General features: G+C 59.4%; 48 protein-coding genes and 4 pseudogenes (1 of these 52 running past the window's edge). 29 read left to right on the plus strand and 23 right to left on the minus strand.

Features of this window, described 5'->3' with window-relative positions; genetic code table 11:
• A pseudogene (locus QKD99_RS04750) lies at nt 1-406 on the plus strand (hypothetical protein); the annotation flags it as partial.
• 120 nt (nt 407-526) lie between these two features.
• A complete protein-coding gene (locus QKD99_RS04755) occupies nt 527-1,702 on the plus strand; it encodes an HNH endonuclease signature motif containing protein (RefSeq protein WP_347950849.1) in 1,176 nt (391 codons plus the stop codon).
• Here the strand turns inward: QKD99_RS04755 and eno are convergent.
• From eno to QKD99_RS04770, 3 genes are all read right to left on the minus strand, one after another.
• A complete protein-coding gene (gene eno, locus QKD99_RS04760; RefSeq protein WP_239277829.1) occupies nt 1,692-2,969 on the minus strand; it encodes a phosphopyruvate hydratase in 1,278 nt (425 codons plus the stop codon). The genes QKD99_RS04755 and eno overlap by 11 nt on opposite strands.
• A 90-nt stretch (nt 2,970-3,059) precedes the next feature.
• Nucleotides 3,060-3,821: a lytic murein transglycosylase gene (locus QKD99_RS04765; protein ID WP_239277828.1), complete on the minus strand. Its 762-nt coding sequence runs from the start codon at nt 3,819-3,821 to the stop codon at nt 3,060-3,062.
• 11 nt (nt 3,822-3,832) lie between these two features.
• A complete protein-coding gene (locus QKD99_RS04770) occupies nt 3,833-4,420 on the minus strand; it encodes a MazG nucleotide pyrophosphohydrolase domain-containing protein (RefSeq protein WP_269953284.1) in 588 nt (195 codons plus the stop codon).
• Between the two features lie 57 nt (nt 4,421-4,477).
• On the opposite strand from QKD99_RS04770, the gene QKD99_RS04775 reads away from it, so the two are divergent.
• Nucleotides 4,478-5,953, plus strand: a complete 1,476-nt coding sequence (locus QKD99_RS04775) for an amino acid permease (RefSeq protein WP_347950850.1) — start codon at nt 4,478-4,480, stop codon at nt 5,951-5,953.
• On the opposite strand, the gene mfd is transcribed toward QKD99_RS04775, so the two are convergent.
• From mfd to QKD99_RS04790, 3 genes are all read right to left on the minus strand, one after another.
• Complete coding sequence (gene mfd / locus QKD99_RS04780) at nt 5,954-9,592, minus strand: transcription-repair coupling factor (protein WP_347950851.1); 3,639 nt, start codon at nt 9,590-9,592, stop codon at nt 5,954-5,956. It lies immediately after the preceding gene.
• Nucleotides 9,593-10,198 (minus strand): TetR/AcrR family transcriptional regulator, encoded by a 606-nt coding sequence (locus QKD99_RS04785; protein WP_239277823.1) that lies wholly within the window; start codon nt 10,196-10,198, stop codon nt 9,593-9,595. It abuts the gene before it with no gap.
• Between the two features lie 159 nt (nt 10,199-10,357).
• Complete coding sequence (locus QKD99_RS04790; protein WP_225747260.1) at nt 10,358-11,074, minus strand: trimeric intracellular cation channel family protein; 717 nt, start codon at nt 11,072-11,074, stop codon at nt 10,358-10,360.
• A 122-nt stretch (nt 11,075-11,196) separates the two neighbouring features.
• Here QKD99_RS04790 and QKD99_RS04795 point away from each other — a divergent pair, with 122 nt between their 5' ends.
• The 11 genes and pseudogenes from QKD99_RS04795 (at nt 11,197) to QKD99_RS04845 (ending at nt 22,386) form a co-directional block, all read left to right on the plus strand.
• Entirely contained in the window at nt 11,197-12,393 is a 1,197-nt protein-coding gene (locus QKD99_RS04795) for an MFS transporter (protein WP_225747261.1), read from the plus strand.
• A gap of 68 nt (nt 12,394-12,461) precedes the next feature.
• On the plus strand, nt 12,462-13,907 hold the full coding sequence (gene glmU, locus QKD99_RS04800; protein WP_347950852.1) for a bifunctional UDP-N-acetylglucosamine diphosphorylase/glucosamine-1-phosphate N-acetyltransferase GlmU: 1,446 nt from the start codon (nt 12,462-12,464) through the stop codon (nt 13,905-13,907).
• A gap of 15 nt (nt 13,908-13,922) precedes the next feature.
• Entirely contained in the window at nt 13,923-14,897 is a 975-nt protein-coding gene (locus QKD99_RS04805; protein ID WP_239277820.1) for a ribose-phosphate diphosphokinase, read from the plus strand.
• Nucleotides 14,898-15,139: 242 nt separating this feature from the next.
• On the plus strand, nt 15,140-15,790 hold the full coding sequence (locus QKD99_RS04810) for a 50S ribosomal protein L25/general stress protein Ctc (protein ID WP_347950853.1): 651 nt from the start codon (nt 15,140-15,142) through the stop codon (nt 15,788-15,790).
• Between the two features lie 91 nt (nt 15,791-15,881).
• Nucleotides 15,882-16,412 (plus strand): aminoacyl-tRNA hydrolase, encoded by a 531-nt coding sequence (gene pth, locus QKD99_RS04815; RefSeq protein WP_347950854.1) that lies wholly within the window; start codon nt 15,882-15,884, stop codon nt 16,410-16,412.
• Nucleotides 16,413-16,417: 5 nt separating this feature from the next.
• On the plus strand, nt 16,418-17,278 hold the full coding sequence (locus QKD99_RS04820; RefSeq protein WP_347950855.1) for a fumarylacetoacetate hydrolase family protein: 861 nt from the start codon (nt 16,418-16,420) through the stop codon (nt 17,276-17,278).
• A gap of 76 nt (nt 17,279-17,354) precedes the next feature.
• Nucleotides 17,355-18,242, plus strand: a complete 888-nt coding sequence (gene ppk2, locus QKD99_RS04825; protein ID WP_347950856.1) for a polyphosphate kinase 2 — start codon at nt 17,355-17,357, stop codon at nt 18,240-18,242.
• Between the two features lie 29 nt (nt 18,243-18,271).
• A complete protein-coding gene (locus QKD99_RS04830) occupies nt 18,272-19,450 on the plus strand; it encodes a histidine kinase (RefSeq protein ID WP_347950857.1) in 1,179 nt (392 codons plus the stop codon).
• A complete protein-coding gene (locus tag QKD99_RS04835) occupies nt 19,443-20,102 on the plus strand; it encodes a response regulator transcription factor (RefSeq protein WP_347950858.1) in 660 nt (219 codons plus the stop codon). Before QKD99_RS04830 ends, QKD99_RS04835 begins: the two co-directional genes overlap by 8 nt.
• An 86-nt stretch (nt 20,103-20,188) precedes the next feature.
• Nucleotides 20,189-20,903, plus strand: a pseudogene (locus QKD99_RS04840) (ATP-binding cassette domain-containing protein).
• Nucleotides 20,896-22,386 (plus strand): hypothetical protein, encoded by a 1,491-nt coding sequence (locus QKD99_RS04845; RefSeq protein ID WP_347950859.1) that lies wholly within the window; start codon nt 20,896-20,898, stop codon nt 22,384-22,386. The pseudogene QKD99_RS04840 and the gene QKD99_RS04845 overlap by 8 nt, the downstream one beginning before the upstream one ends.
• 140 nt (nt 22,387-22,526) lie before the next feature.
• Here the strand turns inward: QKD99_RS04845 and QKD99_RS04850 are convergent, their stop codons facing one another.
• Both QKD99_RS04850 and QKD99_RS04855 read right to left on the minus strand, forming a co-directional pair.
• Nucleotides 22,527-23,990, minus strand: coding sequence for a glyceraldehyde-3-phosphate dehydrogenase (locus QKD99_RS04850; RefSeq protein ID WP_284766890.1), 1,464 nt, complete (start codon nt 23,988-23,990; stop codon nt 22,527-22,529).
• A gap of 55 nt (nt 23,991-24,045) precedes the next feature.
• Nucleotides 24,046-25,029: a nitronate monooxygenase gene (locus tag QKD99_RS04855; protein WP_347950860.1), complete on the minus strand. Its 984-nt coding sequence runs from the start codon at nt 25,027-25,029 to the stop codon at nt 24,046-24,048.
• A gap of 35 nt (nt 25,030-25,064) precedes the next feature.
• On the opposite strand from QKD99_RS04855, the gene pth (QKD99_RS04860) reads away from it, so the two are divergent.
• Nucleotides 25,065-25,712, plus strand: coding sequence for an aminoacyl-tRNA hydrolase (gene pth, locus QKD99_RS04860; protein WP_347950861.1), 648 nt, complete (start codon nt 25,065-25,067; stop codon nt 25,710-25,712).
• Here the strand turns inward: pth (QKD99_RS04860) and QKD99_RS04865 are convergent.
• Nucleotides 25,709-26,401, minus strand: coding sequence for a TrkA family potassium uptake protein (locus tag QKD99_RS04865; RefSeq protein WP_239277808.1), 693 nt, complete (start codon nt 26,399-26,401; stop codon nt 25,709-25,711). The genes pth (QKD99_RS04860) and QKD99_RS04865 overlap by 4 nt on opposite strands.
• On the minus strand, nt 26,394-27,746 hold the full coding sequence (locus tag QKD99_RS04870) for a potassium transporter TrkG (RefSeq protein ID WP_347950862.1): 1,353 nt from the start codon (nt 27,744-27,746) through the stop codon (nt 26,394-26,396). The genes QKD99_RS04865 and QKD99_RS04870 overlap by 8 nt, the downstream gene beginning before the upstream one ends.
• Before the next feature lie 81 nt (nt 27,747-27,827).
• Between QKD99_RS04870 and QKD99_RS04875 the strand changes: the two genes are divergently transcribed.
• Nucleotides 27,828-28,664 (plus strand): SDR family NAD(P)-dependent oxidoreductase, encoded by an 837-nt coding sequence (locus tag QKD99_RS04875; protein WP_347950863.1) that lies wholly within the window; start codon nt 27,828-27,830, stop codon nt 28,662-28,664.
• 24 nt (nt 28,665-28,688) lie between these two features.
• Nucleotides 28,689-30,323: a peptide chain release factor 3 gene (locus QKD99_RS04880; protein WP_239227990.1), complete on the plus strand. Its 1,635-nt coding sequence runs from the start codon at nt 28,689-28,691 to the stop codon at nt 30,321-30,323.
• Between the two features lie 72 nt (nt 30,324-30,395).
• Here QKD99_RS04880 and QKD99_RS04885 read toward each other — a convergent pair whose 3' ends face one another.
• Both QKD99_RS04885 and QKD99_RS04890 read right to left on the minus strand, forming a co-directional pair.
• Nucleotides 30,396-31,961 (minus strand): TrkA C-terminal domain-containing protein, encoded by a 1,566-nt coding sequence (locus tag QKD99_RS04885; protein WP_347950864.1) that lies wholly within the window; start codon nt 31,959-31,961, stop codon nt 30,396-30,398.
• A gap of 152 nt (nt 31,962-32,113) precedes the next feature.
• Nucleotides 32,114-32,983, minus strand: coding sequence for a patatin family protein (locus QKD99_RS04890; RefSeq protein ID WP_239277802.1), 870 nt, complete (start codon nt 32,981-32,983; stop codon nt 32,114-32,116).
• A gap of 25 nt (nt 32,984-33,008) precedes the next feature.
• On the opposite strand from QKD99_RS04890, the gene QKD99_RS04895 reads away from it, so the two are divergent.
• Nucleotides 33,009-33,350, plus strand: a complete 342-nt coding sequence (locus QKD99_RS04895) for a hypothetical protein (RefSeq protein WP_225747272.1) — start codon at nt 33,009-33,011, stop codon at nt 33,348-33,350.
• Nucleotides 33,351-33,547: 197 nt separating this feature from the next.
• Here QKD99_RS04895 and QKD99_RS04900 read toward each other — a convergent pair.
• The 4 genes and pseudogenes from QKD99_RS04900 to QKD99_RS04915 all read right to left on the minus strand — a co-directional run bounded on the left by QKD99_RS04900 (nt 33,548) and on the right by QKD99_RS04915 (nt 35,473).
• A pseudogene (locus tag QKD99_RS04900) lies at nt 33,548-34,023 on the minus strand (gluconokinase).
• A gap of 108 nt (nt 34,024-34,131) precedes the next feature.
• Nucleotides 34,132-34,518, minus strand: a complete 387-nt coding sequence (locus tag QKD99_RS04905) for a hypothetical protein (protein ID WP_347950865.1) — start codon at nt 34,516-34,518, stop codon at nt 34,132-34,134.
• A 48-nt stretch (nt 34,519-34,566) separates the two neighbouring features.
• Nucleotides 34,567-34,770, minus strand: a complete 204-nt coding sequence (locus QKD99_RS04910) for a homocysteine S-methyltransferase family protein (protein ID WP_347950901.1) — start codon at nt 34,768-34,770, stop codon at nt 34,567-34,569.
• Between the two features lie 220 nt (nt 34,771-34,990).
• Entirely contained in the window at nt 34,991-35,473 is a 483-nt protein-coding gene (locus QKD99_RS04915; protein ID WP_347950866.1) for a hypothetical protein, read from the minus strand.
• 301 nt (nt 35,474-35,774) lie between these two features.
• Here QKD99_RS04915 and QKD99_RS04920 point away from each other — a divergent pair, with 301 nt between their 5' ends.
• Nucleotides 35,775-36,152, plus strand: coding sequence for a hypothetical protein (locus QKD99_RS04920; RefSeq protein WP_347950867.1), 378 nt, complete (start codon nt 35,775-35,777; stop codon nt 36,150-36,152).
• A 19-nt stretch (nt 36,153-36,171) separates the two neighbouring features.
• Entirely contained in the window at nt 36,172-36,711 is a 540-nt protein-coding gene (locus QKD99_RS04925; protein WP_347950868.1) for a gamma carbonic anhydrase family protein, read from the plus strand.
• Here the strand turns inward: QKD99_RS04925 and QKD99_RS04930 are convergent.
• Complete coding sequence (locus tag QKD99_RS04930; RefSeq protein WP_347950869.1) at nt 36,708-37,361, minus strand: hypothetical protein; 654 nt, start codon at nt 37,359-37,361, stop codon at nt 36,708-36,710. The genes QKD99_RS04925 and QKD99_RS04930 overlap by 4 nt on opposite strands.
• Before the next feature lie 234 nt (nt 37,362-37,595).
• Between QKD99_RS04930 and QKD99_RS04935 the strand changes: the two genes are divergently transcribed.
• The 5 genes from QKD99_RS04935 (at nt 37,596) to QKD99_RS04955 (ending at nt 44,233) form a co-directional block, all read left to right on the plus strand.
• On the plus strand, nt 37,596-39,974 hold the full coding sequence (locus QKD99_RS04935; protein WP_347950870.1) for an MMPL family transporter: 2,379 nt from the start codon (nt 37,596-37,598) through the stop codon (nt 39,972-39,974).
• Nucleotides 39,967-40,566 (plus strand): TetR/AcrR family transcriptional regulator, encoded by a 600-nt coding sequence (locus tag QKD99_RS04940; RefSeq protein ID WP_347950871.1) that lies wholly within the window; start codon nt 39,967-39,969, stop codon nt 40,564-40,566. Before QKD99_RS04935 ends, QKD99_RS04940 begins: the two co-directional genes overlap by 8 nt.
• Before the next feature lie 123 nt (nt 40,567-40,689).
• A complete protein-coding gene (locus QKD99_RS04945; RefSeq protein ID WP_347950872.1) occupies nt 40,690-41,892 on the plus strand; it encodes an NAD-dependent epimerase/dehydratase family protein in 1,203 nt (400 codons plus the stop codon).
• A 17-nt stretch (nt 41,893-41,909) separates the two neighbouring features.
• Nucleotides 41,910-43,058, plus strand: coding sequence for a glycosyltransferase family 1 protein (locus QKD99_RS04950; protein ID WP_347950873.1), 1,149 nt, complete (start codon nt 41,910-41,912; stop codon nt 43,056-43,058).
• Entirely contained in the window at nt 43,055-44,233 is a 1,179-nt protein-coding gene (locus tag QKD99_RS04955) for a DUF6882 domain-containing protein (protein WP_347950874.1), read from the plus strand. Before QKD99_RS04950 ends, QKD99_RS04955 begins: the two co-directional genes overlap by 4 nt.
• Here the strand turns inward: QKD99_RS04955 and QKD99_RS04960 are convergent.
• On the minus strand, nt 44,210-45,253 hold the full coding sequence (locus QKD99_RS04960) for a 3-hydroxyisobutyryl-CoA hydrolase (RefSeq protein ID WP_239277794.1): 1,044 nt from the start codon (nt 45,251-45,253) through the stop codon (nt 44,210-44,212). The genes QKD99_RS04955 and QKD99_RS04960 overlap by 24 nt on opposite strands.
• Before the next feature lie 24 nt (nt 45,254-45,277).
• Between QKD99_RS04960 and QKD99_RS04965 the strand changes: the two genes are divergently transcribed.
• Nucleotides 45,278-46,120, plus strand: coding sequence for an HAD family hydrolase (locus QKD99_RS04965; protein ID WP_347950875.1), 843 nt, complete (start codon nt 45,278-45,280; stop codon nt 46,118-46,120).
• 120 nt (nt 46,121-46,240) lie between these two features.
• On the plus strand, nt 46,241-49,993 hold the full coding sequence (locus QKD99_RS04970; protein WP_347950876.1) for an acyltransferase family protein: 3,753 nt from the start codon (nt 46,241-46,243) through the stop codon (nt 49,991-49,993).
• A gap of 193 nt (nt 49,994-50,186) precedes the next feature.
• Here QKD99_RS04970 and QKD99_RS04975 read toward each other — a convergent pair whose 3' ends face one another.
• Together QKD99_RS04975 and QKD99_RS04980 are read right to left on the minus strand one after the other, a co-directional pair.
• Nucleotides 50,187-50,510, minus strand: a complete 324-nt coding sequence (locus QKD99_RS04975; RefSeq protein ID WP_005323747.1) for a putative quinol monooxygenase — start codon at nt 50,508-50,510, stop codon at nt 50,187-50,189.
• An 88-nt stretch (nt 50,511-50,598) separates the two neighbouring features.
• Entirely contained in the window at nt 50,599-51,189 is a 591-nt protein-coding gene (locus tag QKD99_RS04980; RefSeq protein WP_239277791.1) for a hypothetical protein, read from the minus strand.
• A 163-nt stretch (nt 51,190-51,352) separates the two neighbouring features.
• Here QKD99_RS04980 and QKD99_RS04985 point away from each other — a divergent pair.
• Nucleotides 51,353-52,086: pseudogene (locus QKD99_RS04985) on the plus strand (AEC family transporter); the annotation flags it as partial.
• 20 nt (nt 52,087-52,106) lie between these two features.
• On the opposite strand, the gene QKD99_RS04990 reads toward QKD99_RS04985, so the two are convergent.
• Together QKD99_RS04990 and QKD99_RS04995 are read right to left on the minus strand one after the other, a co-directional pair.
• A complete protein-coding gene (locus QKD99_RS04990) occupies nt 52,107-53,840 on the minus strand; it encodes an alpha/beta hydrolase (RefSeq protein ID WP_347950877.1) in 1,734 nt (577 codons plus the stop codon).
• Nucleotides 53,807-55,615: an ABC-F family ATP-binding cassette domain-containing protein gene (locus QKD99_RS04995; RefSeq protein WP_347950878.1), complete on the minus strand. Its 1,809-nt coding sequence runs from the start codon at nt 55,613-55,615 to the stop codon at nt 53,807-53,809. The genes QKD99_RS04990 and QKD99_RS04995 overlap by 34 nt, the downstream gene beginning before the upstream one ends.
• Before the next feature lie 92 nt (nt 55,616-55,707).
• Between QKD99_RS04995 and QKD99_RS05000 the strand changes: the two genes are divergently transcribed.
• Complete coding sequence (locus QKD99_RS05000) at nt 55,708-57,039, plus strand: hypothetical protein (RefSeq protein WP_347950879.1); 1,332 nt, start codon at nt 55,708-55,710, stop codon at nt 57,037-57,039.
• On the opposite strand, the gene QKD99_RS05005 is transcribed toward QKD99_RS05000, so the two are convergent.
• Nucleotides 57,040-57,671, minus strand: the 3' portion of a protein-coding gene (locus QKD99_RS05005; RefSeq protein WP_347950880.1) for a 4-(cytidine 5'-diphospho)-2-C-methyl-D-erythritol kinase. It continues 349 nt past the right edge of the window; only the last 632 of its 981 coding nucleotides appear in the window; the start codon falls outside the window, past its right edge — the gene reads right to left on this strand; the stop codon is at nt 57,040-57,042.

Consider the following 57,671-nt stretch of genomic DNA (forward strand, 5'->3'; position numbering starts at 1 on the left):
GCTTCATTTACCATATAAAAGAACACGGCACTATCCCGGACTTTTACCTAGACGTGTTCGGCGCTGGGGCTTCCGAAGAGGACGACGGCCCTACAAGCTACGAGGTCAATGCCACGACGCTGAAAAGGCTGGAGCTGTTGCCTGCGAGAATGAGCAAATCCTGGACGACGCCAAGTATTTGCTAACCCATGGCGACAGCGCATTTGAAGAACTCGTCCCTAACCTTGAGGAGTTTGACAGGAAATACGCTCCCGTCTACGAAAAGCTTGAAATGTCAGCGGCTTCTCCCCTTCCAGATAAGCTTTTTACCATGTACATGGCTGGCGTGGGTTCCCTCGCCACCTGCGGTGACAAGTATGACGATAAGGAACTCGAAGCAGTGGCTGACAAAATTTTCAGCTACTAAACCTCTCCCGGAGTTTCGCACAATTTTTCGTTTCGGGGCTTGCGCAAGCCAGCAGGGCGGCTTATACTAAGGGCAGAAATTCGATTGGGTGTGCGATTTATTCCAGAGGGGGAACTTTCCGTGACAGCCAGCGACGCACCACCAAAGAAAGCTTATTTTTCTACCAATAACCTCGACGATACGGTTTGCGTTTTGGGCATGCTCCAACGCATTCAATCCTGGCAGCTATACCAATCCGTACTTCCGGGATTAGAAGACGATGTCGAATGCACTACCGCTGCTTTAGCTAAGCGGGTGGGCTTGAGCTACTGGCGCGTTTTATCCGCACTGCGCTCTCACCTGCGCATGCTTGAGTTGCCGTTAACCACGGCGGTGCAGACCGAACATTGGATTCTTGACCTCCCGCGGCTGCATGTCATTGATGCCGAGCTTTCCCCGCTTGGCGACGACGCCGAGGGCATCCAACTAGTCGATGCCGCCCTTGCAGACTTTCTCACCCCGAAGGAACCTGCTCAGCATGTACCCACGGAATCTGAAATCCGTAGATTCTTGCGCGATTACATCGATGGCATTCTCAAGCCAGATATTGAGAAGGAAATCGAGCGCTCTGTTTCCATTTCTTATTCCAAAGGCCAAGCCACCATCACTCTGAAGACGGATAAAGCAACCGCCAGTGCTATTTCACGGCACATCGATAAGGCAGCGCGAAAGAAGAACATCACTAAGTCAGAGGCTTTGGAGGCGCTGATCTTTAATCGCACCCAGACAAAAGTAGTAATCAATACCTATGCAGCGGGTGACGATGCTTCTCGGGTATATATTCCGTCGGCGGGATGGTGCGTCCTTACCGAACACTTAAGCACTTACTCGATGACTCGCGAGCTGTGCCCAGAAGAAACATCATCCTACGTCCCCACCGAACAAATTAGGGCATGGGTCCACGGTCGCGATGCCACGTGCCGCTGGCCGGGGTGTTCGATGCCGGCGCATTTCTGCCAGCTTGATCATCGGGTGGAGTATGCCGACGGCGGGCCGACGAGCGTCGATAATCTCGTAACTCTCTGTCAGCACCACCACAATGTGAAGACCGATGGCAGGGCACGCTACATCATGGATCCCATCACTGGGGACGTTGCCTGGCTCTTTTCGGACGGCACCTTCGAAATTGACCGAGCGGAGGGTCCTTTGGCACCGCGAACCATGAATTGGAAGCAAACCTGGCAACAATACCTAGACATGCGAAAGCGCCCCCGCGGCAATTCGAGGGCGCTACGAAAGGAGGCAATTAAGCCTTAAAGCGCGGGAATGCGGAGCGGCCGGCGTAAACTGCGCCGTCGCCAAGCTCCTGCTCGATGCGCAGCAGCTGGTTGTACTTAGCTACGCGCTCGGAACGAGCCGGTGCACCGGTCTTGATCTGGCCGCAGTTCAGAGCGACAGCCAAGTCTGCAATGGTGGTGTCCTCGGTCTCACCGGAGCGGTGGGACATCATGGTGCGGTAACCATTGCGGTGAGCCAGCTCGACAGCATCGAAGGTCTCGGTCAGGGTACCGATCTGGTTGACCTTAACCAACAGGGCGTTGGCAGCCTTCTTCTCAATGCCCTCCTGCAGACGAGCAGGGTTGGTGACGAAGAAGTCATCGCCAACGATCTGCACCTTCTCGCCAATTGCGGCGGTCAGGGCGGTGTAGCCATCCCAGTCATCTTCCTGCAGCGGATCCTCGATGGAGACGATCGGGTACTCGTCGATGAGGCCCTCATAGACCTTGGACATTTCTTCAGCGGTGTGCTCGCCGCCCTCGAAGTGGTACTTGCCGTCCTTGAAGAACTCGGAGGAAGCAACGTCGAGTGCGAGTGCTACGTCCTTGCCTGGCTCGAAGCCGGCCTTCTTGATGGCGTCCACGATGACGTCGAGAGCAGCCTTGGTGGAGTCAACGGACGGAGCGAAGCCGCCCTCGTCGCCCAGACCGGTGGACAGACCCTTGTCCTTCAGCACTGCCTTCAATGCGTGGTAGACCTCGGCGCCCATGCGAAGAGCCTCGGCGAAGGACTCCGCACCAATCGGAGCGATCATGAATTCCTGGACGTCAACGCCGGAGTCAGCGTGTGCGCCGCCGTTGAGGATGTTCATCATCGGCACTGGCAGTACGTGAGCATTCGGGCCGCCGATGTAGCGGTACAGAGGCAGTGCAGCGGACTCTGCAGCGGCCTTGGCTGCGGCGATGGAAACGCCCAAGATAGCGTTAGCGCCGAGCTCGGACTTGTTATCGGTACCGTCCAGCTTAATCAGTGCCTGGTCAATGAGGCGCTGGTCGTCAGCTTCGAAGCCAGCAATTTCGTCGGCAATCTTCTCGTTGATGTTCTCAACAGCCTTCAGAACACCCTTACCCTGGTAGCGCTCGCCACCGTCGCGCAGCTCGTGAGCCTCGTGCACACCGGTAGAAGCACCGGAAGGAACGCCGGCAACGCCGCGGGCGCCGTCATCAAGGAAGACCTCGGCCTCAATGGTTGGGTTGCCACGGGAATCAAGAATTTCGCGGGCGAAAGTGTGGATGATATCGGCCATGCTGTTTTTCACTCCTCGTAAATAAATTCGCTCTGGACCAGCCGGCCCAGCTACGTTCTCAATTGTTGCAGAAAACTCTGCTGCGTGACACTACTTGGCACTTTGCGGAACCGAGTAGGCATTGGCGGCACGTGCAACTTTATGCAAATACTCGCTGGACTGGTTGTAATTTAGGACTGCTTCCTCCCACTGTTCTGGGTTAGAGAGATCTCTATCACCAAAGCATAGAAGTCCGGCGGCGCCGACTGCGGCGTCGTCAATTTGATTGGGATCTGCCTTCCCATCGCCGTTAGCATCAGCGCCCACCGATTCCCATGTAGTCGGGATAAATTGCATTGGGCCAACGGCACGGTCATATTCGGAATCCCCATCGATTTTGCCGTTATCGGTATCTGGGGTGTGCGCCGTATTGTTTAGTCCATCGAGGGCGATGCCGTTGATGGGTGGTTGGGGGTAGCCGGCGTCGTCAAGCTTGGAGGGCTTAAACCAATTGCCGTTGTAGGTGCCGTGGCGGGTCTCCACGTAGCCCAGGCCGGCAAGGGTATTCCATCGCAGATGGCAATTCGGCCATTTTTGCTGAGCGATGAGTTCGGCGTTGCCATAAGCGCGCAGTGCGGCCGGCGGGATGCCCGTCTGCTCAGCTAGGTCAGAGGCCCAGTAGGTAAGCTTATCCGCAGTGCGGCCGGGAGCATTGACGTCAATATGCGCGACCTCTTTGCCTTCAACGGGCGGAATGTTCTCCGGTACGGGCTCCTGGGAAGTGCCGTGCCCCGTCAACAGCCATGCCACCAACGCGATGATCACGGCTACGGCCACCCCGCAGCCCCCGAATATCTGCAGGAGCCTCTTCATGAGAAGCCATCCTACATTCCCTTACCTTCGCGCCATAGCTTCTCTTGCGTGTCAACATCGACAATCTCCGTGGTGCCATCAAAGAGGTATGGGGCGCGGGCGCGCATTTTGGTGAGGAAACTCTGGGCCACATCATCAAGCGAAAAGGTGGAGATTTCCGCATGGAAGAGTACTTGGAGGAAGATATCTCCCAATTCCTTGAGCATCTCGCTTTCCGGTTCGCGGTTGCGCACGGCCGCGGCGAATTCGGCGGACTCCTCCTCAAGATAGGGCAAGAGCGAGGTATGGGTTTGCTCGCGCTCCCACTCCCCAATGCGCCGCGCCGTGGCCATGGTCTGGCGCGCCTGCATGATGGGATCCGCAAGGGATTCGGCACGAATGACTGGCTCTCCAGTAGCTAGGCGAGCGCGGGTTTCAGGATCGTGTTCGTCGGTGCTGACCAAGGTTCCGGTGGCGTCCTCGCCTACCAGCAGATCGGAGAAATTCCACCGTACGGACACGGGTACCTCACCCGTGAAGTGGACAGGGCCACGCAGCTTCCCGTGCGCCTGCATGGGGATCATGGTGGGCCAGCGTTCATCGAGCAACAGCACAGTCATGTGCACAAAGTCTAACCCGAGTTCCCATTATGGGGCTATTCAAGGTATTTTAGGCCAATGACCTCCAGCCAGAATAAATCCCACTCCGTGACGTTGTGGACCCTCGTCGCGCTGATTATCGGTTCCACCGTGGGCGCGGGTATTTTCTCGCTGCCACAAAACATTGCCTCCGTTGCCGGCCCAGGCGCGATGCTCATCGGCTGGCTGGTCGCGGGCGTCGGCATGCTCTCCGTGGCGTTTGTTTTTCAAATTCTGGCCCGCCGAAAGCCGCACCTTGATTCTGGCGTTTATTCCTACGTGCGCGCCGGCCTCGGCGATTTTATTGGCTTTACCTCCGGCTGGGGCTACTGGCTGGGCTCCGTTATGGCGCAGGTGGGTTATGCCACCCTCTTTTTCAATACCTTGGGCCATTACCTGCCGCTTTTCGACGCCGACCATTACTGGTCCTCCGCCATCGCCGTCTCCCTCTTGTCATGGGGTATTTTCGCGGTGCTCGCTCGCGGTATTAAGCAGGCCGCGTTCATGAACCTCATCACCACGATTGCCAAGATTGTGCCCATTCTGGCCTTTGTGGTGCTCATTGCGTTCCTCGGGTTCAGCTGGGATAAATTCACCTTGGATTTCTGGGGACGCGCGTCTGAGGCCAGCGTCTTTGAGCAGGTCCAGGGAATCATGCTCTTTACCGTGTGGGTCTTCATTGGCGTGGAGGGCGCATCCGTTTATTCCAAGCAGGCTTCTAAGCGCACCGACGTCGGCCGCGCGACCGTCATCGGTTTTTTCTCCGTGCTGGCGCTGCTGGTTTCCGTGTCTACCTTGAGCTTTGGCGTGATGAGCAAAGAAGAACTGGCCGCGCTGCCAGATAATTCCATGGCATCCGTGCTCACCGAGGTCATCGGCCCCTGGGGCGGCGCGCTGGTGTCTATTGGACTGTGCTTGTCGGTCCTAGGAGCCTACGTCTCCTGGCAAATGTTGTGCGCCGAGCCCATCGTAATGATGGCCATCGACGGCCTCATTCCCCGCCGCATCGGAACCATCAACGTGGCAGGTGCGCCGTGGGTAGCGCAGCTTATTTCCACGATGGCCATCCAGCTGTTCATCATCGTCTTCTACCTCAACGAGGCGTCTTATAACGCCATGGTGCAGCTGGCAACCATCATGTACTTGCTGCCCTATATCTTCTCTTCCCTGTACCTGCTGCTCTTGACACTGCGGGGCAAGGGGCTGTCTCACCCTCAAGCGGGTATCAAGTTCGACCTTTCCGGACCAGAGGTGAGCCGCAAGGAAAACCGCAAGCACTTGGTCATTTCTTTGCTCGCGTTTATCTACTCCCTGTGGCTGATTTATGCGGCCGACCTCGTCTACGTCCTACTCGGCGCATTGGCCGTAGTGCCGGGACTTATTCCGTATGTCGGCACCCGGCTGTGGAAGAAGGAACGCATCTTCAATACCTTCGAGTGGTGCGTGGTGGCCATTGTCCTGGCCGGTGCCGCCACCGCCATTTGGGGCTTGAGCACCGGCTGGCTCACCCTCTAGCTACTCCCCTACGCTAACCACGTTCGAGGTGGGCTGGGCGCCGCTGACGTTGATGGGGTCGACGTCGAAAAGCGCGCTCAAGAAGTCCGCCGCCCACTGAATAAGCTCGGTATCGCGCAGCTTCGGCGAGGTGACATTGCGGCCTGCCTTGGGGAACGGCACGTTGATTGCCTTCGCCGCCGCACGGAAGCTGGAGCCCGGGTATAGGCGCTTGAGACGCACCTGCTTGGAATCCGGCAGCTCCACTGGGTGGAACTTGACGCGGGTGCCCTGCACGGTGATATCGGAAATGCCGGCGCGGCGCGCCTGGTGGCGCAGCCGAGCAACGGAAAGCAGGCGTAGCACCTCCTGCGGCAGTGGGCCAAAGCGGTCTTCCATTTCCTCGATGACGGCCTTGAGATCATCGTCATTCTGCGAAGCCGCAAGCTTGCGATAGACCTCCAGGCGCAGGCGCTCGGAGTCGATATAGGCTTCCGGAATATGCGCATCCACGGGGAGATCGATGCGGATTTCCTTCGGGCCCTCATCAGTAACGGTGGGGGCCTCGCCGCGGGCGAGCGATTTGAAGGTCTCAACCGCCTCGCCAACGAGCCGCACGTAGAGATCGAAGCCCACACCGGCAATGTGGCCGGACTGTTGGGCACCGAGCACGTTACCGGCACCGCGCATCTCCAAGTCCTTCATGGCTACGGCCATGCCAGCACCAAGGTCATTGTTTTGAGCGATAGTTGCCAGGCGGTCATAGGAGGTTTCCGTGAGCGTAGCTCCCTTGGGGTACAGGAAGTAAGCATAGCCGCGCTCGCGGGAGCGGCCCACGCGCCCGCGCAGCTGGTGCAGCTGGGACAGGCCCATATGGTGGGCGTTTTCCACAATGAGGGTATTCGCGTTAGCGATATCCAGGCCAGTCTCCACGATGGTGGTACATACTAAAACGTCATACTCGCGATCCCAGAACCCTTGGACGGTCTGTTCGAGCACCTCCTCGTTCATCTGTCCGTGCGCGACGACGACGCGGGCCTCCGGTACCAGGTCACGCAGCTCGCGGGCCTTCTTTTCGATATCAGAGACTTTGTTGTGGATGAAAAAGGTTTGACCATCGCGCAGCAGCTCGCGGCGGATGGCCGCGGCTACCTGCTTGTCCTCATAAGCGCCGACGTAGGTCAGCACTGGGTGGCGGTCTTCCGGCGGAGTCAAGATGGTGGACATCTCGCGGATGCCAGCCATGGACATCTCCAAGGTGCGCGGGATAGGTGTTGCGGACATGGTGAGCACATCCACGCTGGCCTTAAGCGCCTTGATGTGTTCCTTGTGCTCCACGCCGAAGCGCTGCTCCTCGTCCACGACGATGAGGCCGAGGTTCTTCCAGTGCACACCGGTCTGGAGGAGGCGGTGGGTGCCGACGACGATATCGACGCTGCCATCGGCCAGGCCCTTGAAGATGTTCTTGGCTTCCTTCTGTGAGGTAAAGCGCGAAAGCACCTCAATCTTGACGGGGAATCCGGTCATGCGCTCGCTGAAGGTATCAAAGTGCTGCTGCGCCAGCAGCGTGGTGGGCACGAGGACGGCAACCTGCATACCGTCTTGCACGGCCTTGAAGGCGGCGCGGATGGCCACCTCGGTCTTGCCGTAGCCCACATCGCCGACGACCACGCGGTCCATCGGCACCGTGGACTCCATATCGTGCTTGACGGCATCGATAGCCAGCATCTGGTCTTCGGTTTCGACGAAGGGGAAATTATCCTCCATCTCCGCCTGCCACGGATTATCCGGGGAGAACTGGTGCCCCGGCGCAGCCTGGCGCTTAGCGTAGAGCTCGACGAGCTCGCCGGCGATTTCGCGCACGGCGGCGCGCGCCTTCTTCTTGGTGTTCTTCCAGTCGGAACCGCCCATCTTGGACAGGTGAGGCGATTCGCCACCGGTGTACTTGCTGAGGAGATCCAGCGAGTCCATGGGGACCCAGAGCTGATCGGCGGGCTGACCACGCTTGGAGGGCGCGTACTCGAGCACGATGTATTCGCGGCGGCTGGTTTCATCGCCGGACTGGATGGTGCGCTCGGCCATCTTGAGGAACTTGCCGATGCCGTGAGTTTCGTGCACCACAAAATCGCCTTGCTTGAGCGCGAGCGGATCGACCTTATTGCGGCGTTTGGCGGGCCGGCGCTTTGCTTCGGCGATATCGCCTACGCGGTTACCGGTCAGGTCCGTCTCGGTCACAACCACCAGTGGGAGGGCCTCGGCATCCTTAGGCTTTTTCACCTTGGGAAATACCAGGCCGGCGTGGCTTAGTGCTTGGTAGAGGGTGACTTCACCGGCGGTGGGTTCCCAGCCAGGGGTAGCTACCTTGGTGCGGATACCCTTTTCTGCAAAGCGATCCACCATGCGCTTGATGGCACCTTGAGCCGGCGCGATGAAGGCTGCCCGGCCGCCGGCGTTGGTGTGCGCGAGGAGCTGGGCCATCATGGCGTCGATTTCTTCGATATTGCCGCGCGGGGTGGGCCCTGGTTCGAATTCGAGCGGGAGGGTCTCCTCTTCCGGGGCGGCGAGCATTCCCGGTGGGGAGAAAGTCCACAAAGACAGGCCGGACTCGCTAATGGAGACCTCGAGCGACTCATAGGAGCGGTAGCTGGATGCCTCGGTATCGAGTCCTTCGGTAGCCAGCGGGCCATCGGCGCCCATGGCCGCGGCCTCCCAGCCGGCGGCGAGGAATTCCGCATCGGTCTTTTCTAGATCTGCCACGCGGCGGCGAATTTTTTCCGGGCCGACCATCACCACGTGGGTGGTGGGGCGCAGGATTTCGGGGAGGGTGATCATGGGGGCGTCAGAAAGCGCGGGTAGGAGCGCCTCCATACCTTCGGCAGGGATGTGCTCGCTTACCTTGGTCAGCAGCTCCACCAAGGCGGGATTGCCGGGGTGCTTAACGGCGAGATCGGCCGCGCGCTTGGCAATGGCGTCCGTAATAGGCAGCTCCCGGGCAGGGAAAATGTCTACACGGCCCACCTCGATTTCCGGAATGGTGCGCTGGTCAGCTACGGAGAATTGGCGGATATCGGTTATCTCATCGCCCCAAAACTCCACGCGGACCGGATAGTCCAGCGTGGTGGGGAAAATATCGATAATGCCACCGCGCGTAGCGTACTCGCCGCGCTTAGCCACCATGTCTACGTGCTTGTAGGCGCGGAACTCGAGTTCGCGGACTACCTCATCAAAGTCATATTCGTGGTCCTCTTCTAGGTGGACGGGAGCTCGGCCTTCTACCTCTTTGAGGATGGGTTGGGATAAGCCGCGGGCAGCGGTGACGATGACCTGCAGGCTATCGAGGTTGTGCAAAACCTCGGCGCGGCGGCCGATGATGTCTACGCCGGGGCTTAGGCGCTCGTGCGGCAGGGTCTCCCAGGCGGGGAACATGGCTACCTTCTCCCCCAGCATCGCCGTAAGCTCCGCCGTGAGGTCCTCAGCCTCGCGGCTCGTAGCGGTTACCACGAGCACTGGGGCATGATGAGCCAAGGTACCCAAGGCCCACGGCCGGGACTGATCCAAGCCAGTGATGTGGAGGTCTTCGCCCACATGAGAAATCATGCCCTTGAGCTTGGGATCTGAGGCCGCTACCTTAAGCAGGCCGGCCAGCATTGGGGTCGCCATCTATTTGCCTCCTAGCTTGGGCTTTACTTCCATACCGGACAAACCATTCCAGCATAGATTGACAATATGTGTGGCGACGACTTCCTTGTCCGGGGTGCGCTCATCCAGCCACCATTGCGCGGTGGTCGATACCATTCCCACCAGCGCTTGGCCGTAAATATCCGCCAAATCTGGGTCAATGCCACGGTGCTCGAATGCTTCTCGCAGGATATAGGAAACCTGACCCACCGCGGAATTCAACAGCGTGGAGAAGCTGCGTTCATCGCCGGGCTTGGCATCGCGCACCAGGATGAGAAAACCATCAGTTTCTTCCTCGACATAGGTCAAAATGGCCATGACGGCCTGCTCGATGCGCTCGCGCCAGCTTCCAGTCTCCAAGGAATCAGTAATGACTTTTTCCAGTGCCAGCATCTCGCGGTCCACGACCACCGCGTAGAGGCCTTCTTTACCCCCGAAGTGCTCATAGACTACGGGTTTGGACACCCCAGCGCGTGCCGCAATTTCTTCGACGCTAGTTCCTTCAAACCCTAGTTCAGCGAATGCGGCGCGTCCGATGGAAATGAGTTGTTCGCGGCGTTCCCGGCCGGTCATCCTTTGTCGAGCCATGCCCTCCACCCTATCCTTTGCCCCGCAATTTGTGATTTACCCGGGGGTGTCAGGTACGCTATGCCTACAGCTTTTGCTGTGTTTCCCCATGGTGTAATCGGCAACACTACGGTTTTTGGTACCGTCATTCTAGGTTCGAGTCCTGGTGGGGAAGCTTTTTTAGTTTTTCTTCCTGCCGCGTCGAAAGCCTTTCAGCTCGGCCTTCTTCGCAATCGCCGCCACTTGGGCGGCGGTGTAGTTAACGGGGGCTACACCGGCGCGGGGCAGGACCCAGCCGCGCCAATAGGACACGATGGCCATGCCACTGCCGACGATCGGTGCGACCACCATGCCGAGAGCAAACTGTCCGTAATCGGCAAAGGTAACCATGACGATGCCGGTGAGGATAGAGGGCACGGCATACAGGGGGCTGCCGCCAAAGATGGACGGGATTTCCCCGGAGGCAATATCGCGGACCATTCCCCCGCCCACTGCGGTAAGCACGCCCAGGAAGACACAGGGAATAAGTGGCATGCCGTGGGTGAGCGCCTTAACGCAGCCGGTGGTGGACCACACGCCGAGGATGATGGCATCGCCGTGTTCGCGGAATAGCTCCCACGCCTTGCCCTTGAGATCAATGAGGAATGCGATGAGTGCACCGCAGCAAGCAAGGCCGAGATACCACGGGTCTGAGATCGCTGCCGCTGCTCCATCCCCGATGAGCATGTCACGGATCATGCCACCGGCCAACCCAGAAAAGAGGGCGAGGAACACGAAGCCCACGATGTCGAATTCACGGCGGCGGGCAAGGGTGCCGCCAATGATGCCATTCAAAACCACGCCGAGAAGATCGAAGGCTTGGTACAGCGAATTGATGAGGGGATCGACATCGTGCATGATTCTTAGGCCTCCTGCCGCGCGGGTAGAATTTCGGCGTGACTGCGGCCGTGTTTTACTCTCCGGCGCGTCAGCATGGCTCTTATTTAACCAACTCGTTTCTCTGAAAGATCGCATTTCTCATGTCTAAATCCAATGCCCGGTATTTCATCTGGTCCAATGGCCTGCAAAATTTGGGCGATCAGATTGTTGCTGCCAAGACGGTGCTGCCCGCGCTCTTTAGTGCGGCCGGAGTGCCTGCGTTCTTTACCGGTCTGCTCACCCCTATCCGCGAGTCCGGTTCGATGCTGCCGCAGGCGGCGCTGACCCCGTGGGTGACTACGCATAGGGCGCGCAAGCGCCTATGGATTATCGGTTCGCTGGGACAAGCGGTATCCGCCGCGGTCATCGCGCTCGCGGCATTTTTTACCCGCGGGGCAATTCTAGGCATCATTGTGCTGCTGGCGCTGGCCGCGCTCTCGCTTTTCCGCGCGCTGTGCTCGATTGCGGGCAAGGACGTGCAGGCGCGCACCATTTCCAAGGGCGCGCGCGGCCAGGTGACCGGTAGCGCGGCAGCCCTCGGTGGCGGTGCTACTTTGCTGACCGGCATTATCCTCTACTTTTTGGGCGAGCTCAGCATTCCCATGATGGGCACGGTCCTCGCCATTGGTGCGGCCACGTGGGCCATTGCCGCGTGGGTCTTTTCGGGCGTGGATGAGCCGGTGCCAGAGGAAACCGAAGGGGGCATCGATAAGCAGTGGTGGCGCGATACCTGGCAGCTTTTTACTAGCGACGGCCAATTTCGCAACTTTGTCATCGTCCGCGCGCTCTTGCTCGTTTCGGCGCTATCTACCTCTTTTATTGTGCTGCTCAGCAGCAACCTTTCCGGGCTCTACGGCTTCGTGCTTGCTTCCGGCCTAGCCTCCCTGGTGGGCGGGCGCATCTCCGGGGTGTATTCGGATAAGTCCTCTAAAAACACCATGGCCGTGGGCGCGGCCGTGGCTTCCGTCGTGCTGGTGCTTTTGGTCGCCAGCTCGCACTGGGCACCGGATGCGGTCAATGCCTGGGTCATGCCGATTGGTTTCTTTGCTGTGAACTTGGCGCACACGGCCATTCGCGTGGCGCGAAAGACCTACGTGGTGGATATGGCCGGCGGCGATAAGCGCACCCAGTATGTAGGTGCGGCCAATACGATGATGGGCATTATCCTCCTCATCGTCGGTGGCATTTCCTCCGTGGTGGCACTGGCCGGCCCCGAGGCAGCGCTGCTTTTCCTTGCCCTCATTGGTTTCCTCGGCGTGTGGCGCGCCCGCGGCCTGAAAGAGGTTTCTCACACATAAATCGCACTTGGGCTATAGGATGTAGTCCGGATAAGAATCAGACTCAACCCCCAGGAGCTCAATAACCCGTGGTAGCAACAACCTCGTGTGCTGTCGTCGTCCTTGCGGCTGGCGCCGGCACCCGCATGAAGTCCACCAAGCAGAAGACCTTGCATGAGATTGGCGGGCGCACCTTGCTCGGCCACGCTCTGCACGCTGCGGCCGGGATCAACCCGGAGCGCATCGTGACGGTGGTGGGCCACCAGCGCGATCAGGTCTCCCCCGCCGTGGATGCCATCGCCCAGGAGTTGGACTGCGAGGTACTGCAGGCGGTGCAGGAGGAGCAGCTGGGTACCGGTCATGCCGTGGCCTGCGGCTTGGAGCCGATTCCGGACTTCGAGGGAACCGTCATTGTCACCAACGGCGATGTCCCACTGCTTACCCCAGAGACCATCGAGGGTCTGCGCGCCACCCACACCGAGCAAGGCAACGCGGTCACTGTGCTCTCGATGCGCCTCGATGACCCGACCGGTTACGGCCGCATCATTCGCGGCGAGGACGGCAGCGTGTCTGCCATCGTGGAGCAAAAGGATGCCACCGAAGAGCAGCGCAAGGTCGACGAGGTCAACTCTGGCGTTTTCGCGTTTGATGGGCGCGTGCTTGCCGCAGCCCTCCAGAAACTCGACTCCAATAACGCCCAAGGCGAGCTGTATATCACCGATGTCCTCGAGATTGCCCGCACCGCAGGACACGGCGTAGGCGCGCACGTAGCAGCGGATCCGGCCGAACTCGCAGGCGTCAATGACCGCGTGCAGCTCGCAGCTGCCGGCCGAGAGCTCAACCGCCGCATGGTAGAAAAGGCGATGCGCGGCGGCGCCACCATCGTGGATCCGGAGACCACCTGGATTGGCGTCAACGTCACCGTGGGCTCCGATGTCATTATTCACCCAGGCACGCAGCTGTGGGGCACTACCAGCATCGCCGATAACGCCGAGATCGGCCCCGACACCACCTTGACCAATATGCAGGTGGGCGAGGGCGCTTCTGTCGTGCGCACCCATGGCAGCGATTCCGTCATTGGTACCAACGCTAAGGTCGGCCCGTTTACCTATATCCGCCCGAAGACCGTGGTGGGAGAGGACGGAAAGCTCGGCGGCTTCGTAGAGGCCAAGAACGTCCAGATTGGCCGCGGCTCCAAGGTTCCGCACCTGACCTATATCGGTGACGCCACTGTGGGCGAGCAGTCCAATATCGGCGCCTCCTCCGTCTTTGTGAACTACGACGGCGTAAACAAGCACCACACCACCATCGGCAGCCACGTGCGCACCGGTTCTGACACAATGTTTATCGCTCCGGTCAATGTCGGTGATGGCGCATACTCCGGTGCGGGTACAGTAATTAAAGACGATGTTCCTGCGGGAGCACTCGCAGTCTCCGGTGGCAAACAGCGCAACATCGAGGGCTGGGTTCAAAAGAAGCGTCCGGGTACTCCCGCGGCTGAGGCCGCAGCCCGTGCGCAGGACAACGAAAAGTAAGGGGCATATTCTCCCATGACTGGCAAGGTAACTGGTAGCAGCAAGAACATGAAACTCTTCTCTGGGCGTGCACACCCAGAGTTGGCGGAGGCTGTGGCTAAGGAGCTCAAGACTGATCTGGTTCCTACCACCGCCCGCGACTTCGCCAACGGCGAAATCTTCATTCGCTTTGAAGAGTCCGTGCGTGGCGCCGACTGCTTCGTAATGCAGTCTCACACCCAGCCGCTCAACAAGTGGCTAATGGAGCAGCTCATCATGATCGATGCTTTGAAGCGCGGCTCCGCAAAGCGCATCACCGCCATCCTGCCCTTCTACCCATATGCACGCCAGGACAAGAAGCACCTGGGCCGCGAGCCAATTTCCGCCCGCCTGGTGGCAGACCTTCTGCAAACTGCTGGTGCGGACCGCATCGTGTCCGTGGACCTGCACACCGATCAGATCCAGGGCTTCTTCGATGGCCCGGTCGATCACATGCACGCTCAGCCCATCCTGACCGATTACATCAAGTCCAAGTACGCCACCGATAACATCACCGTGGTCTCCCCGGATGCTGGCCGCGTGAAGGTGGCAGAAAAGTGGGCCCACGACTTGGGTGATGCCCCGCTGGCCTTCGTGCACAAGACCCGCTCCAATACTGAGGCTAATAAGACGGTGTCCAACCGCGTGGTCGGCGATGTAGAGGGCAAGGACTGCGTGCTTCTCGACGACATGATTGACACCGGTGGCACCATCGCCGGCGCCGTACGCGTTCTGAAGGACGCCGGTGCGAAGAAGGTCATCATCGCCTGCACCCACGGCGTTTTCTCCGACCCAGCCCGCGAGCGCCTCTCCGAGTGCGGCGCGGAGGAAGTTATCACCACCGATACCCTCCCGCAGTCCACCGAGGGCTGGTCCAACCTCACGGTGCTGTCCATTGCACCGCTTTTGGCACAGACCATCCACGAGATCTTTGAGAATGGTTCCGTGACCACCCTCTTCGATCGCGCCTAAGCGCAGGGCCGCCGAGATTTCCCTCGGCGGCTTTTGATTTGCCCCTGGCGCACGTGCTAATCTAACTCAGTCTCGGCGAGGGCGACCTCAGGATGAGGAAGCCGTTATCGACGCGATTGAAGTTAGAGCATGTTGCTTTTTATATACGCCTGCGATGACTCGTCCAAGACGTCCATCGGCAGGCTTTCGTCGTTTTTATCGCGTTGGCCGCGCCGCACTACTTTAACTAAGGAGAATCAAGCATGGCACAGCGCCCAGTAATCAAGGCTGAAGCACGTACCGAATTTGGCAAGGGTGTCGCACGCCGCCTGCGCCGCGAGTGGAAGGTCCCAGGCGTCATCTACGGTTCCCACCAGGAGCCGGTCCACTTCGCAGTTCCGCTGCTGGACATCCAGTCCCTCGTCCGCAACAACGGCGTCAACGCCGTTCTGGAGCTGGAGATTGACGGCGAGCAGTACCTGACCATGGTTAAGCACGTTGACCAGAACGTTCTGACCTTCGACATCGACCACGTTGACCTGCTGGCTATTAAGCGCGGCGAGAAGGTTGAGGTTGAGGTTCCGCTGACCCTGACCGGCGAGCCGGCCCCAGGCACCATGCACATCCAGGATGCTGACGTACTGCTGGTTGAGGCAGACGTACTGAACATTCCGGAGGAGATCGAGGTTTCCATCGAGGGCCTCGAGGACGGCGCAGTTGTCACCGCTGCCGACCTCACCATGCCGGAAGACACCACCCTGGTGGCAGAGGACGACACCGTTATCGTCTCCATCTCCCTGCCTGAGGTTGATGAGGAGCTCGAGGAAGCAGCCGAGGCTGCTGAGGAAGGCGGCGCTGACGCTGGCGCCGAGTCCGTCGACGAGGGCGCAGAGTCCTCCGACTCCGAGGAGTAATCCCCTCCCCTTCACACGCAAGGCCGCCGTGAAATTCGCTTCTCACGGCGGCCTTGCCGTTTTTCTCTCTGCCTATGAGACAATTGAGCGCGTGACTCCACTTCTCGTAGTAGGCCTTGGCAACCCCGGCCCCAAGTACGCAGGCACCCGGCACAATATCGGCTTCGATGTGGCAGACGAACTTGCAGGAGAGCTCATGAGCAGCTTTTCGGTACACAAAAAGACCAACACCGAAGTCGCTGAGGGCATGGCTGGCGGCCGCAAGATTATCTGTGCAAAGCCACGGTCCTTTATGAACCTCTCCGGCGGTCCGATCAAGGCTTTGGCCCAATACTTTCATCTCTCTGCCGCTGACATCATCGTTATCCACGATGAGCTAGAACTCGATTTCGGCACCATTAAGCTCCGCAAAGGTGGCGGCGACCATGGCCACAATGGGTTGCGTTCAACCACAAAGTCCCTAGGCACCAAAGACTATCAGCGCCTTTCGGTAGGAATCGGGCGCCCACCGGGGCGCATGGACCCGGCGTCGTTTGTGCTTAAGCCTTGGGCAAAGCAGGAAAAGGCAGAAATCCCCATCCTTTGCGCCGACGCGGTCGCGGAGGTCTTGCGCGTAGGATAGTCGCCATGAAATTGGCTACCCTACGCACTGGCTTTGGCACTTCCGCTATCCGCATCGACGACGATAACGTGGGTGTTGAATTGGATTATGAAGACGTCGGCCAGCTACTGCGCAGCGAAGATTGGCGCAAGGCCGCCCAGCTTTCCGGCGAGCCCGTGGTCTTTAACCACGCTGATTTGGAGGCCGTCGTACCAACTCCGGGCAAAGTGATCTGCGTTGGACTCAATTACGCCAAGCACATCCGCGAGATGGGACGCGAGTTCCCCGAACATCCCACCTTGTTCATCAAGTTCGCCGATGCCCTCACCGGCCCCTATGATGATGTCTTCATTCCCGAATATGGCACACAGAAGCTGGATTATGAAGGTGAATTGGCGGTCATCATCGGCGAGCGCGCCCACCGTGTCAGCAGCGACGAAGCGCTAGATTATGTGGCCGGCTACGCCATCATGAATGACTACACGCTGCGTGACTTCCAGCGCCAGACTAGCCAGTTCCATGCCGGTAAATCCTTTTATCGCACCGCCGGCTTCGGCCCTTGGCTTACCACCGCGGATGAGTGGTCACCGGGGTCCGGAGCTGTCCTCACCACGACCGTAGACGGTGAGGAAAGGCAGCGCGATAATACCGATGACCTCATCTTTTCCGTAGCTGAGCTCATTGAGTTCTGCTCGCAGCTCTATCCGCTCAATCCGGGCGACGTCATCGTTACCGGCACACCGGAGGGCGTGGGTTTTGCCCGCACCCCGCAGCAATTTATCGAGGACGGTCAGAACGTCACCATCGCCATCGAAGGCTTGGGGCATATTTCCAATACCACCCGCTATGGTGCGCCTGGCTGCGGCCCCGGCTGTACTTGTTCCTAAGCTGTGCCCAGGTTCTCACTCCAACGTGGGCGGTAGCGTTTTCATCCCAGCCGCTTGTACCGGTTAAGCTGGATTAATGAGCACAAAAAGCAGTAAAGCCCCTAAGAAACTCAACAAGAAGGCCTACGAAAAGGAGCTCGAACGCCTCCAAGCGGAGCTCGTGGACATGCAGCAGTGGGTCGTTGAAACCGGCGCCCGCATAGTCATCATCATGGAGGGCCGCGACGCCGCCGGCAAGGGCTCCGCGATTAAGCGCATCACCCAGTACCTCAACCCGCGTACCTGCCGCGTCGAGGCGCTGCCCGCTCCCAACTCTCGCGAACAGGGCCAGTGGTACTTCCAGCGCTACGTGGAAAAGCTGCCCACCAAGGGCGAAATCGTCATCTTTGACCGCTCCTGGTACAACCGCGCCGGTGTCGAGCGCGTCATGGGCTTTTGCACCGATCAGGAATACGTCCGCTTCCTGCACCAAGCACCCACCTTTGAGCAGATGCTGGTCGAAGACGGAATCATGCTGCGCAAGTACTGGTTCTCTGTTTCTGATGAAGAGCAAATTAAGCGCTTTGAATCCCGCCGCAACGATCCGCTGCGCCGGTGGAAGCTCTCCCCTATGGATCTGCAGTCCATTACCCGCTGGGAGGACTACTCCCGTGCCAAGGATGCAATGTTCATCCACACCGATACCCCAACTGCGCCGTGGTACACCGTGGAATCAGAAGACAAGAAGCGCTCCCGTATTAACGTCATTTCGCACCTTCTGAGCACCATTCCGTACGAGAAACTCGAGCACGAGATGCCGGAAATTCCGCAGCGCCCGGATTCCGATGGCGAAACCTATGAACGCCCTGCCCGCGAAGAGTTCCGCTACGTTCCGGACGTCGCTGCAAAGCTTGAGCGCAAGTCCGAACAGAAGACAGCGAAGAAGACGTCCAAGAAGGGCAAGAAGAAGGATAAGAAGAAGTAGCACTCAGGGCTGTATTACTATCTTCTTTTATGAGCACTGACACCGCCGCGCGAGCGCGCTTAGGGGATAAAATCCTCACCGCGGTGGCGGTGCTCATTGCGCTATTTTATGTCATTTCTGCCGCGAAGAATCCCAGCATAATTGAGATTATTCAGGCAGGTCTATCGTTGCTATTCCTGCCATTTATGTGGGTCTGGCGGAGCCGTCCCGTGCTCAGTGCCACGGGCTTTATTGTGCTGCTCGCGGCATGGGCCGTGGCTTGGATGAGCCAGCTGCCCACCAATCTAGGGCTTACCCCCTGGGCCCTGACTGCACCCATGGCGGTGTATGCCTCCTCCCGCTATGTCACGCGCCGCGTTATTCCCCGCACGGTACTGGCGCTGGCGATTCTTGGCTCCTTCATCTCGCCATTCATGTGGCGCATTGATCCGGAGTCATTCCTGCTGCATTACCAACTGGACCGCCGCTACTTGGCCATGTTGGTCGTGCACTGGGCTGTTTTGGGCACCACCTACTTCGCCGCCGCACGCTACTTCGACTTGGCATGCCAGCGCGAGCGCCTAGCCCAAAAGCGTTTCCACCAAGCCCAAGAGGAAGAGCGATTGCTCATCGCACGAGAGTTGCATGATGTTCTGGCCCATTCCCTAACTTTGATAAAGGTTCAGGCGAATGCTGGAATCATTGCCGGGCGATCAGACGCTAAAGCTGCCGAGGAAGCGCTGGCCAGCATTCGCGATGGTGCAGATTCTGCGTTGGAAGAGGTACGCGGCATCGTCACGGCACTGCGCAGCACTGGTCCCACCACACTGAAGCCAACCACGCAGCTAGAGCACATCGAGGGAATCATCGATGGCTTCCGCGCGGCAGGCTTGGACATTTCGGCCCGCCTGCCGCAAAATTGCGAAGTTCCAGCACTCACGCAGTTGGCACTGGTGCGCATCATTTCTGAAGGCCTAACTAATGCGTTGCGGCATCAAGGAGCCGGTACACGGGTGGAAGTAGAGCTAGTGCTAGCCGATGTCGCCCAGATCGCCCTTAAATCTACCAACCCCTCCCCAACTGCCAGCCAAGTGCCCGGCAGCGGTGTGGGTCTTGTTGGCATTGCAGAACGCGCTCACGCTTTGGGTGGAAATCTAGAAACCCGGGGCGATGCCAAAAAGTTCATCGTGCGCGCCGAGCTACCGTTGCAGAAGGAAAGCCGTGTCTAAGATTCGTGTCCTGCTCGCCGATGACCAAGCGATGCTTGTTGCCGCATTGTCTACCATCCTTAACGCACAGGATGATATTGAGGTCGTGGCCACCGCCAATACCGGCTCAGATGCCGTCACCGCAGCGTTGAGCCACCGCACTGACGTAGCCATCCTGGATATCCGAATGCCGGGAATGGACGGCATCTCAGCGGCCCAAGCGATCCTTTCCCGCTTCCCCGAGTGCCGAATCATCATGCTCACCACGTTTAATGAAGAGGAATTGGTAGCTCAATCTATCGCCTCTGGCGCGCATGGGTTCCTCCTCAAAGATGCGGATCCGGAGGTGTTAGCGGGGGCAGTCCGGGACGTCGCCAAGGGCGAATCGGTACTGGCATCCCAGGTGACCGGACCGGTTCTGGAGGCCTATCGCACCGCTCTTACGCGAGGCGAGTTGAGCGCGCAAGAGCGCCAAGGGCTTAGCCTGGTTACCCGGCGCGAGATGGAGGTACTTTCGCTCATCGCCCGAGGGGCCACGAATTCTGAAATCGCCGCCGAGATGGTCATCGCTGAAACGACGGTGAAGACGCACGTCTCTTCGCTCATGTCTAAGCTTGCGGCACGCGATCGCGTGGCGCTGGTGCTGTTGGCCCAACGCGCCGGAATTGCCTAGTCTCCTACTGCGGTCGGAGATATTCACTGCGAAGTCCGTCTTGTGGGCGGAAGATATTCGCGTCCCAGCACGGGAGACTACGCAGTATGAATTATGAAGTCTCCTTTGAGCACGTCTCCAAGTCTTTTGGGCCTCACATGGTTTTGCGCGACGTAGATTTTCGCATCGCGCCTGGTCGCGTCCACGCCTTATTGGGACGCAATGGCGCCGGAAAATCTACGCTCTTTTCAATCTTTTTAGGCCTGCTCTCCGCCGATTCCGGGATGGTTAAAGTAGCTGGCGTTCCCTGGTCTCGCGAAGTCCTAGACCACGTTGGTGCCTCCGTCAATGGCCCTGCCTTTTACGGGCATCTCTCTGCAGAAGCCAATCTTCGCGTACATACTAGATTGCTCGGGCTGCCGGAGGCTGAGGTCGACCGCGTGCTCTCCATCGCCGGTCTCAGCGAAGTTGGTTCCAAAAAAGGCAAAGTCTTTTTCTACCGGTATGAAGGCACGCCTCGCCTTGGCCCAGGCTCTCCTAGGCGATCCAGAAATCCTTGTGCTGGATGAACCACAAAATGGCCTTGATCCGCAAGGCATTGTAGAACTGCGGCACCTCTTGCAAAAGCTTGCTTCTGTCGGCCACACCGTAATCGTGAGCTCACATCAGCTCGGCGAGATTGTCCATCTAGCCCAAGACATCACCATCCTTGCTGAGGGTTCCATTCGCTATTCCGGCGCACTGGAGAACTTGGCTCCTAGTGGTCAACTTGAAGCAGAATTTTTCCGCCTGACGTCTCCGGATGGTGAGCGCCATGTTTAAGCGCTACCTTTCCGCCGAGCTCCTGCGCAGCCGCGGTAGCGCGCTGCAATGGCTCCCGCTCCTAGCCATACCGCTCGTGGTGATGACCGTACTATTTTCCTCCTTTGCTTCTTCCGCGAAGGACGCTACTGGCGTCTTAGGATGGCAGTCCATGTTCATCACGGGCATGTATGCACCTCTCATTGCGCTTTTTGCCACTATTCCCGAACACCGAGAGGCCCGTACCCGGAGCGGCGGTACGCTGTGGCGGAAAGTCAATCCTCACTATGAACAGGCATCCCGCTTTCTTGTCATACTCGCCAGCCTTGCGGCCTTCCATCTCCTGAATTTCGGAGTTTCCTGGGCAGTGGTCGCACTTCAAGGACGAGCGAACCATCAACTGCTACTAGTAGCTGGAGTCTATTCCTTCCTGGGCGCCATCGGTATCGCCGGTCTCGCTGCAGCGAGTGCACGTCGTTGTGGTCTTGCCGCCGCGCTCGTTGCAGGTATTGTCTGGCAGGTAGTTAGTGTTTTACCGAGCATTGTCGAAGGCAATGCGTGGTGGGCTTTCCCGCCAGCATGGCCGCTGCGGCTATTACTTCCTGCACTGCGCATTCATCAGAATTCCGTTCCTCTCGATCCGGGAGATCCGCTGCTGCAAGAAAGTCCTGTGCCTGCTGCGGTGCTATGTCTCCTATTGGCGGTAGTCGGTGCCTGCGCCGCAATCCTTACTCCTCGCCGTACACGACCTCTTTCTCTGCTCCGCCGCGCAGAGGCACCTGCTACTACTGCCGCACCAACTACCGCTGCTGGAACTTGGACCCCCGCAGTTATACCTCGTGCCGCCGCTCGTTCCCGGCTTTTGGGCGCGGTGCGCGGACTTCATCGTGCCGCTTTGAGCCCCGCACTCATCGCCTGCCTAGCTTTAACCGCACTGGCTCTGGTTTTCCTCTCCGCTATCTACTCGCCTAGCTATGTAGAAGGGTTCTTCCTCTTCTTATTGCTACCGGTAGGTGCGGGGATCCTTCCCGTGATGGTGTGGCCCCTTCTCGCGCCCTCGTGGCCTCTCAGTTATATTGAGTCGCGCTATAGCCCAATCGCACTCCTTTTGTGGCTACTTGGCACTGTTGTGCTCGTGTGTTCTGCCGCATCGCTCGCGATGGTCTGCTCTGGTGGTTCTGCCACGGCCGCAGCAGCACAGTTGCCTCTGGCTGTGGGGGTGGGCTTTGCCATCACAGTAGTTTCCCTAGTTATCGTGCTGCTTTTCGGTATTTTGAGCGCGCTCGCCTTCACTATCGTAGGCACGATAGTCTCCGTAACCCTCGGCGGTGATGTACTAGCCAAGACCTTCTTGTGGCTCCTTGCCTTTCCAGTGTGGCCGATGAATGCCGATTCTCCTGGACGCTACACCGTCGCGGCGCTTTTGACGTTGTTGATTGCTGTCGCTGGTTCATGGGCATCCACACGGTTACTACGGACTACTGCTCTGCGGCCCACAGGGTAGAAACGCTACAAAGCAGCCACGATATCCGGCACTTCGGTCCGTTTTGAGTCAACAACGCGGCCGCAATATCGGCCCAGCACCGGGACACAAGGATAAAACGGCAAAAGCCCGCGGAAACCGCGGGCTAGAGCTAGGTGAACTTAGAGCTCAGAAGGAGATACGCGCTTCGGCAGAACAACCGGGCGGGTGTGCGCCAGCTCTTCTACGATGCGTACTACCTGGTTGGAGTAACCATACTCGTTGTCATACCACACGTACAGCACCAGGTGCTTGCCGGAGGCGATGGTAGCAACGCCGTCGACGATGCCGGCGTGGGTATTGCCGATGAAGTCAGAGGAAACAACCTCTGGAGAGGCAATGTAGGAAATCTGCTGGCGCAGGTCGGAGTGCAAAGAGACATTGCGCAGGAAGTCGTTGACCTCATCGCGCTCTACTTCCTTGGACAGCTCGAGGTTGAGCACGGCCATGGACACGTCCGGGGTAGGAACGCGGATGGCGTTGCCGGTGAGCTTGCCCTCAAATTCCGGCAGAGCCTTAGCCACAGCCTTGGCTGCGCCGGTAGCGGTAAGCACCATGTTCAGGCCTGCAGCGCGGCCGCGACGATCGCCCTTGTGGTAGTTATCGATGAGGTTCTGGTCATTGGTGAATGAGTGCGCGGTCTCCACGTGGCCGTGGTTTACACCGTAGCGGTCATTGATGACCTTGAGAACAGGGGTAATGCCGTTGGTGGTGCAGGATGCAGCGGAGAGAATCTGATCCTCATCGCTGATGTTGTCGTTATTGATGCCGTAGACGATGTTCTTGATATCGCCCTTGCCCGGTGCGGTCAGCAGCACGCGGGAGATGCCCTTGGCCTTGAGGTGCTGAGACAGACCCTCGCGGTCGCGCCATGCGCCAGTGTTGTCCACCAAGATGGCATTATTGATGCCATAAGAGGTGTAATCGATCTCGGCGGGATCGTTAGCGTAGATCATCTGGATCTTGGTGCCATTGGCCCAGATGACCTCGTTTTCCTCATCCACGGAGATGGTGCCGTTGAAAGCACCGTGGACGGAATCGCGGCGCAGCAAGGAAGCGCGCTTGAGGATGTCACCGTCGCCCTTCTTGCGCAGGACGATGCCGCGCAGGCGGACGCCACCGTATGCTGCCTCGCGGGCGACGAGCAGGCGGGCCAGCAGGCGTCCGATGCGGCCGAAGCCGTAGAGGACGACGTCGGTGGTCTCTAGGTCAACGCCAGCACCGACGATCTCGCACAGCTCGCCTTCCAAGTACATGCGGAGGTTTTCCTCGTTGGATTCCTCCCACCCGAGGACCAAGCGGCCGAGGTCGACGCTTGCGGCGCCCAGGTTCATGTCTGCCAATTCCACCAGGATAGGCAGGGTCTCCGCCGTGGACAGGTGGCGCTGTGCGATGCGGCGGCCGTAGCGATGAGACTTGATGATGTCGATATCGGTCTGCCCCACCAGTGGGCGGCCGAAGATGGTGGTGACAACGTTATTGTTGCGGTGCAGCTGGTGGATGAGCGGAATCATCTGCTGCGCCAGCTCGAGGCGCTCGTTCCAATCATCATGGCCAACATGTGCGTTCGCAGTCACGTAATTCATTCCTTTTCTGTCACGGGGGTGGCATTAAATCTTCAAACATAAATATTAGCGCTTACTAGTGTGGGTTTTGGCATAGATCGTTCAGGATGTTGGCCACAGTACCCCCGTTAATTTTTGCCACGTCGGTACCTACGAGGCAGTAAGCTACGGCATCATCGTGCTGCGCACGGCGTTCCTTAAGCACAGGGTTCAAGAGCGGATAAACCGGGGGAAGGTTGGGGTGACTGCGGGTGTACTGAGTTTCTAGTCCACGAGCAAAGCGGCCCGAGAAAGCACGGGTAGACACGGTTTGCCCACCACGGCGCAGTAGCTGCCGGTTGTAGTCACTCGTTCCCGCCTCTTCAGTGAGCAAAAATGCGGAACCGCAGGAACATGCGCCGACGCCGTCCCAGGACATAGCGGTGGCTATATCGTCTGCAGTGCGCAGGCCGCCAGCGGCGATTAGAGGAAGTTCAGGGGCTGCGGTATGCACGTCGGACACCAATTCCTCCAAGTCCCGAGAATCGGGAGTCGCGGCTAAGTCCCAGGTTCCGCGATGGCCGCCGGCGGCTGGGCCTTGGACGCAGAGCACGTCGACGCCCCGACGTGCGGCCGCGGTTGCCTCAGCAGAAGTGGTGACGGTGGTCCAGGCCTCTGCGCCCGCAGCGTGGATTCGCTCTATCTGTTCAGGTGTGAAGGTGCCAAACATAGACCACACCACGCGGGCGCCGCCGCGCAACGCTAGGTCCAGCTTCTCTGCAAAGCCAAAGGAGTAATCGGGATCAGGTAATGGCTGGTTTTCTGCTTGCGCCAGCTCGCGTGCGGCGGCGCGTTGCGCCCCGGAAAGCGGCTGTTGTGGGCAAAAGAAGTTTGCTCCAAACGGAATACCGGCACACTGGTCAATCTGTGTGCGGGCAGCGTCTAGGCTGGCAGAGCCCAAGCCTAGAGTGCCAAAGGAACCGGCGGCATGGGCGGCGCGCACTAGTTCCGGGGTGGTGAGACCGCCGGCCATGGGCGCGGGGATTACGCTACGGGAAAGGGAGCTTATAACCTGACTCATAGCACCCCACCTTACTGAGAGAGGAAGCTAGTGCAGTGGCACCTTTAGGAGATTTTTTCGCGCGGTTCTTTGGCTCGAAGAATAAACCCACACCAGGCCTCAATCCGGACGAGCTAGAGGCGGAGTGGCTTATTGTGGGCTTGGGCAATCCCGGCGCGAAGTATGCCGCTACCCGCCACAATGTGGGCTATATGGCCATCGATGATCTGTTAGCCGCAGGCGGTGACGTGCTGGAGCCGGTTCGTGGGATGGATGTGCAGGTCGCGCCACTTAGCTGGGCGGGACAGAAAGTACTTGCCGTGCGTTCGGGCACGTTTATGAATCTTTCTGGCGATCCAGTAGCGCCGCTGGCACAGAAGCTAGGCATCGCCCCAGATCACGTCATTGTTCTCCACGATGAGCTGGACCTTCCGGCCAATAAGATCCGGATCAAGCAGGGCGGAAATGAAAACGGGCACAACGGCCTCAAGTCGCTCACCGAGCGCTTGGGCACCCGCGACTATCTGCGCGTGCGCATTGGCATTGCCCGGCCGCCCAAGGGTTCGTCCATTCCGGATTACGTATTGGGCCCCGTGGATGCGGGCGCTGGCTTTGATGACGCCATCGCCACCGCGGCCGAGGCCGCCCGCCTCATCGTGACGGACGGGCTAGGCAAGGCCCAGAACCAGATCCACTCGCGCTAGCACTGGGAAAATTTTTCTAGTGCCTTGGGGCTGCCGGCGGCGACGATGAAATCGGTGGGGGTGAGCTCGGTGGCGTCGGCAAGCGGGGCCCACTCCCCTTCCGCGCGGCGCACAGAGACCAATTGCACGCGGTGCGTGCGCCAGATGGCAGAAAGGTCGAGCGGCCGGCCCACCAATGAGCTAGGAACGGCCATCTGGGTCACGCCATAATCGGTGGCAATCTCCGCAAAATCACGGAAACGCCCGCCCAGAAGGTAGGCCACGCGGCGGCCGGTATCACGCTCTGGCCGGATGACATGGTGGGTGCCAATCTGGCTGAGAATGCGCGCGTGCGCCTCCGAATCAGCCTTGGCCCAGATGTCTTTGACCCCCAACTCCACCAGATTGGACGCGGTGAGGATGGAATCTTCCAAGTGGGAGCCGATGGCGACGATGACGCGCTCGACCTCCTCCACGCCCAGCTGGCGCAAGGCCTCTGGGTCGGTGGTATCGGCTGCAATGGTCTCGGTGAGGTAGGGCGCTTCTTCACGCACGCGCTTTTCGCTGGAGTCGATGCCGAGGACCTCAACCCCATTGGCCATCAGCTCATGAGCAAGCGAGGAGCCAAATCGGCCTAATCCAATAACGACGACGGGTGGAATATCGATGCCGGCGCGGGTGCGTCCCAGCGCCTTGAGAATATTAGCCAAGGAACGGCCTTTCTTCGGGGAAGCTATAGCGCCGGCTGACGGATTTCGCCGCCAGCGCTGCTACCAAGGTGGTTGGGCCAACGCGGCCCAGGTACATAATGAGGCACAGCACTATCTGCGAGGGCGCAGATAGGCTTGCGGTAATTCCGGTGGACAAGCCCACCGTAGCGAAAGCAGAAAGAACTTCGAAGGAGACTTGATCACCGCTAAACTCCGGATCAAAAAAGCGCAGCGCCGCCACGCCCAGTGTGACCACCATGACGCCGGCAAAGCTCAACGCCAGTGCCTGGCGGGTCACCGATCGCGGAAGGCTGCGGTGGCCAATGGTGGTGGTTTCCCGGCCCGAAAACTCCGCGGCCATGGCAGCCAAGAGCACGCAGGCGGTGGTGACTTTAATACCGCCGGCCGTACCGGCCGAGCCACCGCCGATGAACATCAAAATATCGGTGCCCATCAGCGTAATGGGGTGTGCCTGCCCATAATCAATGGCGTTAAAGCCCGCCGTGCGCGGAGAAGCGCTGGCAAAGAAAGAGTTGAGCAACTTATCCCCCAGCGACATCGAGGACAAAAGCCCGGTCCACTCCATGCACGCGAAGAAGACGCCACCAGCGAGCAAAAGCACGGTCGTGGCCGCTAGGGTCATGCGGGCGGTAATGGAAATGCGGTGGACCACAAGGCGATCGCGGCGTACCAACCGCACCAGCTCCGCCCACACCGGAAAACCTAAACCGCCACCGATTAAGGCGGCGGCCAACGGCAGCAAAATCCAGGCATCAGAAACAAAGGCCACCAGGTTATCGCTATTGGTACTGAAGCCGGCATTGTTAAATGCAGATACCGCATGGAATATGCCTTCCCACACCGCTCGCGGAAAGGAGTGCCCATAGCCAATCATCAAGCGTGCGGCCACAATGACAGCGATGATGGTCTCAGCCACCGCGGTAAAGACGAAGGTAAAAATCAGCGTCTTGCGGATTCCACCGGGGGCAATGGGTCGCCCCTCATAGGCACCGGTTTTGCGCGCCTTGAAGCTAATCCGGCCAGTAAATAGCAGGCCGGATAGCGAAGCGAGCGACATGATGCCCAGGCCGCCTAGTTGGATCAGCGCCAAGATGATGACCTGCCCGGCCGGGCTCCAAAAGCTGCCGGTATCCACCACGATAAGCCCGGTAAGCGAGACCGCAGACGTAGCGGTAAACAGGGCGGACAGGAAGGAAGCGCGGGCGGTGCCGGCCTCGGCGAACGGCAGCATAAGCAAAACCGTTCCCACCAGAATCAGCACAAGGAAGCCAGCCGCGGTCAATCGCGCCGGGCCCCACTGCCGTACGGAAAGCAAGTGTTTCACGAGCGGAAGTATAGATCTGCTTTCGGCGCAGGGAAACTGCTGGCCGGCACTACCCCTCGGTGGGCGGTTAGCATTGGTGTTATGACTTCGCCACATAGCACTGCCAAGACCATTGTGATTACCGGCGCATCCGGCGGGTTGGGGGCCGCGGCAGCTCGTCAGTTGCACCGCACCCGGCCACAAGACAACCTGGTAATCATCGGCCGCAATCCGGAAAAAACCCGCGCAGTGGCCGAGGAAGTCGAAGGCCAGTACTTCCTAGCGGACTTCGAATCCCTGGGCCAGGTACGCCGCTTGGCACAGGATTTGGAAGGCTTAGAGCACATCCACGCCTTGGGCAATAACGCCGGCGGCATTTTTGACGGCCCGTCTACCACCGCCGATGGGTTTGAGCGCACCTGGCAGGTCAACGTGGTGGCGCCTTTCCTGTTGACCTCGCTGCTACGGGACAAGCTGCGCGCGGATAACGCGAACGTGGTGCAGACGGCTTCGCTAGCTAATTTCCTCATGTCCAACTTTAACCTGAACGATCCCAATACGCTGGAGCACTTCAGCCCCGAGCGTGCCTACGGCAACGCCAAGCTGGGCGATATCCTGTTCACCCGTTATCTCGACGCCCACGGGCTTTCCGCGGTGTCCTTCCACCCTGGCGTGCTTGCCACTGACTTTTCCAAGTCCTCTACCGGCATGATGTCCAAGATGTATTCCGGGCTGATTGGCAAGACCTTTGGCACTCCTGCGGACGGCGGCGATAACCTCGCCTACTTTTTGACCGGCACCGAGGGAATCCACTTTGAATCCGGCGAATACTACAACGACAAGCGCAAACCTGGCCTCCAGCGCCCCATTGCGAAGAAGCTGTCGGTGGCTCGCCGCGTCTTTGATGATTTGGGGCGCCGCCTCAATGTGGAGTGGTAGCGCGAAACCACTAGACTATGCCGCATGAGTTCTGTCGTTTCTGAGGCCTCGCGCCGCCGCACGTTTGCCGTTATCGCCCACCCGGATGCTGGTAAGTCCACGCTGACGGAGGCGCTGGCGCTGCACGCACACGTTATTAATGAGGCCGGCGCGGTCCACGGCAAGGGCAACCGCAAGTCCACCGTGTCTGACTGGATGGATATGGAAAAGGACCGTGGCATTTCCGTGGCGTCCTCGGCGCTGCAGTTCGAGTATGCGCCGGAGGGCCACGAAGGCGAGCCCTACATGATTAACCTGGTTGATACCCCGGGCCACGCGGACTTCTCGGAGGATACCTACCGCGTGCTCACCGCGGTGGATGCGGCAGTCATGCTTATCGACGCCGCCAAGGGCCTCGAGCCCCAGACTCTTAAGCTCTTCCGCGTGTGCAAGGCCCGCGGCCTGCCTATCGTTACCGTGATCAATAAGTGGGACCGCGTGGGCCGCGAGCCTTTGGAGCTTGTCGACGAAATCGTCAACGAAATCCAGTTGCAGCCCACCCCGCTGTACTGGCCGGTCGGCATTGCCGGTGACTTCCGCGGCCTGGCGCATATCAACGATGATGGCGAGGCCGATGAGTATATCCACTTCATCCGCACCGCTGGTGGTTCCACTATCGCCCCGGAGGAACACTTCGATCCGGATGCCGCTGGTGAGAAGGAAGAAGACGTGTGGGAGACCGCTGTCGAGGAAGCCGAGTTACTTGCCGCCGATGGTGCCCTGCATGACCAGGAGCTATTTGAGCAGTGTGTAACCTCCCCACTCATCTTTGCCTCTGCGATGCTGAACTTTGGCGTGCACCAGATTTTGGACACCCTATGCGCCATCGCCCCGGCTCCGCACTCGCGGGACTCCGATCCGAAGGCAGTTGAGGCTGCCACCAGCGCCATTGATGAGGTCCGCGAGGTCAGCGATGACTTCTCTGGCGTCGTCTTCAAGGTCCAAGCAGGCATGGACCAAAAGCACCGCGATAATTTGGCCTTTATGCGCGTGGTCTCCGGTGAATTCGAACGCGGCATGCAGGTCAACCACGCCCAATCCGGCCGCAGCTTTTCCACCAAGTACGCCCTCACCGTCTTTGGCCGCACGCGCGATACCGTGGATACCGCCTATCCGGGCGATATCGTGGGTTTGGTCAACGCAGGCTCGCTTGCCCCTGGTGACACCATCTATTCCGGCAAGAAGGTGCAATTCAAGCCCATGCCGCAGTTCGCGCCGGAGGCCTTCCGCATTCTGCGCGCGAAGTCGCTAGGCAAGTACAAGGCCTTCCGCAAGGGACTGGAGCAACTGGCGGCCGAAGGCGTGGTCCAGATCCTCAAGAACGAGGCGCGTGGCGATGCCTCCCCTGTCATGGCGGCGGTGGGCCCCATGCAGTTCGAGGTCATGCAGGCCCGCATGGAGTTCGAATACAACGTGGAAACCGTCACCGAGCCTATCCCCTATTCCGTGGCTCGCCGCACCGATGCCGAATCCGCCCCAGAGCTCGGCCGTCAGCGTGGCGTGGAAATCTTTACCCGCCAAGATGGCGAGCTCATCGCGCTCTTTGGCGATAAGTGGAAGCTCGCCTTCATTGAGAAGGAACACCCAGAGCTCACCATGGAAACCCTCGTGGCGGATTAGAAACCACACAGGTCCACATAGCAGAGAAAAAGGCCGCTTCCCGTTCTGGGAAGCGGCCTTTTCCGTTGCGTGTTAAACCATCAACATCACAGGGACAACGGCAATCTTGACCACCTGCGCCACCACAATGGTGGCCGCATAACCGGTCATGATGCGCGAGTCGGAGCTCAGCCCCGTGGCGTAGTTGACCACGGCCGGCTGAGCAAAGATGCCAGAAAGTCCGCCAGAGGTACGGGTTTCGGACTGACCCATGAAGCGATTCGCTACAGCGAATAAGACCGAAACCACCACGGTGACAATGGCGGCGAGGATCATGCACTTCAGACCCATCCAGGAGAAGGCGGTGAACAAGAATGCCTCGCTGGATGAGAGGCCCACAGACGCCAAGAAGATGACGAGGCCCCACTGCTGGAAGGCGGTATTAATGGAAGCCGGAACCTGCCATGGAATGCGGCGGGTGCGGTGCAGCGCACCGAGGATAAGACCGGTAATCAGCGGGCCGAGCGCGAAGCCCAGCTCGAAAGAAGCACCACCTGGCATCGGTACCACGACCTGGCCCAGCAGATAACCCAAGAAGAGGCCACCACCCAAGGCCACCCAGTTCAGCTCGGAGTAGGACTTAATGGAGTCGCCGAAGTAATCCTGGATATCGCCCAAGCGGTCAAACTTCACGATGAGCTCGAGGATATCGCCGGAAGCCAGATGAGTTTCATTATTGGCCAAGAATTCCTCATCGCCGCGCTGCACGCGCACGATACGACCGCCATAGCGGGAGAACAGGTTGAGCTCCTCAACGGTGCGGCCGGCAATATCTTGGTTAGAAATAGCCACGGTTTCGATGACCAGGCGCTTATCCACGAACGGAGTTTGCGGCTGGCGCTTGCCCAGCATTTGGGTCAGTTCACGGGCCTTGGCCTTGGTGACCATCACGCGCAGGATATCGCCCTTGTGCAATTCGGGGCGATCGCCGGCAACCCGGACCTTATTACCGCGGCGAATGGTAGCGATCACAAAGTGATCCTTGAACTGTTCTTCCAAATCATCGTAGTTCACGTCTTTGGTAACGCGAATGGTGCGGGAGCGGAAGATCTTGGAGGCAGAATTGTCCTTATCGTGCTTGGCGGGCCAATTCTGCTTGAGCAGGAATGCCACGACCAAAATGGCCACCGCCACACCCACGGGATAGCCCAGCGAGTAGCCCACGGCGGGTAGCTCTTCACCGGTTTGTTGCTGGGCAACTGCCAGCGACGGCGTCGAGGTCGTGGCGCCGGCAAATACACCAACGGAAGCCAAGGTATCCAGCCCCAGCATGCCACCAAAGAGGATGGCTGCGCCCGCGGCCACCACAATCGCAATGGTCGCCGTGAGCATGTGCTTCATCTGCTTGGAAAAGCCCTTGAAGAAGCGCTCACCGGCGGACAGGCCTTGCATATAAATAAAGAGTCCCAAGCCCAGCTCTTGCAGGGAGCTTAAGATGTCTTTATCTAGGTCAATAAACGAGCCGAAGGCCAAGCCCACAAACAGCGTGCCTGCCGCGCCAAAGCGCAGCGGACCGAAGGGGATCATGCCAAAAAGCGTGCCGAGCAGCACTATGAAGAAAATGCTCAGCCATATATTTCCATCAAAAATTGCTAACACGCTGGAATATTTTAGGCATTTTCCCCCAAAGTTCCACGTGAAAGGCACATTCTTTAACGACCACCAATGGCATCGCTACTGCTTAGACCCTTTTCACCAGGGGCCACCCACCCCCAGCAGCGGCACATCTCACAGCTAACGCCCATAGTGAACTAATCGAGGAGGAATTCCTTCCACCGTGGCCACTCCGTGTAGGTCTGGGCTTTCCCTGCCTGATAGTTCGCCCGCAGCTTGTGTACGTTGCGTTCGGTGGAGGCCACCTGCATATCTTCCGGGAAAAATAAATGCGCCTTCCCTTGGCGCTCCAACTCCAAAAGCCGATCTTTGGCTGCGTTATAGAGGGCGGGGCGGGCTATAAGGGCGTCGGCAATAGCGGGGTACCTGCGGAAGATGCGGCGGACGAAGGCTGGGCGCGCAACCTCCGGGCGCACATACCCGCGCGGCTTAGTACCAATAAACAGAAACTTCTCGTATCCGGCCTCTTCTGCTTGCGCAATGGTAATGCCACCGGAAGAGCCCAAAGCACCGTCCACGTACGGCGCGCCGTCGATAAATCGCATCGGCATAATCAGCGGCAGCGTGGAGGAAGCGCGCACGCGCACGAAGAGATCTTCCGGGGTGTGGATGTCCTGGCGAGTCCAGTAAACAGACTCGCCGGTATCGGCGCGCGCTGCAGCAAGCACCATATCGGCCGGATGCTCGCAGTAGGACTGCCAATCAAAGGGCAAATCCCTGTCTGCTGCGCGCTCATAGATGTACTCGGCATTGAAATACCCGGTGCCACGCACCAGCGAACCCACGCCACCGAAGCTAGGGTTTTTAGCAAAGTCCGTAAAAGACTCTTCGGCGCGGCGGGCATCGCGCGACAAGTAATTAACGGTGTGCGATGCCCCGGCAGAGACGCCGCCTACCCAGCCAAAGTCCACGCCTTCTTCGATGAGTTTGACCATACAGGCGGCAGTATAGGAATTGCGCATGCCGCCGCCTTCAATAACGAGTGCGGTGTTACTGGCGTCAATCATGGTGCCCCATACTACGCTGGGCCCAATGAAGCGCATTTTCCGACAATTGCTCGCGGACGAAGAAGGCACCTTCGATATCGAAACCGGCCAGCAGCCCCGCACCGGGTTCGCCTATAACCCCACCGGGAAGGTGCTCCTGCGGGTGACGGAGCCTACCCCGGCCGCGGTGAGCAAAGCCTTGGCCTTAGCCAAGGAACACGGCGCGCGGTATCTCGGCACATGGCGCCAGCCGGATGGTCCGCTCGTCTTCCTCGCCACGGCCGTAACCCACGATGAGTCCGTGGCCCGCGAGCGCGTTGCCGCCACCGGCCAACGTGCCTATTTCGACCTGGAGCGCTGCCGCACCATCACCGTGAGCGCTCACTAGACTGGGCTCCCATGGGATTAAAAGATGCACTTGCCCGGCTAACCGGCGCGCAGTCCCCGCGCCTGGCGCGCCCCGATTCCACCTGACTTAGGCCATTTTAGTGCGGAACAATCCCACCCCACCGCCAAATACCACCAGGTAGCAATGTCAAGAGAAACGTTACTCACCCACACATGCCCTAAGTCGGGAAGCGCCAGCTAACCCCGTAAGTATTCAGCCGCTTCGGCGGCAAGTTCCTCTGGGGCCTCGCTGACATCCAGCAGGATGCCCGCTTCCCCGGCTGCAGTTCCTCGAGTGTCTCGAATTGCGAGTCCAGAAGGACGACCGGCATGAAGTGCCCAGAGCGCTGACTCATGCGCTCCTTGAGCAGCTCATAAGAGCCGTGCAGGCCCACAAAGATCGTATCGATGATGTCGCGGTGGGAGAGCTTGAGTGCGGAGCAGCCCACAATGGCACCGGCGTCCTAGTCCGTGAGAAAGCGGCCTAAGGACTCGAGCCAGGGCTTGCGGTCGGCGTCGTCAAGGGCCTGCCCCGAGGCCATTTTCTAGATGTTCGCCGCCGGATGCATATCGTCCCCATCCCGAAAAGGCAGGCCCGTGCGCTGCGCCAGCAGCTCCCCGACAGTGGACTTACCGCAGCTCGAGACTCCCTTGATCACCACCTGCTTGCGCATCATCCCTCCTTGCAGCACCCCACCAAATCGTACGCACTGCGCACTGCCTGACGCAGCGCGATTCAACGCAACATGACGCAACCACCGTGCGGCTCGATAAAGCGCGGTTTAACCCAGCGGCGCGTACATGAGGTTCGCGCGCTGCACCTCGCCGCGTGTGGTCGGGTCAAAGGTCGCGCACAGGGCAGCCGCCACGTAGCGCACGCCACCCACCGGAGCAGAGGAGCCGACCCGCTCGGCGCAGTTCTGCAAGGCCGGCAGGCCGATGTCGTCGCCCGGCGAAGTCATGGAGAAGAAGGACGCGGCCATCATGGTGTCACCATCGGCACGCACATACTCGGAAGAGCCCTTGATGGCCTGCCAGGCAATCGCGCCAACGGGGTCGGTACGGAATTGGTTCCGCTCAGTCTGGGTCAACTCGGCGTTGGCGGCGGGTACGGACAGAGATGCGACGAGGAGCGCAGCGCATGCTGCGAGGAAAGAAGACTTTTTCATAGCAATATTGTATCCCCCGTGCATTGGGGTTGTCCTGGTATTCCTTCGCTATTGTCCAGAGGAACCGCTTGTTGCGGGAAGGATGGAAGCGCGCAGCTGGCGTATCTCAGTGGACCCCACGCGGCAGCACCCACCCAGCAGGCTAGCACCGGCAGCCACGAGATCCGTTACGGCCTCAGCCAGGCTCGCCGCGCCAACGGAGGCTGGCCGCCAATCATGGGCGCCGTTGTCCCAGCCGAGGCTTGTGTCCAGATCTGGCCGTGGGCGTAGTCTTCACCGGGGTTTTCCCACCGCCAGGTTTCAATCACCTCAGGCACGGTGGAGGTTTCACCGACAAAATGTAGTGCAGACCTGCATCGATGAGTGCTTGCTTGTTCGCCGCTGAAACCATGCCCGCATCAGCAACGACGGTAACCTCGTCGAGCTGGTAGGCATCTTAGAACCGTGTGATCATCGGTAGCATCGTGTGGGTTTATACCGAGTTGCCAGCAAACGCGCCCACATGCAGTGGAAACCCGGTGGCATCAGTAAGCAGCCCGACAAGGTTTTGTGGCTCCACACGGCGTTCTTTGGAAAATAGGGAGTTGCGAAGCTCATCAGGAGTATCGGCTTCAAAGTACAAGATGGTCACGTCGTACAAGTTAAATGCGCCTGGCCCAATACCTGCATGATGGGCCAACGTTTGGGTTTGTATCTCCCCGAACGATTCGGTGGCGAAGGAGGAAAGACGCCTCTGGATGGTGCGGTAGCTTGCGCTGGTGATGCCAACCTCAGCAAGAGTCTCGATGAAATCCAGCTTTAAGCTGGGATGGATGATCCGGGCACGCACCAGAACACGAAGCACCGGATCATCGCCGCTTGCTGCAGCAAGGCCTAACTCGTTGAAACACGCATCAATACAGTCCAGCAAGTATCCAGCCCGCTGACCGGCTACCGGTAGCGGGTTGGTCACCATCGACGATGCGTTGAGCCTCAGCCCGCAAAAGCGCAAGCTCAGACTCTGAATGCGCTGAGCCGATATGCTTCATTCTTTTCGCACTTTTGCGTTCAGAGAACACCACGTGCACCGCTATCGCTCCTGAGTCGGTCTTGACGGTGCGAATATAGGGACTCACCAAAATCAGACTACTGAACACCCCGGAACTACCCACTTAGTGCGGAAAAATCCCACCCCACAAACAAAACCACCAGGTAACAGTGTCAAGAGTGACGTTACTCACCTGCCCATGACCTAAGTCAGGTTAGACTAAGGGCTTATGGGATTAAAAGACGCCCTCGCCCGACTTACCGGCGCGCAGCCCCCGCGCTTAGCTCACCCCGATTTCACCGCCCCCACCGCACGGGTAGAAAAACTGGAAATCCACACCGCTGGCTCGCTTATCATTGTGGTCACTAATCAGCCCGGCGCGGAAGTGGTCTGCGAGTTAGCCCGCGCCCGTGAATCCGCTACCTTGGTCTCTCCCGCTGCCACGGTTCATTTTGCCGCCACAAACAAGGAAGCCCTTCCCATCAAAGATCCCCGGCGCGGCTGGGTCATTCCGCTTGCGCCCGCGCTTGCCGACGCCCTCGTAGACAACCTCCCCTACCCCGGCGACTACGAGCTTTCCCCCGCCCTAGCCGTGGTGGTGGAATAGTTTCCTAGAAAGGACTGACATGCTGCTTTTGCCTTGTGCTGGGAAGAAGCCGCGCATCCACCGCAGTGCGTGGATTGCGCCCAACGCCACCATCATTGGTGATGTAGAAATCGGCCCGGACTCCTCCGTGTTTTATGGCAGTGTGCTGCGCGGCGACGTGGGCGCAATTCGCATTGGCTCTAGGTGCAATATTCAGGACAATTGCGTCTTCCACGTAGAAGAGGACACGCCATGTGTACTAGAAGATGATGTCACGGTGGGACACATGGCGATGGTTCATGCCGCGCATGTGGAGGCCGGTTCCCTGGTGGGTATGTCCTCTTCGCTGCTCTCGCGCTGCACTATTGGCACCGGATCGCTCATCGCGGCAGGCGCCGTGGTACTGGAAGGAACCGCCATTCCACCGCGCAGCCTTGCCGCCGGCGTGCCAGCGAAGGTACGTCGCGAGCTCAGCCCGGAAGAGTCACAGGCCTTCATTGCGCATGCTGCCCGCTACGTGGACTGCGCGCGCAGCCAATCCGATGTGGCATTGAGCCTGGATGAGGTCACCTTTGATTAAAGGGAAAGCACGCCCATAAGGATGAGGAAGACCGCCACGAGGTAGCCGCCGAAGAGCGCCACCTGGGTGCTATTGGCGCGCGCCGCGGCAAAAAGACGGCCGGCGGCCGATTCGGGATGGGCGCGCACCACCGCAATAAAAAGGCCACAGATGGTGGGCAGGGACAAAGCCAGGCTGGCGTACCACACCAAGCCCCCGTACTGAGCGGCCGGAGCGATATCTTCGGTAGCCAGGTGCATGAGCCCGTAATAAAACGGCACCGAGGTCAGCGATTGCACCACGCCCATAATGAAACCGATGATCGCGGTAAGCAGCGATGGAGTACGCAACGGCTTGAGCAGCCGATTTACCAAGGCATTGGGCTGGCCTTGAGAGCGCCACGAGCCGAACCCCACCGCGATGCCGACTGCGACAAGTACCCAGCCGGCAATAGGTGAGCTCAAAATGGCCTCAATCTGGTCTTTTACTCCCAGCAGCACAAACATCACCACGGCCGCCGCGGCGAGGACTCCCATCCAGTCCCCTATCACCACTAAGGAGGCAATGCGCCGATACTTGCCGCGGGGCAAGATGATGCCAATGGCCACGAGGATTCCAATGAGTAAGGCATTGACGGAATCCAAGAGGGCGAAACTAACGGCGTGGAGCATGCCGGTTAGTCTACCGCCCCATGCCGCCATCGCCGATACGCCCGAGGACACAAAACCTATATCTCACGAGCGGCATCCTATGGTCCACCGCACAGGTCTTTGCACACATTCCGCAATTTTGCGTACACTATGCAATGTTTCGCACGGGGTGCAAATTTCTCCCCGCGGATTCCATAGTCACTGTCACCTGCGCGCAGAGCATTGCACGCATACTGCACAAGAAAGCACATTTTTATGTCTAAATTCCTCTACCGGCTAGGTAGCTGGTCCTACCGCAAGGTGTGGCCCTTCCTAGCCTTTTGGCTCATCGTCTTGGTGGCCATGGCGGCACTTACCGCCGGCTTTGCCAAGGCCCCGAACCCTAATTTCTCCATGCCGGAGATGGACTCCACCACCACCCAAGACAAGATGATGGAGCGCTTCGGCCAAGATACCGATGCCATGAGTGCACCCGAAGGCACCGTGGTCATCCAAGCACCGGAGGGAAAGACCCTCGCCGATAAGCAGGTAGCCGGCGAGGTAGATGACCTCCTTGGCGAACTCAAGGACACTGGCGCACTCAAGGACCAGGACAAACTGGTCAGCCCGGTGATGGCTGCAGCCTGCATGGAAAAGCAAATGGGCGAAAAGATGAAGGCCCAGCACATGCCAGACGAGCAGATTCAGAAGAACCTGCAGCAGCTCTCCCCTCTGAGCGAGGATAAGTCCACCGGCACCGTCACCATCACCTTTGATGCGGAAACCGTCATGGATATCCCAGAAGAGGACATGACCAAGGTCACGGAAGTACTCAATAAGTATGACGAGGGCGACCTCACCGTGAAGTACCAGGGCAATGCTTTTAGCTCCGCTGGCCAAGAGATGGGTGGCAGCGCCGAGATTATCGGCCTCATCGTCGCAGCGATCGTGCTGCTGATTACCTTCGGTTCCTTCGTGGCCGCTGGCATGCCGCTAATTTCCGCCATCATCGGCGTGGGCATCGGCATCCTCGGCGTGCAGGTATCCACGGTCTTTACGGATACCATCTCCGATATGACCCCGACGTTGGCCTCCATGATTGGCCTGGCCGTCGGCATCGATTACGCGCTGTTTATTGTCAACCGCTTCCGCAACGAGCTCATCACCTCCTCTGGCCTCAACGATCTTTCGCCAAAGGAACTGGCCCAAGAGCTCAAGAAGATGGATAAGGCCACCCGTGCCCACGCCATGGGCATGGCGCTGGGCACCGCGGGCGGTTCCGTTGTCTTCGCCGGCACCACCGTGGTCATCGCCTTGGCCGCGCTGACCATTATCGGCATCCCGTTCCTGGGCACCATGGCCATCGCTGCTGCGGCTACGGTCATCATCGCCGTATTGGTTGCCAATACCTTCATCCCTGCCCTGCTGGGTCTCTTGGGCACCAAGATTTTCGCTGGCCGCGTGCCTGGCCCCAAGGTTCCAGACCCAGAGGACGAAAAGCCCACCATGGGCCTGCGCTGGGTTCGCCGCGTGCGTGCCCACCCGTGGCTGCACCTTATCGCGGGCGTCGTTGTGCTGGGCATCCTGGCCGTACCATTTGCCCAGCTGCGCCTGGCCATGCCCACCGATGGCACCGCAAAGCCCGGCACCCCGCAGCGCGAGGCCTATGAGATCACGGCAGACGCCTTTGGCCCTGGCCGCAATGCGCCGATGATCGCGTTCGTTGATGTGGCCGACGTCCCTGAGCAGGACCGCATGCCGGCCTTTCAGGAACTGCTGCAAGAATTCAATGACAACGACGGCGTAGAAAACGCCCAGATCGTGCAGACCACTGACAACGGTGATGCTGCCCAGATCATGATCACGCCTACCACCGGTGCAACCGATGAGGAAACCACCGAAACCCTTAACCACCTGCGCGATTACCAGGGTGAGTTTGAAAAGACCGGCGGTTCCTACGGCATTACCGGTATCACCCCGATCTTCGATGACATTTCTGAGCGCCTCAATAACGTGCTCATCCCATACGTAGCCATCGTGCTGGGCCTGGCCTTCATCGTCTTGATGCTGGTCTTCCGCTCCATCTGGGTACCGCTCATCGCCGCAGCCGGCTTCGCTTTGTCGATGGCCGCAACCTTCGGCATCACCGTGGCCATTTGGCAAGAAGGCATGTTCGGCATCGTCGACGACCCACAGCCGCTGCTTTCCTTCCTGCCCATCATGCTCATTGGCCTTACCTTCGGCCTAGCCATGGACTACCAAGTCTTCTTGGTTACCCGCATGCGCGAGGGATTTGTCAATGGCAAGACGGCCGGCAACGCCACCTCGAATGGCTTCAAGCACGGCGCCCGCGTGGTCACGGCCGCGGCCCTCATTATGGTTTCCGTCTTCGCCGCCTTCATCTTGATGGACGAGCCGTTCATTAAGACCATGGGCTTTGCCCTGGCTGCAGGCGTGTTTATCGACGCCTTCGTGGTCCGCATGATGATCATCCCCGCTACCATGTTTGTGCTGGATAAGAAGGCATGGTGGTTCCCGCGCTGGTTGGATAAGATCACGCCAAACATGGATATTGAAGGCGAGGCCTTGCACTCTGACCACGAGGAACTCCTGCGCACCCAACGAGAGAAGGTAGGCGAAGCACACCGTGACTAGTCCGCGCGAAGAAAAGAAGCGAGCTACGCGTCAGGCCATGGCCGATGCGGCAGCGCGCCTCGTCCTCGACGGCGGTACCGAAGCCGCCACGGTCTCCGGCATCACCGCGGCCGTCGGGGTCTCTCCGCGCACCTTTCACAATTACTTCTCCTCGGTGGCCGATGCCCTGCTGTACTTCACGGCTGACGTACTGGAATCTTTCGCTGCGGATATCCCCTCCGTGTGCCCTGGCAAGAGCGTTACCGCCGTCTTAGAGGCAGCGCTGCTCGAATCCTTGGAAGACGAAGAAAAGGAACTGCGGTCCCTCCATACGCTCTACCGCATTGGTGAGGCCCTGGATAACCTCAGCCACACCCCCGAAGAAAGGCGGCGTTTCGAGCGCGTATCTGACACCATCATTTCCGCGTTCCAGCAGCGCGGTACTGACTACTCAGACTATGAGCTAAGCGTCGTCCTCAACGCGTGCGCCGGCGGCAGCGTTGCATTCCGACAGGAGCTGGATCGCCGCCAATCTGCGGGTGAAAACGTCAGCTTGGCAGATAAGAAGAAGCTGGCAAAGGACACTTTTTCCGTCCTACGTACCTTGGACTAGTCGCTAGCGCGCTACACCATAGGTTCATTCACTGTTAACCCTGCATGGCCCAAATATACGGGCTATGCAGGGTAAAATTTTCCCTTAGCCTCAGCACGACTACTAGCTCTGGAGAATGACACAGTGAAGATAGCGATTCTTGGTGGCGATGGCTTTTGTGGATGGCCCGCTTGCCTATTCCTTTCGGATCAAGGCCACGAGGTCGCCATCGTTGATAACCTCTCCCGGCGCGCCATCGATGCGGAACTAGGCGCCGAATCCCTCACACCTATCGCTTCCATTGAGGAACGCCTGGCAGCGTGGAAGGAAGTCAGTAGGAAAGATATTTCCTTCGCCGACATCGACATCGCCCAGGATTACGCCGGGCTCGTGGAGTTCCTCCATTCCTTCGCTCCGGATGCCGTCGTGCATTTTGCGGAGCAGCGCGCCGCGCCCTACTCCATGAAAAATCCCACCACCAAGCGCTACACGGTAGATAACAACATCAATGCCACCCATAACCTTTTAGCCGCGGTTGTAGAAACCGGCCTCGATATTCACGTCGTTCACCTGGGAACCATGGGAGTCTACGGTTACGGCACCGCCGGAATGCAGATCCCTGAGGGCTACCTGGATATCAAGGTATCCGTACCGGAACAGGGTGAGGTGGAAAAGTCTATCCTCTACCCTTCCAATCCGGGTTCGATTTACCACATGACGAAGGTCTTGGATCAGCATCTTTTTGCCTACTACGCCAAAAATGATGAGCTGCGCATCACCGACTTGCATCAGGGCATTGTCTGGGGCACCCACACCGCCCAGACCCAGAGGGATGATCGCCTGATCAATCGCTTTGATTATGACGGCGACTACGGAACGGTTCTGAATCGCTTCCTCGTGCAAGCCGGCATCGACTATCCGCTGACGGTACATGGAACCGGTGGCCAAACCCGCGCCTTCATCCACATTCAAGACATGGTGCGCTGCGTCGAGCTCGCCCTGGAAAATCCACCATCGCGCGGTGACCGCGTCAAGATCCTCAACCAAATGACCCAAACTCACCGGGTGCGCGACTTGGCGGAGCTTATCGCTGATATCTCTGGCGCCGAAGTAGCCTATGTTCCCAATCCGCGCAAAGAGTCGGCTGAGAACGAGTTGCACGTATCCAATGACACCTTTCTGGGGCTCGGCCTTAATCCCACCACGCTGTCTGAGGGCCTACTCCACGAGGTCGAAGAGGTTGCCAAGAAGTACGCGGACCGCGTTGACCGCAGCAAGATTCCGGCTCAGTCTGTGTGGACCGCACAACAGGCAGCAGGCGTTCCAGTCGCCACGCAGCAGAAATAGGCAGTGATTTGCCTACTATGCGCATTGCCATTGTTACCGAAGTTTTCTTGCCCAAAATTGATGGGGTGGTCACCCGCCTGACCAATACGCTGGACCAGCTCGCGGAGCTCGGGCATGAGGTACATATCTTTGCCACCGGCACTCCGCCAGAAACTTATGCGGGTTTCCCGGTTACCCGCATCCCCAGCCGCTCACTGTGGGTCTATCCGGAAATTCACTTTGGATTACCCAGCCTCCGGTTCTTCCGCGCCATCCGCGACTTTGATCCGGATGTCATTCATGCCGTCAATCCCATTTGGACCGCGGCACTCGGAGTTTTTGCCGCCGAGCGCGATGCCGTACCGCTGGTTGCTAGCTTCCACACCAATGTGCCGGAATACACCGAGGCCCTTGGCATTGGTTGGCTGCGTCCGATTACGCAGAAGGCCATTACGTTTCTCCATAATCGGGCTGCTATCAATCTCTGCACCTCCGGCCCCATGGTGGATAAGGCACGCAACATAGGCATCCATACCGTGCGGCTGTGGCCTAAGGCCGTTGATACGCAGTCCTATCGCCCTGACAACTATGACGTCCAGATGCGCTCGCGGTTGACCGGCGGGCGCCCAGAGGCCCCGTTGGTTACGTATATCGGCCGAATTTCGCACGAAAAGGATGTGGCGCGGCTCAACGAGGTCATGCGCCAGGTGCGCACGCGCGTGCCGGCCGCGCGCCTCGCCCTCATCGGCGCCGGTCCCGCGCTAGAGGAGTTGCGTGCCCAATTCGATTCCGCCACCACTGTGTTTACCGGCTATCTTTCTGGAGCAGAGCTGCAGGCAGCCTTCGCGGTCGGCGATGTATTCGCCTTCCCCTCCGCCACGGAAACGCTGGGTTTGGTTGCTTTAGAGTCCTTTGCTTCCGGGGTGCCGGTGGTCGGCACCAATGCCGGCGGGATCCCCTTTGTTATCGAGCATGGAAAGACCGGGCTGCTGGTAGATGAGGAAGCCACGGATGAGCAGTGGGCGAACGCCCTGTGCTCATTGTTGGAGGATCCGCAGGCGCGCCAACGCATGGGGCGCGCCGCGCGCGAAGAAGCGGAGCGCTACTCCTGGCGGGAATCAACCAAGGCTTTGGTAGCCGCCTATGAGTACGCCTGCCGGCACCCGTATCATCGTGAGCAACCATGAATGCTTACCACTCCATTGAACGCGCCGCGGCTGATGCCCGCTTTATCCGTGCCGGAATCAACGCTGCCTTTCGTGAACGCATCGGGAAGGCGACCGACGTGGAATTCAATTTCCTCGGCCCCTCGGCTGGCGATAGCGAAGGAAGCTATGCCACCGACCAGCTCGTGGAGGTACGGGTAAGCTCCGCGCAGCACGTAGCGGATTTTCGTGGCGTGCGCCTGGCCGTCATCGCCGCAGGCACCTGGCACTGGACTACCGCTGCGACTGAGCACTTTGCTGACCTGCCACAGACAGGCTCGGCCACCGCAGACATTGACCGAATGGTTGCTTTTGCCTCCCTTATCGTGGGCAATATGCCGGTGCTGCGCGCCCAGCAGGGCGAGCACGTAGCCATTGTTGCGGTAGATTTCCACCCCTACCTGGACTTTCGCCAGACCTTGCTGCGCGGTCTCCAGCACAGCAGCGCAGAAGCGGATGAGAAGGGGCCGGCCCTCGCACTCGCCCGCTACCTAGACATGGATTCCACCGCGGAAGAGCCTTACCTGCATTTTTCTGATGGCACCACGGTGCGTTTTGAACAGCCAAGCCCCGAGGTACACAAGATTTCCAGCATCACCCCGGGCTTGGCGGCCGCGCGCGTCTTGGAGGACGCCTTTTACTTAAGCACCGAAAACCAGATGTTTTTCCAGGGCAACTTCCCAGATGCCACGGTAGAACTCGATGTGGATAAGGCCACCGCCACGGTGTCCTATAACGGCGGGCAGATTACGGCTAACGCGGTGCTTATCGCGACCATTTCGGACGAGGAGTTCACGTGGGCCTGGGCAGATCCGGTGTTTAAAGACACCGCGGCGGCGCGGTTGGCAAGAAACCTAGCGCGCTTTGGCATCGACGAGGCCGTGCCCGAACTGGTGCGCCCTCACCTTCCGCTTCCGCTGGCGCGCGAGCACCAGCTGCCGCAGCTAGCTTTGCCCATTTTGGGGATCTGGACACTGGCGGGCACTACGCTTGCCGACGCCCGCGTGGGCCTCGTCCTCCTCGATGCCCCACAGCTCCACCTCCCTGAGCCGACCCCAGCCGCCACCAAAGCGACGTTGGCGGTGCCCCCTCCCACATGGATCAACGCCGATCGCGCCCGCGCCGCCTATGGATCATTTCGCGGGGTGGAGGTGTAGGGCGCTGCGGAGGGCGTCCACGTCGACGTCGGCAAGCGCGGCAGGCTCAAATGCCGCATCGTTGGTTTTATCCACCAAGACCGCTCGCACGCCCTCGGCAAAGTCTCCACGCCGGTACATATAAGCGCCCAGGTTGGTCTCCATATCTAGGGCCTCGCGGATGCTGCTGCACTCCTGCTCGGCGTGGAATAGCTCCATGGCCGCCACGATGGAGGTCGGGCACGCCTGCGCGGTCAGCTTTTCTACCTGTTGCTTCAGTTCTGGGTACTTTTCCAGGGCCGCAGAAATGTCTTGCCAGGTGTTGTGGGAAAAGGCGTCCTCGATGGCGTCGATAAGCTCGGCCAAGGCAGCCTCGCCGCTAGGTGCGGTGGCGTGCTGGGCTAGCGCCGTGGCTAGTCCCTGCTCAATAACCGCACTTGCAAAGGCCTCGCCGTCCGCCACATAGTGGGTGGCCAGCCCGCTCCACACAAGGTCTGCGGCATACATGCGGTAGCCGGTAATCCCCCAGAACTTCGCCAACTCGGCCGAGGCCTTCCCGCGCGTTCCCACCGCACGCTGGGCGGCATAGGCCATGCCCACGTCGGTGACATAGCCAATATTCATCTCTGGCATGGAGGCAAAGGTTTTCTCCGTAACCACGCGGTGGGACCCATGGGCGGAAATGCCCAGACCTCCTCCCATAGCGATGCCATCGATGAGCGCCACGATGGGCTTGGGATACTCCGCGATATCACCGTTCAACGTGTATTCGGTGGCGAAGAAGGCATCCACCTCATCCACTTTGCCTTCCTTGACCGCATCGCGGGCATAGCGAACATCGCCGCCGGCGCAATATGCCTTGGGGCTAGTCGAGGTAAACAGCACCTGTTCCACCTCATCGTTGGCGCGCCACTGCGCCAGCGACTCCGCAATGAGGTGGATCATTTCCGGGGTGAGGGAATTGAGAGCCTTGGGGCGGTTGAGTTCAATGACTCCGGTATGGTTACGGATTGAGGAAACGATAGGTGCAGCAGTAGTCATAGCCCCTAGTGTGACACAGAACGCATGCACCTATCCACCATAAGCCAATTCACAGATAGGTTCGGAATTTTGCTCCCACAGCTCATCGCCCTGGATATGGACGGCACCCTACTGGACGGCAACGGCCAGCTTCCACCAGATTTCGCCGCGATCAGCACCCGTGCCCACCAGCTCGGCGTCACCCTTGTACCCGCCTCGGGCCGCCAGCTCGCCACCCTGCAAGAGATGTTTCCGCACGAGGACACCTTCATCGCCGAAAACGGATCCGTGGTCGTCCACGATAATCGCGTCATTAGCGCCACTACCTTGCCCAGCGCAGCTGTGCGCGCCGCCATGGCCGCACTCCAGTCTGTCGAGACCCCGCATACCGTAGTGCTGTGCACGCCGGATACCGCCTATGTCCACAAAGGCGCCAATAAACAGGCCCGTGCTGAGATTGCCAAGTACTACAGGTCAGTGGAATGGGTAGATGACCTCGATGCACTACTGGATACGGACATCATCAAAATCGCCGCTTACTGCGCCGACGGCAGCGAAAAGCACCTACACCAGCCCCTTCTTGCGGCCGTACCGGAACACAATATCGCCATTTCTGGCGCCGTATGGCTCGATGTCATGGCCGCTGGCGTCAATAAGGGCGTAGCACTACAAACCATGGCCGAGCTCCTCTCGGTTCCTATGCCTCGTACCGCAGCTTTTGGCGATTTCCTCAATGACTACGAGCTCCTCCGCGAGGCCGGCACCGCGATCGCAATGGAAAATGCACACCCAAAGTTGAAGGAAATCACCGATCACATCGCCCCACCCAATACCGAATATGGGGTCATGACAGTTCTGCGTCAGCTTTTTGACAGCGAAGAGTCTTAGACTCGAATTTTCGCCTCCGCCCCGCGCGCCGCACCGCTACTCCCCTGCATGAGGAGAAGTGCTGGTGCGCAGGCTAAAATAGTCCGTTTAGAAAATATACGTAGTGCTTTGGGAGTTTTTGTGAAGCAAATTTTGCGCTCACTGCTGGGGAAGAAGAAACCTGGGCGTTCGAACGAACCACGCACACCGGTCTATCAGCCAGTACCGCCCAAAGCTGGCTCTACCAGTGCGCCCCAGACCCCTAAAAACAAGGATTCTGCGCGCCAGAACTCGACCAACACCGAATCCACCACGGGTGCCCAATCCACCGAGCCGAAGGGCAAGCCCCAGGACCGCACCGCTAAGGACGGCGAGTCCAAGAACCAAGCTAAACAGACACCTGCGCGCAAGCCCACCCCGGCAAAGGCTGCACAGGCTTCCGAATCCAAGCCTGCTGCTGCGAAGCCGAAAAGTGCGAAGCCTGCCGCCAAGCCCGCGGCTAAGGACACTACTCAGCCCAGCACTGAAAAATCCCAGGCAAGCAAGGCCACTTCCGCAAAACCGCAGCAGGCTAAGTCCGCCTCGCCATCGCCTGCAGCCAAGGCGCCAATGACCAAGCCTGCAGCCCAAGGTTCTGCCACCAAGCCATCCACCACACAGCAAAACAAGGCAGAATCCTCCCCCAAAACAGCTGTTAAAAAGCAACAAGACTCGCCTGCTCAGGACAAGAAGCCACAGCGCAAAGCACACGAACCGGTTCAGCGACCACGCCGCGGCGCAAGCTTTAGCACCACCCCGCCTAAGTCCTCCCCAAAGACTCCGTCTACCCGCAGTACTTCCCCGAAGCCGGCCGCGAAGCCTGACACCCAACCCTCTCAGAAAGGCGCGGTAAAGCCCGCACCTCAGACTCAACCCACTACCCAGAAGCCGAAGCAGACGCCCAAGCCGTCCTCTTCTTCCAGCGCGAAGAAGGCTTCCCCGCAACCGGCAAAGCCGCAGAAATCCCAGCCGGCTAAATCCAAGCCGGCCACCGGCCAGCAGCAAGCGCAGAACCCACGTTCCCCCAAGCGCGTGCCGGCAAACTCGGCAAAGCAGCAACCGCAGCCGCAACCTACGCCGAAGAAGAACGCGCAGCCGTCAAAGCCCTCGCAACCGTCCAAGGGCCAAGGATCAGCACGTACTCCCGGCTCTGCAAAGCAGAAGGCTGCCCCACAGGTCTCGACTCCTAGCGCTCCAGCGCCAAAGAAGGGCACCTCTGCCCCCAAGCCGAAGGTGGCTGCGCCAAAGACTGCATCTGATCCTTCTCAGCAGAAAGCTGGGGCGGCGCAAAACCAGACTGCTCGCAATGGAAACAAGGTAGTCCAGCCGAAATCGCAGCTAGGCACACCCGCTAAGGGCAAACTGCCCAAGCAACAGGCACAGAAACAACAGCCGCAGCCGAAGGCAAAGGAGGCGACGCCTCAAGACAATGCCAAGGAGGTAACCAAGCGCCGCCCGCAGGTTAAGCCCTCCGATATCAGTCGCGGATTGGCTCGTAAATCGCAGCAGGTGGGCACTCCAACCCCGGCCCAGCAAAAGCCGTCGCGAGCCGCTCAAAAGCCCAAGGCAAAGCAACAGCCTGGTTCGCCCCAGCCGAAGAAGGCCGAGCCTCAAGCCGCTCCGAAGACGAAGCCTGCAAAGGCAGACAAGTCCGCTGCGACAGGCGCCGTAGCAGCTGGAGCGGGTACGGCCGCCGCCGCTGCCGCCGCTGAGAAAAAGCGGGAGAAGGCACAGCCGTCGAAGGAGCAACATCCAGCCCCTGAAAAGCCACAGGCAAAGGCGGCACCGCGCCAGCCACAACAAGCTGCGCAAAAGCCAGCATCACAGAAAGCCTCGATCACGCAGGTAGATACTAAGTCTAAGTATCCGCTACAAAAGCAGGCCAAGGACCCTGAAGCGCTGGCTACGCCGCCAGAGAGCAAGGTAGTTAAGAAGAAGCGCCACGCCCGCCTGCGCCAGGTCAAGGGGCTGGATGGACTGCGCGGCCTCGCAGTTATTGCCGTGGTGCTGTACCACTTCTTCCCTTCCCTGCTTCCCGGTGGTTACTTGGGCGTTGACCTCTTCTTCGTCCTCTCCGGATTCCTCATCACCTCGTTGCTGGTGCGCGAATTCCGTACCTCCGGCACAATCAGCTTGAAGGACTTCTGGGTGCGTCGATTCCGGCGCATCCTCCCAGCAGCTGTATCCGTCCTGGTCATGTGTACCGCTTTGGTGGCGTGGATAGGCGGGGACCTAGCGGTCGGCTTGCGCCAGCAGTTCTTGGGTACTCTATTCTTTGTCAATAACTGGACCCAGATCGCCACCTCCCAGTCCTACTTTGCGGACAATGAGATTCAGGTCTTTGCCCACTATTGGTCGTTGGCCGTGGAGGAGCAGTTCTATGTCTTCTGGCCGCTTCTTATTACCGGCGTTTTCCTGATTTCTCGCCGCAAGCCGCGCCGGCTTCCTATCCTCGTAGCCGCAGTCTTAGCTATCGGTTCCGCCGTGGCCATGGCGCTCATCTACGTGCCGGGTGAAGACCCGACGCGCGTCTACTACGGCACCGATACCCATGCTTTTGGCCTGCTCACAGGCGCCGTGCTGTCTTTGCTGATGACCTCTACCAAGTCCGACCCGCAGGCGGATTCGTGGGCAGCGGCAGGCAAAGCCGAATCGCGCATCGCCGGAATCATCGGCACTGTGGCGCTCATCGGCTACGGTGTCCAGCTATTCCTCATGCCGGATGACGCGGAGATCACCTACCGGGGTGGGCTCTTCCTCACTAGCGTGCTTGGCGTCCTGATGGTGTGGGGCGTGGTTCGCGAATACGGCCCGATGACCCCGCTCTTTAGGACCAAGGTCATGCGCTGGTTTGGCCAGCGATCCTTCTCGCTGTATCTCTGGCACTGGCCGGTCATCATGATGCTCAAGGCGCTTTTCGAGGGCAACCAGAACTCCGATAAATCGTGGATCCTGGGCCTTGTAGCCGTGCCTATTTCGCTGCTTCTGTCCGAGATTTCCTATCAGTTCATTGAGAATCCGTTCCGCCGCGGCGGCTATAAGAAGACATGGAAGACCTACTGGTCCTCCCGCCCAGGATTTAGCGAATTGCGCGATGGCTTTGGCACGACCATGTGGCCGGTAGTCCCATTCCTGGTCATTGCCTCTGTAGCCGGCGTAGTCTACGGCGTTGTTAATTCCAGCGATAAGACCGAGTTGGAACAGCAGCTGGAGGAGCTTCAGCAGCAGAACCAGAGCAGCAACAATGCCCCGGTGCAGCCGAATGATGCTGCGCCACAGCCGCCTGCTGAGGACAACGACGATAAGGCTGCCGCGAAGGATAAGAAGACCCGCCCGATGCCACAGGGCAAAGACATCACCGCTGTCGGCGACTCAGTGATGCTGGCTTCTAGTGGCGCCCTCAAGCAGCGCTTCCCGCAGATTTACGTCGATGCAGAGGTATCCCGCCACTACACTGCGGGTATCCAGGTTCTGCAGCAGCTCAAGGATTCCGGCCAGCTGCGCGATACCGTCTTCCTCGGGTTTGGTACTAACGGCCCTGCCTTCCCAGACCAGATCAAGGAAGCGCTGGATATCATCGGCGAGGACCACACCGTTGTCATGGCTGTTCCTTATGGTGACCGTGAGTGGATGGCCCAATCCCAACAGGATGTCCTCGACGCCGCCAAGGAATACGACAACGTATACATCGCTGACTGGTGCGGACATGCACAGAGCAACCCGGAGATCCTCTACTCCGATGGCGTCCACCCGATGCCGGAACGCACCGGCGAGTACTCGGATGCCTTCTACGATGCTCTAAAGCAGTACTCGAATGGCGACAAGACCGTGTCTTCGCAGTGCGTGCCGCAGTAAAGGAATGGAAGGCGCGAGGAGGGGCGTCGGAAAGCGCCTAGTTCCCACCCCTCCCCGCCCTTCGCGCTCACCGGAAGGTGTGCTCCGCTAGAAGCAGCATCCGCTGTGAGCGCGAAGGGCGCTGGTGCACCTAGGCATAGAAAAAGCTCGCCCCTCTACATTGCAGTAGAGGGGCGAGCTTTATTCGTTGAGATTAATCGACGGAGAATTCGCCCATCTTGTCCCAACCGGTGCGGCCTTCGATATGAACGTTAATGATGTCCGGGGTTTCCACGAGGTACTTCGGGAATTCCTCGCAGGAGCGCTGGAAGTGCTCGCTCTGGACGTGCTCTACGTCCTTGCCGTCTGCGTAAGACTCCAGCAGCAGGAAGCGCTGGCGGTCTTCTGGATCGCGGAACCACTTGAAGTCGATGCAGCCCGGCTCTGCATTGCAGGCCTCGGTGTACCAATTGATTTCATCGAGGAAGGTTTCTGCGTATTCGGGCTTAACGTGGAACTGTACGTTGATCAAAATCATGCCCCGATCCTACCGGCACCTTGCAGCCTCGTCATCGCTGCAGATAGAGGCCACGAATGCGGTGAAATCGGGACTAGTGGAATGCAGTTTAGTTGAGGAAGAACTCCGCAACGTAGATGTAGGTTCCGTCATAAGCAGTTGCTACACCAAAGCCGTGTGGGGAACCAGCATTGACTGGTACATCGCGGTTAAACCAGTTCAGACGGTCTTGTGCCTGCTGCTCGGTGAGACGGTGAACAGAACCCTGGCCTTCGTCCTTGTGATTCAGGCCGTGGGCTACCCCGCCCTTGTAGTCAAGCTTGCCGGCGGCACCCTGGTTGGCCCATTCCTGGGCGATGGCGGCCGCGTGGGCGTCCTTGCGGTGCCCAGCCTTCTCGAGGTGGGCGGTGGTGGCGGCCCCCAACTCACCAGCTACCTTGGGCGCGTGGCCCGCTGGTTTGGCCAGGAATTCTGGCAGCGAGATATTGTACTTCTCGGCCAGCTCATAGGCCTGCGGTGGCAAGGTGAGGCGGAAATCCTTCACAGCGGCGAAAGGATCAGAAGAAAGCTGCTGAGCTTGCGAAGAAGCCTGCTGAATTTGCGGCGGCAAGGCCGGCTGAGCAGAGGCCACGGTGGATGTACCAGTAATGACAAGAGCGGTGGACAGGACGGCTACGGTTGCACGGTGAGAAAGCTTCATGCCCTCTACCGTGCCATAGGTGGCCGGCAGTCTGGAAGGAGTTTCCGGGCTGCGCAGGTAATTCGATACAACTTTGTTATGCTCCCTGTGGTCTTGAGGGAATACGGATGGTGAGACTATATCCTCACCGCGCTTTTGGAGTACTGCGAAAGGTTATTGACTGCTGCTGGACGTATTGACCGCGTTCGCGATTATTTTCGTAGTCATCGACGTCGGGTTTGTGCTGGCTCACAGGGGTGTTATCGGCAGGGCGAGGCGTGCTTGCAATTCAATCGCACGGCCTTCTGGGCGGCTACTCCGGCACTCATCTTTTCCAGCGTGGCAACATCCAATACCTCCGCGTTTGCATCCCCAGTGGTGGCCGTGATCGCTGCGGCGGCGAGCTCCTACAGCTCGGTCAATATTGGCCTGCCCATTGCCACCTATGCCATTGGTGATGCCACCTACGTCATCCCAGCATTGGTTCTCCAGATGGCGGTGCTCTCCCCGTTTATCATCGCGGGTCTCAATGCGCAGGGCACGAGCCTGCGATCGATATGGAACTCCGTGCTCGCAGGGATTACCGCGCCTGTGGTGTTGGCTACGGTGGCGGGATTTATTGTCTCCGCGGCGCAGTGGCAGGTACCGGATGTGGTGATGAAACCGCTGGAGATATTGGGTGGCGCTTCTATTCCTATGATCCTGATGAGCTTTGGTGCCTCGTTAAAGGGCGACGGGCTGCTGGAGGAGGACCGTCTGCCCACCCTTACCGCGACGGTATTGAAGTTGGTGGGCATGCCCGCTTTCACGCTGGCCGTGGGCGCAGCGCTGGGGCTAAACGGCGTGGAGTTATATGCGGCATTGATTCTGGCTGCCTTGCCTACGGCACAGAATGTGTATAACAATGTCGCCACCTATGAGGTTTGGCTAAAGCGCACTTAGTATATGCCGACGTCGAGCGCGGCAAATTGGCGTTGCAGCTCATCGGGGTCAATGGCTCCCGCCACCTCTGGACCAGCGATGGCGGCAAAGCCGTCGAGCACCGATGCACCGTAGTTATGACCGTGCCCATCGGGTACGTCCTTTGCGCCGGGCAGATCGGCGGCTACTTGGAGGGAAGAGATGAGGGGCATCCACTGCATCACGCGCTCGGCAGAATACGATGTCCGCTCGCGCATCCAATCCGGCTCCTTAAAGGCCATCTGTGGCGACCACCAGGCCACCGGGTCCGAGGGGTGTTGGATATAGAGCATGCGGGTGCGTCCCCACTCCTCTTCTGGCACCGTGCCCCATTGGCGCACCTGCGCGTCATCGTTGGCAAAGCGCACGACGAGGCCGCCGGCGTATTCGGGAGTTATCTCAGAAGAGCCAGGGTCGCGGCGCTCCACAAACTGGGTGCGCAGGCGATTAAAGTGCGGCGGCCCCGTCAATAGGATGCCGTCGACGGAATTGGCGATATCGCGCACCCCGGAAAAGGCCGCTTCAATGCCCGTGGTGCCTAAGGATTCGCCGTAGAGGTAGAGCTTCGGGCGCTTGTCCTCCGGCAGCCCGTTCCACCAGTCCACGATGGGGTTAATGAACTCCTGCCCGGCGCGTTCTACTTGGCCGCCGCCGGACAGGAAATGCAGCGCCGAGGGCATGGCAGAGTATTGGGCGACCGCAATGGCGGTGTCGCCGCCGTAGAGCAGCTCGAAGGCCTGGGCGGAATAGGACGACACCCATCCCGTTCCGGTGGTCATAATGAGAAGCAGGGCCTTGCGGTCTTGGGCGTGGGTGCGCTCGAGTTCGTCGATAAGCAGCTGCGCTCGCTCCTCATTGGAGGCGCGATTGCCCAGGCCGGCATAGGCGCGAATGGGTTCTTTAGCCGGCTTTCCGGTAACCTCTTCCAATTCCGCGCGGTGCGCACCGGAGGAGAGGAAACGCGAGCCTTGTAGTCCCACCCCATTCCAGTCCACGCGGGAGTCTGGGGATCCACTGCGCTCAGCAGACGTGGGACGCTGCGTTGCAGGATCGGGCTCGGCATTTTGGGCGGTAAAGATTCTTTCCCCCACACCCACAATGGCGCCGGGGATGAGGTTTTCCACGGTATACGTGCCCACCAGTGCCACGATGAGTACCGCACCCACAACGCGGTAGGCGGCGCGGAAGCGCTGGGGAAAGTGGCTGGAAAGCCAGCGCACGCAAAAGCGCAGCAGGCGCAGGAGGAAAAGAAAGGCGGTAAATACCGCCAGTGCCAGCGGAACCACCAGCACATAGCTCGCAATGGTGGGCGCCGGTGCGGACAGGGCGTCTGCGAGTTGGCGTTGCCACCGCACGGCAAAGACCGCAAAGCCTATCATCCAGACCACAAAAGCGGCGGTGGCGATGCGGGAGGCTAGGCGGTAGCGCCGAGCTGGCCACGTGGCGGCATCGAGCCAGGCATGCCGAGGCGCCACATAGCGCACCACCAGCCGGTACCACACGAGCTTGAGGGCGATGCCCAGCGTATAGCCGAGTCCTGCGGCGATGCCGGAGACGAGCCCTTGGTAGAGCCAATCGCGCGGCAGAATGGATGGGGTAAGCCCCAGGGTAAAAAGCGCTGCGGCGCCGATAATGCCCCACAGGTCGAGGTAGCTGACAATATCGGCGATGCGGGCTTCTACCCTTCGAGCTTCTCCCCCAACTCCAGCCATTCCATCTCCAGTTCCTCGTAGGCGCTGCGGTTTTCCTTTAAGTCTCCGTCCAATTCGGTCAAGGCCTGGGTATCAACCTTTTCCGCGGCGGTGGCCATCTTCTCATTAATCTGCGCGGACGCCTTTTCCAGCTTGTGCATCTTGCGCTCGAGGGCGTTCATCTTCTTGGTGATTTCGCGCTCTTGCTGGGACGAGAGCTTCTTTTCTGGTTTCGGTGCAGCGTTGTCTGCCTTCTTTTCTCCCAGGTTAAGCACACCGGAGCTCTGCTGCGCCTCAAGTGCGGCGCGCTTGCGCAGGTACTCGTCGATGCCGCCGGGGAGGTTGGTGAGCTTGCCATCGCCAAAGAGCGCGTAGGTGTTATCCGCGATGCGCTCAATGAGGTAGCGATCGTGCGAAATGACCACCATGGTGCCTGGCCAGGAGTCCAGGAGGGACTCCAGTTCCTGCAGGGTATCGATATCGAGATCATTGGTGGGCTCGTCCAGCAGCAACACATTGGGCTCGGCCATCAGTACGCGGGTCAGCTGCAAGCGGCGGCGCTCGCCACCAGAAAGGTCACCTACCGGGGTGCGCTGGCGCTTGGCGGAAAATCCCAGGCGCTCGGCCAGTTGGGAGGCGGAAAGCTCCTTTTTACCGAGCTGGACATAGGTGGCGACGTCCTCGACGGCGTCGATAAGCCGGCGCTGCGGATCTAAGTCATCGAGTTCCTGGCGCAGCCAACCGAGGCGCACGGTTTGGCCCTCGATGCGCTTGCCGGCCGCCAGCTCGTACTCGCCGGCCAAGGTGCGCAGCAGGGTGGTTTTTCCGGAGCCATTAACCCCCACCAAACCAATGCGTTCGCCGGGGGCTAGGCGCCAGGTGAGGTGATCCACCAAGGTGCGACCATCCGGGGACTGCACGGTGGCATCCTCTAGCTCGATAACCACGCGGCCTTGGCGCTGCTTGGAAAAGGCCATAAGCTCGACCTTATTGCGCGGCTCCGGCACGTCGGCGATCAGCGCCTCAGCGGCCTCGATACGATAGCGCGGCTTGGAGGTACGCGCCGGTGCGCCGCGGCGCAGCCAGGCCAGCTCCTTGCGGGCGAGGTTCTTGCGGCGCTGCTCCATGGCATCGGCCTGGCGGGCACGCTCGGCGCGGGCAAAGGTCCAGTCGTTGTAGCCGCCCTCGTAAGTATCGACCACGCCATCGTGTACCTCCCAGGTCCACGTGGCCACGGTATCGAGGAACCAGCGATCGTGAGTAACCACGACCACGGCCAGGTTGCGCTTGAGCAGGTGGTCCGCGAGCCACTGCACGCCTTCCACGTCGAGGTGGTTGGTCGGCTCATCGAGCACCACGAGGTCCAAATCCTGCACTAGCGCGGCGGCCAGGTTCACGCGGCGGCGCTCGCCACCGGAGAGCGAACCCACCGGAGTATCGAGCCCAAGATCTACAATGCCCAGCCCGCCCAAGACATCGCGCACCTTGGCATTGGAGGCCCACTCATAGGTCTCCAATTCCAGCGGCTCAATAATCACTTGCGCGATGGTCAGCTCATCGGGCAGGTCAAAGCGCTGGGTAACCACAGCCATGCGCAAATCAGAGGTATGGGATACGCGGCCGGCGTCGGGCGGCTCGATGCCGGTGAGTACCTCCAGCAGGGTGGTTTTGCCACCGCCATTAACGCCGACGATGCCGATGCGATCGCCGCTTTGCACACCTAGGGATACCCCGTCTAGGAGGGTTTTTAATCCATAAGTTTTGCTGACTTGCTCGAGGTTAATCAGGTTTGCCATAACGAGTGTCCATCTTAATACCTCCCTGCACATACCCCCGCATTCCTCCAACCTATTGCTATTGATTTTCACGTCCAATAGTGTGCCTATGTATGAAGCATTACACACTTTCTCTCTGCGCGGTGCTCTCTGCCGCGGCAGTAGCCATTACCTCCTGTTCCGCCCCCACGGAAGAGGAAAAGGACTCCCTGCACTCCCACGACCACGCGCACAGCGAGGAGGACCACGCTCACGAGCACGACCATGAGCACGGCCATGACCACGCCGGGCACTCGCACGAAGGTTTCGAAGCCGAGGAGGGCGAGACCGAGGTAGCCCAGCTACCCACCCGCATTGTCATTTCCCACGCGGAGGGTCTGCGAGCTTATGACGCTAAGACCGGCAAGGTAATCGGCGAGGACAAAATGAATGCCTTCCTGCGCCTGAGCGATGCCGGCGACGACCGCCACGTCATGGTCACCAAAGGCGATAGCTTCCTTACCTACGACACCGGGCGCATCACCAAGGGCCACGGCGATCACAACCACTACTACACCGCTGAGCCCTCGCTTGGCGACGCCACTATTAACGCACCCCATGCCGGCCACGTGGTCCACCACGACGGCTTTACCGCACTGTTTTCCGATGGCGATGGCGTAGCACGGATTTACAAGACCGAAGACATTGGCAAAGACGATGCCCAGCCGGTCAATACCGTAGACACCGGCGCCGCACACCACGGCGTGGCTGTACCGCTGAAGGATGGCTCGGTAGTTATCACCAAGGGAACCGAGGACGAGCGCCACACTATCCAGCATCTGGATAAGGAGGGCAAGGTCCTTACTGAAACCACCAAGTGCCCTGGCGTGCACGGCGAGGCCGCCGCTGGAAACGGCAATATCTTCTTCGGCTGCGAGGACGGCCCTGTAATCTTCGATGGCACAAAATTCCACAAGGTGGACACCTCCGCCTATGCCGGCGCAGGCGGCTACCAGCGCTCGGGCAATGCTGCCGGATCGGAGGAATCCGATGTCATTCTGGCCGATAATAAGACCGGCGAGGATGCAGAACTCGAGCGCCCCACCTCCGTGACCCTGGTGGATACTAAGGACTTTTCCGCGAAGAAGGTTGACCTCGATGCTTCCTATTGGTTCCGCTCCCTAGCCCGCGGCCCGCTGGGCGAGGCACTGGTGCTCACTACCGACGGCAAACTCAACATCATCGACCCAGATTCCGGCGAAATCACCTCGCAGATCGATGTCATCTCCAGGTGGAAGGAAAATAAGGAATGGCAGCAGCCGGGGCCCATCCTGCAGGCTGCCGATGGCTACGCCTTTATTACCGACGCCCAAAAGAAGCAGCTCGTGGTCATCGACCTTCTCCAAGAAAAGGAAGTCAACCGTTTCGACCTCGACATTGAGCCCACCGAGATGACGGTGCTCTAGCTACAGCACCACGGCGCCGCTGGCGGGTCCATGGGTAGCCACACCCTTGGTTCCGGGAATCTCTACCGTCACTTGGGAGACCACTTCCCTAGCCTCCTCTGCCCCAGCGCAGAGGAAGGCACAGGTCGGACCACTGCCGGAGACAATGCCCGCGAGGGCTCCGGCGGCCACACCCGCCTCCAGCGTCTTACGCAGATCCGGGCGCAGGGAAAGCGCCGCCGGCTGCAGGTCATTATGCAAGTGCTCTGCCACCCGGTGCGGGTCGCCTGAGATGAGCGCCTGCGATACCGCCGCGGTATCCATGTGCGGCGCGCCGCCGCGACCCTTTTCTCGCATCTCATCCAGCTTGTGAAAGACCTGCGGGGTAGATAACCCGCGGTCCGAGGCGATGAGCGCCCAATGGTAGGTACCGCGCGCCATCATCGGGGTCAGCTGCTCGCCGCGCCCCGTACCGAGCGCGGTGCCACCCAACAAGGTAAAGGGAACATCCGAGCCCAGCGCCGCGCCTAACGCGTCCAAGATCGGCTCGCCCACCGAGTCGATGTTGTAATAGCCGCCATAGCAGCGCTCGGCTAAGCGCAGCGCGGCGGCCGCATCAGCAGAGCCGCCCGCCATGCCTCCGGCGGTAGGGA

Source organism: Corynebacterium sp. c3Ub_189, from assembly GCF_039907195.1.
Taxonomy (GTDB): Bacteria; Actinomycetota; Actinomycetes; order Mycobacteriales; family Mycobacteriaceae; genus Corynebacterium.

Coding starts and splice junctions, on each gene's coding strand:
- QKD99_RS04845 (WP_347950859.1), top strand. CDS start 20,896: ATGTTTAAGCGCTACCTTTCCGCCGAGCTCCTGCGCAGCCGCGGTAGC.
- QKD99_RS04920 (WP_347950867.1), top strand. CDS start 35,775: ATGGGATTAAAAGACGCCCTCGCCCGACTTACCGGCGCGCAGCCCCCG.
- QKD99_RS04875 (WP_347950863.1), top strand. CDS start 27,828: ATGACTTCGCCACATAGCACTGCCAAGACCATTGTGATTACCGGCGCA.
- QKD99_RS04810 (WP_347950853.1), top strand. CDS start 15,140: ATGGCACAGCGCCCAGTAATCAAGGCTGAAGCACGTACCGAATTTGGC.
- QKD99_RS04955 (WP_347950874.1), top strand. CDS start 43,055: ATGAATGCTTACCACTCCATTGAACGCGCCGCGGCTGATGCCCGCTTT.
- QKD99_RS04775 (WP_347950850.1), top strand. CDS start 4,478: ATGACCTCCAGCCAGAATAAATCCCACTCCGTGACGTTGTGGACCCTC.
- QKD99_RS04950 (WP_347950873.1), top strand. CDS start 41,910: ATGCGCATTGCCATTGTTACCGAAGTTTTCTTGCCCAAAATTGATGGG.
- QKD99_RS04765 (WP_239277828.1), bottom strand. CDS start 3,821: ATGAAGAGGCTCCTGCAGATATTCGGGGGCTGCGGGGTGGCCGTAGCC.
- mfd (WP_347950851.1), bottom strand. CDS start 9,592: ATGGCGACCCCAATGCTGGCCGGCCTGCTTAAGGTAGCGGCCTCAGAT.
- QKD99_RS04915 (WP_347950866.1), bottom strand. CDS start 35,473: ATGGTGACCAACCCGCTACCGGTAGCCGGTCAGCGGGCTGGATACTTG.
- QKD99_RS04880 (WP_239227990.1), top strand. CDS start 28,689: ATGAGTTCTGTCGTTTCTGAGGCCTCGCGCCGCCGCACGTTTGCCGTT.
- QKD99_RS04785 (WP_239277823.1), bottom strand. CDS start 10,198: ATGGCTCGACAAAGGATGACCGGCCGGGAACGCCGCGAACAACTCATT.
- QKD99_RS04995 (WP_347950878.1), bottom strand. CDS start 55,615: ATGGCAAACCTGATTAACCTCGAGCAAGTCAGCAAAACTTATGGATTA.
- QKD99_RS04965 (WP_347950875.1), top strand. CDS start 45,278: ATGCACCTATCCACCATAAGCCAATTCACAGATAGGTTCGGAATTTTG.
- QKD99_RS04960 (WP_239277794.1), bottom strand. CDS start 45,253: ATGACTACTGCTGCACCTATCGTTTCCTCAATCCGTAACCATACCGGA.
- QKD99_RS04820 (WP_347950855.1), top strand. CDS start 16,418: ATGAAATTGGCTACCCTACGCACTGGCTTTGGCACTTCCGCTATCCGC.
- QKD99_RS04990 (WP_347950877.1), bottom strand. CDS start 53,840: ATGGCTGGAGTTGGGGGAGAAGCTCGAAGGGTAGAAGCCCGCATCGCC.
- QKD99_RS04850 (WP_284766890.1), bottom strand. CDS start 23,990: ATGAATTACGTGACTGCGAACGCACATGTTGGCCATGATGATTGGAAC.
- QKD99_RS04790 (WP_225747260.1), bottom strand. CDS start 11,074: ATGCACGATGTCGATCCCCTCATCAATTCGCTGTACCAAGCCTTCGAT.
- QKD99_RS04890 (WP_239277802.1), bottom strand. CDS start 32,983: ATGATTGACGCCAGTAACACCGCACTCGTTATTGAAGGCGGCGGCATG.
- QKD99_RS04830 (WP_347950857.1), top strand. CDS start 18,272: ATGAGCACTGACACCGCCGCGCGAGCGCGCTTAGGGGATAAAATCCTC.
- QKD99_RS05000 (WP_347950879.1), top strand. CDS start 55,708: ATGAAGCATTACACACTTTCTCTCTGCGCGGTGCTCTCTGCCGCGGCA.
- QKD99_RS04975 (WP_005323747.1), bottom strand. CDS start 50,510: ATGATTTTGATCAACGTACAGTTCCACGTTAAGCCCGAATACGCAGAA.
- QKD99_RS04805 (WP_239277820.1), top strand. CDS start 13,923: ATGACTGGCAAGGTAACTGGTAGCAGCAAGAACATGAAACTCTTCTCT.
- QKD99_RS04925 (WP_347950868.1), top strand. CDS start 36,172: ATGCTGCTTTTGCCTTGTGCTGGGAAGAAGCCGCGCATCCACCGCAGT.
- QKD99_RS04930 (WP_347950869.1), bottom strand. CDS start 37,361: ATGCTCCACGCCGTTAGTTTCGCCCTCTTGGATTCCGTCAATGCCTTA.
- QKD99_RS04855 (WP_347950860.1), bottom strand. CDS start 25,029: ATGAGTCAGGTTATAAGCTCCCTTTCCCGTAGCGTAATCCCCGCGCCC.
- QKD99_RS04795 (WP_225747261.1), top strand. CDS start 11,197: ATGTCTAAATCCAATGCCCGGTATTTCATCTGGTCCAATGGCCTGCAA.
- QKD99_RS04905 (WP_347950865.1), bottom strand. CDS start 34,518: ATGAAAAAGTCTTCTTTCCTCGCAGCATGCGCTGCGCTCCTCGTCGCA.
- QKD99_RS04980 (WP_239277791.1), bottom strand. CDS start 51,189: ATGAAGCTTTCTCACCGTGCAACCGTAGCCGTCCTGTCCACCGCTCTT.
- QKD99_RS04770 (WP_269953284.1), bottom strand. CDS start 4,420: ATGACTGTGCTGTTGCTCGATGAACGCTGGCCCACCATGATCCCCATG.
- QKD99_RS04935 (WP_347950870.1), top strand. CDS start 37,596: ATGTCTAAATTCCTCTACCGGCTAGGTAGCTGGTCCTACCGCAAGGTG.
- QKD99_RS04895 (WP_225747272.1), top strand. CDS start 33,009: ATGAAGCGCATTTTCCGACAATTGCTCGCGGACGAAGAAGGCACCTTC.
- ppk2 (WP_347950856.1), top strand. CDS start 17,355: ATGAGCACAAAAAGCAGTAAAGCCCCTAAGAAACTCAACAAGAAGGCC.
- eno (WP_239277829.1), bottom strand. CDS start 2,969: ATGGCCGATATCATCCACACTTTCGCCCGCGAAATTCTTGATTCCCGT.